Below are 41,778 nucleotides of genomic sequence, written 5' to 3' on the forward strand. Positions count from 1 at the left end.
GGTGTGGGGGTACGGGGGCTTTACCAAACATGGATGTTTGGTAAGAGCCCCCATGGAAGGGTTCACGGCGCCCCCCGTACCCCCACACCCGCCGGCCCTGCACGCGTGGTCGCAGGCCAAAGCTTCTGCGTTGCGTACCGACCAACGGTCGGTACCTACCAACCCCAAAAAAAACGACAACCGCCTATGAAAGCGCGGTTGTCGTGGAGGAGCGTTTCCCCCGCCCGTAGGCGGGGTAGGGTTGACGCTTAGAACTTGTAGGTAGCGCCGAAGTACAGCTGGCGGCCCGAGTACAGGCTGGAGATCAGGCGGGCATCGGTATCGTTGCCCAGGTGGACGCGCTGCTCTTCCTTGGTGGCATTCAACACTGAGGCGGTGAAGGTCAGCGCATCGGTGAAGTTGTAGGCCACGTTCAGATCGAGCTGTGCATACGGCTCGGTGTACTCGGTCATGCCGCCGTTCAGGCCGCCGACCACTTCGCCGCGGCGGTTGTACGACGCGCGTGCCAGGAACTTCTCGTTCTCGTAGAACACCGTCACGTTGGCCTGGTTCTTGGCGCTGCCGACCAGCGGCGACGAACCGATGCTTTCACCGTCGAGCACGATCGAGGCCAGGTTGGTGTCGTTGTAGGTGTAGTTCGCCTGCACACCGAAGCCCATGTCGAACGTGTACTGACCGTACAGCTCCACACCCTGCGACACGCCATCGCGACCGTTGGCCTGCGTCTCGTAATCCTGCACCGTGACCGACTCACCGCCGACCACCATCTGCACGTCACGCACCACCGGCACCGTGAAGTTGTCCACGTTCTTGCGGAACAGGCCGATGCCCGCCACCGCGCCCGGCTGGAAGTACCACTCCAGGCCCACATCGAACTGCGTCGCCTCGAACGGCTCCAGGTCCTTGTTGCTGCCGTGGCCCTGCCAGCCTTCCTGCGGCGCACCACCGGCCACGCGGCGGTCATTCACGTACTCGGCGCTGTAGTAGCTCAGCGCGCCCGGTGCCGCGATGCTGGTGTAGCTCGGGCGGGCAATGACCTTCGACGCCGCACCACGCAGCACCAGGTTGTCGGTGATGTCCCAGGCGATGTTGAAGCTCGGCAGGAAGTCGGTATAGGTCTTGTCCGTGCCGATCAGCTCGAACGACTTCTGGCGTGCCAGGCTGTCGGGCAGGCGGACGAAGCCACTCTCGCAACCGTAGTTCGGGAACGCCGCTGCCGCCGGGTCGTTGCACGACATCGGCGCGCCCGAGGCGTTGTCCAGGAAGTAATCGTTGAAGCGCTCGATCGAATCGCTGGACTGCGCGAACTGCTCGGTACGGACCACGCGCACGCCCACGTTACCGCGCAGGCGCTCGGTACGGAAGTTGGCCTGGAAGTAACCGGCGTAGACCTTCTCGTTCACGTTGTAGACGAAATCGTCTTCGGTGCGGTTGTGCGAACCGCCGTAGCGATCGTTGAGGTAATTGATGTACGCCGGGTAATCGATGCCCGGGAACACGTTGGCGTCGAAGCCGCCACGGATGCCGGTGATCGGATTGGACAGGAAGAAGCCCGGCTGCGCGATGCCCGCCGTGTTGTCACAGCCCGCCTGGTAGCGGTTGTTGTCGTAGTCGGCCGGATCGGTGCCCTGGCAGACCCAGTACGTATTGCCCGTATTGCGGTGGACCTTGCCATCGCTGTACTTGGCGCCGAACTGGAACGAATCCAGCCAGCCGGTTTCAAACAGCTTGGTGAAGTCGGCCTGGAAGTGGTTCTGCTTGACCTCGGTCTGCATCCACGACGAATCGGTCGAGCCGGTGTCCACTTCCGCAATGCCGTTCATCAGCTGCTGCTGCAGGTCGGGCGAGAACGTGGCCGACGGGGTGCCGGTCAGGTCCCATGCCGAATACTGGTTGCCGGTCTCCCACACGCCATCCACGCGGCGGCGCGGCTTGGCCGACATGCGGAAGTTCATCGACGGGCCGCCTTCAGACCACGTGCGGCCGCCGCTGAAGGACGCCTTCCACAGCGGGCTGATGTCCCAGTCGATGCTCAGGTCCGCCGTCTGCGACAGCGCCTTTTCGCGGCTGTAGCCACCGGTCAGCTGCGGGGTGGGAATGGTGCAGTCGTCCGGACCCCAGCCACCCGGCGGCAGGCCGGCCGCTGCGGCCTCGTCTTCGCTGCAGTAATACGCCTTGCCGGGAATCTTCTCGAACTGCGCGCCGGTGACGATGCTGCCGCTCGGGTCCATGGTCAGCCCATTCAACAGGCGGCCACCGGCCCAGTTGCCGTCCTGGTTGTAGCGCGCCATGTTCCATTCCGGAATCTTCAGCATGTTCTGGGTGTAATCACCCTCCAGCTCGAAGCGGAAGTAGTTCGCGGTCAGCGTGACGTTGTCGGTCGGCTTGAACTGGAAGGTGAACTGGCCACCCTTGCGCTCGCGTTCTTCTTCCTTCACCGCGAAGTTCACCGAGGTGGGCATGAAGAAATCGGTGTAGTTGCGGCCGTTCTGGTCGTTGAAACCGGAGTTGCCCCACCAGTAGTTCACGCCGCCCTGGTTCATCGGGTTGCCGTTGACATCACGGGCGGTGGTGTCGGTGCCGTACCACTGGTAGTTCTCGGTGGTGGCTTCCATGGTGCGGCTGGTGCGCTTCTGCTGGGTCACGCCGACCAGCACGCCGAAGCGCTCGTCCTCGCTGTGCCACGAGTACAGCGCCGATGCCTGCGGATCCACGTCGTGGCTGGTGTCCGAGGAAGTGCCTTCCAGGGTCACGTAGCCGGAATTGGCTTCCATCTCCAGCGGGCGGCGGGTGTGCAGGATGACCGTGCCGCCGATGCCGCCTTCGTCGATGCGCGCTTCCGGCGACTTGAACAGCTCGGCGCTGGACAGCATGTTCGACGGCAGCAGGGTGTAATTGAACGAACGGCTCGCCTCGTCATTGGTTTCCGAGGTGGCGATGTAGTTGCCGTTCAACTGGGTCAGGGTCAGGTCCGGGTCCAGGCCACGCACGCTGACGCTCTTGCCTTCGCCGCCGTCGCGGGTGATCACCACGCCCGGCACGCGCTGCAGCGAATCGGCGACGTTCTTGTCGGGGAACTTGCCCACGTCTTCGGCGGTGATCACTTCGACCACGGCGTTGGCGTCGCGCTTCTGCTGCAGGCTCTTTTCGATCGCGTAGCGGTAGCCGGTGACCTGCACGCTGTCGAGCGTGGTCGCCGAGGGGGCCTCGGACGGGGTGGCCGCCTGCTGGGCGAACGCGGCGGCCGGCACGAAGGCGGCGGCGGCCAATGCGAAGGTGATGGCGGCCGACAACGCGTCGCGGCCGTGTTTGCGGGACATCTGGTTCATTCCACTCTCTCCCTTGGATTGAAACGTATGGCTGACACGTTGTATCGATCTAAATTCGGAGGCCGAATCGGCGTGGGTTCTGTGTGTCCCACGCCCGCCGTGGCCGGTTGTGTGACGGTTTGGAGTTGGATCGATCTAAACCGTTGGCGGCGAATTTTTAACACGGCCGGGCGCGGGAAGCATGCTGCTGCGCAATATGGACGGGGAGGGGGCAGATGTGCCTATGGCCCCTGGCGGGCGGGTGCTTATGTTGCGCCGCAGAATGCATCCCGCAATTTGTCCATGGTTTACTTAAATCGATCTAAATTCACGCCGTCGTGACTTTGGAGCGATCCAAACCATAGGACCCACTGCATGCGCCGATTGCCGTCCCGCCTTGCCCTTCCGCCCCTGCGCCGCCCGCTGGCGGGCCTGGCCTGCTTGGCCGTGCTGGCCTTCACCCCGATGCTGCAGGCCGCCCCGGCCGCGCTCGAGCGGGAGGTCAACACCTTCATCGGCAGCAAGGATGACGGCAATACGTTCCCGGGCGCCTCGGCCCCGTTCGGCCTGATCCAGGTCAGCCCGATCGGCGAACACTATGCCGGCTGGCGCTACGACGATCCGAAGATCCGCGGCTTCGGCCATTCCTTCCTGTCCGGCGCCGGCTGCTGGGAGCAGGGCGGCCAGGTCTCCGTACTGCCGGTGACCGGCACCATCGGCCCGGGCGGGGATTTCGATACCGACAACGCCAAGAGCTTCGACCACAAGGCCTATGCCTCCGGTTACACCCACGAAGGCGAAGTCGGCCAGGCCGGCTACTACAAGGTGCGCCTGACCAGCTACGGCGGCATTGATGCCGAAGCCACCGCGCGCACCCGCGCCGCCGCCGAGCGCTACACCTTCCCGGCCGACGCCGGTACCGGCCACGTGCTGGTCAACGTGGGCCAGGCCAACGAGCGCCATTCGGTGATCGGCAGCGTGGTCGACGTGGTCGGCGACCGCGTGGTGGAAGGCAAGCTGGTCACCAAGAGCTTCTGCGGTGGCCACCAGTACACCACCTGGTTCCGCATCGAATTCGACCGTCCGTTCAAGGCATACGGCACCTGGGGCGAGGGCGGTGGCCTGCCCGGCGCCCGCCACGGCATGGAAGGCGAGCTCAAGCCCAGCGGTGCCTGGCTGAGCTTCGATGTGTCCAAGGGCCGTGCAGTGACCGCGGTCAGCGCCATTTCGCACGTGGATGCCGAAGGTGCGCGCGCCAACCTGCGCAGCGATGGCATGCAGGACGGCCGCCTGCTCGGCTTCGAGCGCATGCGCAGCCTGTCGCAGCAGCAGTGGCGCAAGGAACTGTCCACCGTGCGCGTGGACAGCAAGCATGCCGACGACCGCACCGTGCTCTACACCGCGCTGTACCACGCGCTGCTGCAGCCGTTGACCGGCAGCGATGCCGACGGCCGCTACCGTGGCTACGACGACAACATCCACCGCGCCGAGGGCTGGACCTACTACGAGTATTTCTCGCTGTGGGATACCTACCGTGCGCAGAACCAGTGGCTGGCGCTGACCCGCCCGCAGGTGACCCGGGATATCGGCCGCAGCCTGCTGGCCATCAACGAGCAGGGCGGTTGGTTGCCGCGCTGGGGCTACGCGAACTTCGAAACCAACATCATGACTGGCGACCCGGTCACCCCCTTCATGGTCGACCTGTGGCGCTTCGGCGCGCTGGCGGGGCGCGAAGGCGAGGCCTACACCGCACTGCGCCGCAATGCGTTCGAACTGCCGCCGATGAACTCGCGGCATGCCGGCCGCTCGGGCAACCCGGGCTACGTGGAGAACGGCTACGTCGCCTACGACCGCGCCTTCCCCTCCAAGGGCATGGATGTCGATCCGCACCACGGCGGCTCGGCCACCCTGGAATACGCCCTGGCCGACTGCGCGCTGGCGCAGATGGCCGATGGCCTGGGCCATGCCGACGATGCCGGGGTGCTGCGCCAGCGCGGCCGCAACTGGCAGAAGGTGTGGGACCCGAGCGTGCGTGACGAGGACACCGGCATGAGCGGGTTCCCGCGCCCGCGCATGGACGATGGCAAGTGGTACCTGCCGGCCGACGGGCACTACAGCCCGCGCTCGCACCATGGCTTCCATGAAGGCACCGCGTGGCAGTACCAGTGGCTGGCCCAGCAGGACATCCCGGGCCTGGTCCAGGCGATGCATGGTCGCGAGAACGCCGGCAAGCGCCTGGATGCGTTCTTCGCCTATGACGCGCTGCTGCAGTCGCCGCTGCAGGCTGCCCGCAAGGAATGGGTGGTGGGCCCGTACAGCTACTACAACCAGTACCGCTACAACCCCAACAACGAGCCGGACCTGCACACCCCGTGGATGTACACGCTGATCGGCCAGCCGTGGAAGACCGCCACGGTGGTGCGCGCCGCGCAGCAGCTGTTCACCAATGCGCCCAATGGCGTCACCGGCAACGATGACCTGGGCACCATGTCGGCCTGGTACCTGTTCAGCGCGCTGGGCCTGTACCCGGCGGTGCCGGGCAGCGGCGAGTTCCTGCTGCACACCCCGCGCTTTGCCAAGGTCGAAGTCGACCTCGGCCAGGGCCGCACGCTGCGCCTGCAGGCACCCGGTGCCGACGGCCGCAAGCTGCAGTACGTGCAGGGCGTGCAGGTCGATGGCCAGACGCATGCCCCGGTCTGGCTGGACTGGAACCGCCTGCAGCAGGGCGGCACCATCGCCTACACCCTGGGCGACACCGCACCGGAAACCGGCTGGGGTACCCAGGTCGACGCCCTGCCGGTGTCGTACTGCGCCACCCCGGGGGCCGCGCTGGAATGAGCCCGCCGGCCGCGATCCGTTGACCGATGTGATCGTTTAGGCTTGCAGGACCATGAGGACGCCGACGCCACGATGAAAAAGGACACTTCCGCTGCCAAGGGGACCCGCGCCAGCACGCCCCGTGCCGGTGCCGCACGTGCGGTCACCGTGACCGACATCGCCGATGCCATCGGCGTGTCGCGCGCCACGGTGTCGCTGGTGCTGCGGGGCAGCCCGCTGGTCAATGTCGACACCCGCGCGCGGGTGGAGGCCGAACTGCGCCGGCAGCGCTATGTGTACAACCGCGGCGCGGCCAACCTGCGCCGGCGGACCTCGACCAGCGTGGCACTGGTCATCAACGACCTGTCCAACCCGTTCTTCGCCGAATTCGCGTCCGGCGTCGACGAGGCCCTGGGCGCGAAGGGCTACGTGACCCTGCTGGGCAGCACCGGTGAATCGCCGGTGCGGCAGCAGGCGGTGTTGACCACGCTGATGGAACACACCCCGGCGGGCCTGATCCTGTCGCCGGCCGAGGGCAGCGATGCCACCGAAGTGCGCCAGGCCGTGGGCTATGCCAACGTGCTGCTGTTCAACCGCGAGCTCAAGGGCGGCGACTGGGATTTCCTCACCCTGGACAACCAGCAGGGCGCTTACCTGGCCACCCGCCACCTGATCGAGCAGGGCCATCGCCGCATCGCCTTCTTCGGCGGCCATGCCGAATCCAGCTCCTGCCACCAGCGCCGTACCGGCTATGCGCAGGCGCTGGCCGAAGCGGGGTTGTCGGTGCAGCAGGACTGGCTGATCGAATCGGCGCCCAACCGGTTGGAAGCCGCGGCGCGTTCGGGCGAGCTGTTCGCCGGCGACGTGCCCACCGCGGCGGTCTGCTACAACGACACCGTGGCCCTGGGCCTGATGCTGGGCCTGGCCTCGCGCGGCGTGCAGCCGGGCCGCGATTTCGCGGTGACCGGGTTCGATGACATCTCCGAAGCAGCGGTAGCGTTGCCGCCGCTGACCACCCTTACCGTCAATCCGCGCGAGCGCGGCCGCCAGGCGGCCGAACTGCTGCTGCAGCGGCTGGACGATCCCACCGCCGCACCGCGCCATACCGTGGCACCGGTGCAGCTCCGTATCCGTGACAGCAGCGGCCCCGCCGTCAGCTGATTCCGTTCCCTTTCACCTGCCCGCACACTGAGGCGCGTTACGCATGCCCATTTCTCCAACGCATCGCCTGCCCACATCGTCATCCACCGCACCCGTGGTCAACACGCGCATGGCGTTGGCGGTGGCCACCACGATCTTCTTCATGTGGGGCTTCCTGACCTGCCTCAACGACATCCTGATTCCGCACCTGAAGGCGGTGTTCGAACTGAACTACGCCAAGGCGATGCTGGTGCAGTTCACCTTCTTCGGCACCTACTTCCTGATGTCGCTGCCGGCCGGCCGGCTGGTGGCGCACCTGGGCTACAAGAAGGGCATCGTGGCCGGCCTGGCCATCGCCGCCGTAGGCGCGCTGGGCTTCTGGCCGGCCGCCGAACTGCGCGTGTATGAAGCCTTCCTTGGCGCGCTGTTCGTGCTGGCCACCGGCATCACCGTGCTGCAGGTCGCCGCCAACCCGTACGTGGCGCTGCTGGGCCCGGAGCAGACCGCTTCGAGCCGTCTGACCCTGGCGCAGGCGTTGAACTCGCTGGGCACGGCGATCGCGCCGATCTTCGGTGGCCTGCTGATCCTCGGCAACACGGTCAAGAGTGCTGACCAGCTGGCGGCGTTGCCCGCTGCCGAACAGGTCGCCTACCGCGTGCAGGAAGCGCAGTCCGTGCAGGGTCCGTACGTGGGCCTGGCGATCGCGCTGGCGCTGCTGGCGGTGTTTGTGTACCTGTTCCGCCTGCCGGCGCTGACCGAAACCACCGAACAGGCCGACAGCGGCCGGCATACGCTGCTCGACGCGCTGCGCCACAAGCATGTGCTGTTCGGCGTGCTGGCGATCTTCTTCTACGTGGGTGCCGAGGTGTCGATCGGCAGCTTCCTGGTCAACTACCTGTCGATGCCCAACATCGGTGGCTTCACCGAGCAGCAGGCAACGCATTACGTCTCGGCGTACTGGACGCTGGCGATGATCGGCCGCTTTGCCGGTTCGGCGATCATGACCCGGTTCTCGCCGCGCCTGCTGCTGACGATGTTCGCAATCGCCAACGTGGTGCTGCTGGGCCTGACCATGCTCGGTTCCGGCCAAGTGTCGCTGTATTCGGTGGTGGCGGTGGGCCTGTTCAACTCGATCATGTTCCCGACCATCTTCGCGCTCAGCATCGAGCGCCTCGGCCCGCTGACCAACAAGGCGTCGAGCCTGCTGATCATGGCCATCGTCGGCGGCGCCGTGGTGCCGTACCTGCAGGGCGTGCTGGCCGACCATATCGGGCTGCAGCCGTCCTTCATCCTGCCGCTGGTCTGCTACGGCTACATCATTTTCTACGGCCTCTCGGGTTCGCGCCCGAGCGCCGGTTTCAGCCAGGGGGGCTGAGCGCGTCATGACCAAGATTGTTTGTTTCGGCGAAATTTTGATCGATCTACTTGCGCAGCCGCCGGCCACGCCGGACACGCCGCGCGCGTTCCTGCAGTACGCCGGCGGTGCCCCGGCCAACGTCGCCGTGGCCGCCGCGCGGCTGGGGGCGGACACCCATTTCGCCGGCATGCTCGGCCAGGACATGTTCGGCGACTTCCTTGCCGAAAGCCTGGCCAGTGCCGGGGTCGCCACCGACTGCATCGTGCGCACCGACGCGGCCAAGACCGCGCTGGCGTTCGTGGCGCTGGACGCGCACGGCGAGCGCAGTTTCAGCTTCTACCGGCCGCCGGCCGCGGACCTGCTGTTCCGCGCCGAGCACTTCAGCCCGGCCTGTTTCGACGGCACCCGCAGCTTCCATGTGTGCTCCAACAGCCTGACCGAGGCGGCCATCGCCCAGGCCACGCTCGACGGCATGCAGCGCGCCCGCGCCGCCGGCGCCATGGTCAGCCTGGACCTCAACCTGCGCCCGGCGCTGTGGCCAGCCGATGTCGACCCGACCGCGCAGCTGTGGGACGCGCTGGTGCTGGCCGACCTGGTCAAGCTCTCGCGCGAGGAACTTGAATACCTGGCCGCGCCGCTGGGCGCCGACGGCAATGCCGTGGTCATCCAGCGCCTGCTGGCGGCCCATGCGCAGGCCGTGGTGGTCACCGATGGCGCCGCCCCGATGCGTTGGCACACCCGCCATGGCAATGGCGTGGTCACCGGCTTTCAGGTGCCTACCGTGGACACCACCGCCGCAGGTGATGCGTTCGTGGGCGGGCTGCTGTTCGCGCTCGGTGAGCGCGGGGCCGATGGCGATGCGTTCGTCGACTTCTGCCGCGACGCGGCCGGGCTGCAGGACGCCATTCGTTTCGGCGCTGCGGTCGGCGCGCTGGCCGTGACCCGCAAGGGCGCGTTCGCCGCGATGCCCAGCCTGGCCGATGTCCAGACACTGCTGCAGCAACAACAGGAAACCGCCGCATGACCACCGCCATTCCCGCCCAGCCTGATTTCCGTTCGCCGGAATTCCTGCGCGCGCACATCGCGCAGAGCATGGCGTTCTACCAGCCGCACGAGATCGACCCCAACGGCGGCTTCTTCCACTACTACCTGGACGATGGCACGGTCTACGACGCCGGCCACCGCCACCTGGTGAGCAGCACCCGCTTCGTGTTCAACCACGCCATGGCCTACCGTGAATTCGGCAAGCCGGACGACCTCAAAGCGGTCGAGCACGGCATCCGCTACCTGCGCGAGGTGCACCGCAACCCGGCCACCGGCGGCTACGCGTGGACCCTGCGCGACGGCGTGGTCGAAGATGCCACCAACCACTGCTACGGCGTGGCCTTCGTGCTGCTGGCCTACAGCTGCGCACTGAAGGCCGGCATCGGCGAAGCACGTGCGTGGATGGATGAAACCTGGGCGCTGCTGGAAGCGCGCTTCTGGGAACCGGCATTCGGCCTGTACAAGGACGAAGCAGACGCCGACTGGAACTTCAGCGATTACCGCGGCCAGAACGCCAACATGCACATGTGCGAAGCGATGCTGGCTGCGTTCGAGGCCAGTGGCGAAGCCCGCTACCGCGACCGCGCGCTGCTGCTGGCCGACCACATGACCCGCCGCCAGGCCGCGCAGGGCGAGGGACTGGTGTGGGAGCACTACGACCCGCAGTGGCAGATCGACTGGAACTACAACCTCGACAACCCCAAGCACCTGTTCCGCCCGTGGGGCTTCCAGCCCGGCCACCAGACCGAGTGGGCCAAGCTGCTGCTGATCCTGGACCGCCATGTGCAGGCCGACTGGCTGGTACCGACCGCGCGCCACCTGTTCGATACCGCCGTGGCACGCAGCTGGGACGAGGAACGCGGCGGCCTGTACTACGGCTTCGCGCCGGATGGCACGGTGTGCGACGACGACAAGTACTTCTGGGTGCAGGCCGAATCGCTGGCCACCGCCGCGCTGCTGGCCGCGCGTACCGGTGACCCGGTCTACTGGGACTGGTACGACAAGCTCTGGGCGTACGCCTGGCAGCACATGATCGACCACCAGTACGGCGCGTGGTACCGCATCCTGGATGCGGACAACCGCAAGTACAGCAACGAAAAGAGCCCGGCCGGCAAGACCGACTACCACACCATGGGCGCGTGCTACGAAGTACTCAACGTGGTGCGTTGAGTTGACCTTACAGTGAGGCGATGCATGAAGCGTTGGGCGTGGAGCGTAGGTCTGGTTCTGTTGCTTGCGCTTCATGCGCTTCCCGCTGGCGCGGCGCAGCTGCGGGCGCAGTGGTCGTTCCGGCTGCTGCCGGGCAATGCGCAGCTCAAGGCGCATCCCGAGGCGGGCCAGTGGCGGCCCGCGTCGGTGCCGGGGTCGGTGCATACCGACCTGCTGGCGCACAGACTCATTCCGGACCCGTATGCCGGCGCGCCCGAAGCCGGGCTGCAGTGGATCGGGTTGGCCGACTGGGAATACCAGGCGCGCTTCGACGTGGACGCTGCCACCCTGGCCGACGCGCATGCCGAACTGGCCTTTGAAGGCCTGGATACGTTCGCGGAAGTGAGCCTCAACGGTCGGGCGCTGTTGCGCGCCGACAACAGCCACCGCACCTGGCGGGCGCGGGTGGACGGACAGCTGCGGGCCAGCGGCAACGTGCTGCGCATCGTGTTCCGTTCGCCGATCGCCACGCTGCTGCCCGGCGTGCAGGCGATGCCGCACAAGATCGCCGGCAATTACCCCTCGCCGTATGGCGATGAGCCGCGCGATGCGATGGTGGGCAACTTCGTGCGCAAGCCCGGGTACCACTTCGGCTGGGACTGGGGCCCGCGTTATGTGACGGCGGGGATCTGGCGCCCGGTGCAGCTGGAGAGCTGGAACGCCCAGCGGATCACCGACGTTGCCGTGCAGACGCTGGCGCTGGATGCGCGCCGTGCGGACCTGAAGGTCGAGGTGGACGTGGACAGCGCCGCAGCCGGCAGCGTGCCGCTCAGCCTCTCCGTGATCGATCCCGACGGGCGCGTGGCCGCCACGGTGGAACAGACGGCGGCGCTGCAAGCCGGCCAGCAGGTGGTGTCGGTGCCGGTCACGCTGGACCGCCCGCGGCGCTGGTGGCCCGCAGGCCATGGCGAACAGGCGCGCTACACGGTGCGCGTGGTTGCCGCGGCGGGTACCCCGGATGAAATGGGGTACGCCATGCGCACCGGGCTGCGCACGGTGGAGCTGCGGCGCGAGAACGACGCCAAGGGCGGGCAGGGCTTCGCCTTCGTCATCAACGGCGTGCCGATCTTCGCCAAGGGCGCCAACGTGATTCCATTCGACATGTTCCCGGCCCGGGTCGATCCGGCGCGGATCCGCCGCGAGCTGGCCGCCGCGCGCGACGCCAACATGAACATGCTGCGCAACTGGGGCGGTGGCTACTACGAGGACCACGCGTTCTACGACATCGCCGATGAGCTGGGCCTGCTGGTCTGGCAGGACTTCATGTTCGGTGGCGGCATGCAGCCTGGGTACGATCCGGCGTTCCGCGCCAACGTGGTGGCCGAAGCGCGCGACAACGTGCGCCGGCTGCGGGAGCACCCCAGCGTGGTGCTGTGGTGTGGCAACAACGAAGAAGAAACCGCGTGGAAGGACTGGGGCCACGGCCGCGACCTGAAGGCGGCCGATCCGGCGTTTGCCGAACGCGTCTGGCAGGGCTATGTGGACCTTTTCGGCAACGACCTGCGCAAGGTGGTGGCCGAGGAAGGGCTGGGCGTGCCGTACTGGTCCAGCTCGCCGAGCAACGACCTGGACACGGTGGCCAACGACTCCACCCGCGGCGACAAGCATTACTGGCAGGTGTGGGGCAACCCGGCGCTGCCGGTGCAGGCCTACCTGCGTGAGACGCCGCGTTTCATGTCCGAATACGGCCTGCAGGCGTGGCCGGTGCTGCGCACGCTGGAGGGCATCATTCCGGCAGACGAGCTGCGCGTGGACAGCGATACCGTGCGCGCGCACCAGAAGTTCATGGCGGGCGAGGGCAACCAGCGCCTGCTGCAGTACGTGGAGCGCGAGTTCGGCACGCCGCGCGATTTCCCCGACTTCGTCTACCTGAGCCAGGTGATGCAGGCCGAGGGCATCGCGCTGGCCGCGCTGCACCACCGCGCCTCACGGCCTTACACGATGGGCTCGCTGTACTGGCAGCTCAATGATGTGTGGCCGGGCGCGTCCTGGTCCAGCATCGATTACGCCGGGCGGTGGAAGGCGCTGCATTTCCATGCGAAGCGGTTCTTTGCGGACCATGCGGTGGCGGCGTTGCATGACGAAGGCATCACCCGGGTCAGCCTGCTCAATGACCTGCAGCAGCCGCTGAAGGCGCAGTGGCGTTTGCGGGTGATGGATGTGGATGGGCGCCAGGTTTCGCAGCAACAGGATGCGGTGACGGTGCCGGCACTGTCGGCGCTGGACGTCGGGCGTTTCACCGACGCGCAGCTGCTGGGCAAGGCCGATCCCGCGCGTACCGTCGCGGTGGTGGAGCTGCTGGAGGGCAAGCGTGTGCTGTCGCGCCAGGTGGTCTACTTCGCGGCGGCCAAGGACATGCAGCTGCCGAAGGTGCAGATCGACAGCCGCTGGACGCAGGACGGCGATGACATCGTGCTGGAGCTGCGCGCGGCGCAGCTGGCACGCGGGGTATGGATCGAATTCGACGGGATGGACGCCACCCTGGACGACAACGCCATCGACCTGCTGCCCGGCGAACCGGTGCGGATCAAGGTGAAGGCCGATGCCGAACTCGAAACGCTGCGCAAGGCACTGCGGATCCGCTCAGTAGCCGACGCGATGGCGGGTCAGTGACCATCCGGCATCGTGCGGGATGGGCGGCGTGATGGATTTGGGGCTGGGGATCGGTAGGGTCGGTTCCCAAACGACTGCACGTAACGATGATCGGCGCTGGGACGCATGACCTCAAACGGAGAGACGTTTTCGCCGGAGGTCATGCGTTAAAGAACTCACGACCGCTATCGGCAGTCGTTTGGGAACCGACCCTACCGAAATCGTTCCTGCGATCTTCCGATACTGATCGCGCGGCCTGGCTTACAGCGTGATCTGCTGGAAATTTTCCACGCGGTCGTGGCCGTGCGTGGCTTCGCCGGTGCGCGGCAGCGGGTAGTCGTCCAGGCGGTCCAGCAGGCGGGTCTGCAGGCCCGCTTCACGGGCCGCATCCAGTTCTTCCACCACGTCCGACAGGAACACGATCTGCCCGGCCGGCACGCCGATGGCCTTGACGATGTTGCGGTAGCTTTCCGCCTCGCGCTTGCCACCGATCTCGGTGTCGAACCAGCCCGACACCAGCCCGGTCAGGTCGCCCGCCTCGCTGAAGCCGAAAAACTGCTTCTGCGCCGGCACCGAGCCGGACGAGTACACGTACAACGGCTTGCCCTCGGCATGCCAGCCACTCAGCACCGCCGCCACTTCCGGATAGAAGTGCGCCTTGTACTCGCCGTTACGGTAGCCGTCTTCCCAGATCATGCCCTGCAGCGCCTTCAGCGCCGTGTGCTTGCGGTCCTGGTCGATCCAGCCCTGCAGCGTTTCCACGATCAGGCTGTCCTGGCAGGCGCCGCCGATCTCCACCGCCACCACATCCAGCCAGCGACGCACCTCCGGCTGCTGGCCATGCGCGGCGACGAACGCCGGCAATGCCTTGCGCGCATACGGAAACAGCACGTTCTTCACAAACGAAATGCTGCTGGTGGTGCCCTCGATGTCGGTGAGGATGACGGTGGGGTGGGGCATGGATCAGGACGCCTTGGTCGGAATGTAGCGGGGGAATTTCTGTGCGATGTCGGTACCGGTGAAGTGCCCGACCCAGCCATCCGGCTCGGTGAAGAAGCGGATCGCCACGAAGCTGGGCTCATCGCCCATGTCGAACCAGTGCGTGGTGCCATCCGGCACCGCGATCAGATCGTTCTTCACGCACTCGATCTCATAGACCTTGTCGTCCACGTGCAGCGTGAACAGCCCCGACCCGGCCACGAAGAAGCGGACCTCATCTTCCTTGTGGAAGTGCTCGTCCAGGAACTTCTTCCGCAGCTCGGCGCGGTTGGGGTTGTCCGGCGCGATCGAAGCCACGTCCACGCTCTTGAAGCCGTGCTGGGCCACCAGCCGGTCGATGTCGCTGCGGTAGGCGGCGAACACCTCGTCCTGGCTCGCGCCCGGCGCCACCTCATGGGCCGCCTGCCAGCGTTCGAAGGTCACCCCGATCTTCTCCAGCTCGGCGGCAATCAGCGCGCCGTCCTGGGTATCCAGCAGCGGGGCATCGGGAACATCGTGGTCGTAAATGCGCAGTCGGCTCATGGCGGCAGCTTGAACGGCGAGGGGGACCTGAAAGAGTATCAGCGGCCGGCCCTGAATGGGGGGCGCGACCTGATGACGCTGCGGCATGTAGCTCAGGGCCCGCGCAGCTTGCGCAGCTCCAGCTCGCAATGCAGCAGGAACTCGAACGCCTCCAAGTGCCGGCGCGCCTCGGCCATGTCCCGGCCCCACGCGTACAGGCCATGCCCGTCGATCAGGTAGCCCCACATGCAGCCTTCATCCAGCTTGGCCTCGACCTTGGCGGCAAGCTCGTCCATGTCCTGGGTATTGGCAAACACCGGCACGTCCACCGCCGTCTCATGGGTGCTGTTGCCATGGAAGGCCTTCAGCAGCTCATACCCCTCCAACCGGATATGCCCATTGGCCGCATACAGCCGCGACGCAATGGTCTGCACCGGCGAATGGGTATGCAGCACGCAGCCGATCTCCGGGAACCGGCGATACAGCTGCGTATGCAGCAGCGTCTCGGCCGACGGACGCAGTGGCCGGCCCACGGCCTTGCCGTCGAAGTCCACCACCATGATGTCGTCCTTGATCAGGCGGCCCTTGTCCTTGCCGGACACCGTGATCGCCGCATGCCGGTCATCCAGCCGGTGCGAGAAATTGCTGCTGGTCGCCGGCGTCCACCCGGCCTGGGCCAGTTCGCGGATGTTGTCGATCAGCACCTGGGCCAGTTCGCTGAGCCGGGCCGTGTCATAGGGGGTGTTGTTCATGGCGGGCATTTTAACGGCGTCTGGCGTTAAAAGCAGGTGCCCGGGCCGGGTAGAGGTGACGACCAACGGTCGTCACCTACCAAGGGGGGCGTCAGCCGCGCAGGCGGCTGTGCTTGTAGCTGTAACCGAAGTAGATGGCGAACCCGATCACCGTCCAGATCCCCATCAGCATCCAGTTGTGCATCGTCATCGCCGACAGCAGCGCCAGGCAGCTCAGCACGCCCAGGCTGCAGATCAGCCAGGCGGCCGGAATGCGGAACGGGCGCGGCAGGTCCGGCTGCGTGCGGCGCAGGATCAGCACGCCCGCGCAGACCGCCGCGAACGCGATCAGCGTGCCCATCGACGTCAGCTCGCCCAGCACGTCCAGCGGGAACAGCGCCGCCAGCAGCGCAATGCCGATACCCGTGATCACCGTATTGATGTGTGGCGTACGGTACTTCGGGTGGATCGTCGTGAACACCTTCGGCAGCAGACCGTCGTTGGCCATGATCATGAAGATGCGCGGCTGCGCGATCACCATCACCAGCACCACCGACGACAGCCCGATCAACGCACCGATCTCCACCACCACCCGCAGCCAGCCCAGCGTCGGGTGCGCCGCCACCGCCGTCACCACCGGCTCGTCCGTGCCCAGCAGCGTGTAGGGCACCAGCCCCGTCATCACCGCCGCCATCGCGATGTACAGGATCGTGCAGATCACCAGCGACAGCAGCATGCCGATCGGCATGTCCCGCTGCGGCCGATGCGATTCCTGCGCCGCCACCGACACCGCCTCGAACCCGATGTAGGCGAAGAACACCATCGCCGCACCGCGCAGCACCCCCTCGAACCCGAACTTGCCCGGGCCCTCGTTGGCCGGGATGAACGGCGTCCAGTTGGCCGGGTCCACGTACTTCCAGCCGACCACGATCACCAGGATGATCAGGCCCGTCTTCAGCACCACCATCGCCATGTTCATCGCCGACGACTTGCTGATGCCCACATAGCACAGCCACGTCAGCAGCAGCACCAGGATCGCCGCCGGCAGGTTCGCGATCGCCCCGGTGGGGCGCAGCTGCCCATCCAGCGGCGCGCTGACCAGCGCCGATGGCAGGTAGATGTCGAAATGACTGAGCAGGCTCAGGAAGTAGCCGGTCCAGCTGACCGCCACCGCCGACGCCGACACCCCGTATTCCAGCACCAGCATCCAGCCAATGAACCACGCCGCCAGCTCGCCGAAGGTCGCATAGGTATAGGTATAGGCGCTGCCCGAAACCGGCACCATCGATGCGAATTCCGCATACGCCAACGCGCAGAACGCACAGCAGATCGCCGCCAGCACGAAGCTCAGCATGATCGCCGGCCCCGCATGGTTGGCCGCCGCCTGCCCGGTGATGACGAAAATGCCGCCGCCGATCACCGCGCCGATGCCCAGCGCGGTCAGGCCCCAGGGGCCCAGGGTGCGCTTCAGGCTCAGCCCGTTGGCGTCTTCATGGGCGGCGTGCGGGTGCTTGGTGGCCCACAGTTGCTTCAGCATGGGATCACGACACCTTGTTGAGCTTGCTGTGGCGGATGCCGTAGCCGAAATAGATCAGCAGGCCCAGCACCGTCCAGCCCACGAACAGGTGCCAATGCACCACGAACGCCTGCCAGAACAGGAACAGGCACGACAGCGCGCCCACCGGGCAGATCACCCACACCAGCGGCACCCGGAACGGACGGGTCAGTTCCGGGCGCGTGTAGCGCAGCACCAGCACGCCGATGCAGACCGTGGCAAAGGCCAGCAGGGTACCCATCGAGACCAGCTCACCCAGCACGTTCAGCGGCATCAGGCCGGCCAGCGTAGCAGCCAGCACGCCCACCACGATCGTGGCCCAGTACGGGGTGCGGAAGCGCGGGTGGACCTTGCCGAACAGCTTGGGAATCAAGCCATCGCGCGAGATCGTGTAGGCGATGCGGGTCTGGCCCATCATCATCACCAGCACCACCGAGGACAGGCCGGCGATGGCGCCGATCTCCACGGCGGTCTTCAGCCAGGACAGGCTGGCGTAGGGTTCCAGCGCGGTGGCCACCGGCTTGTCGGTGCCCAGCAGGTTGTACGGCATCATGCCGGTCAGTACCGCGCACACGATGATGTACACGATGGTGCACACCGCCAGCGAGCCGAGCAGGCCGATCGGCATGTTGCGCTGCGGGTCCTTGGTTTCACCGGCCGCGGTGGAAACCGCATCGAAGCCGATGTAGGCGAAGAACACGATGGTGGCCGCACGGAACACGCCGCTCCAGCCGAACTCGCCCGACACGCCGGTGTTTTCCGGGATGAAGGGGGTCCAGTTGGCGACATCGATGTGCTGCGCGCCAAAGCCGATGAACAGGCAGATCACGGTCACCTTGATGGCCACGATGATCGCGTTGACGAACGCCGACTGGGTCACGCCCACGTACAGCAGGCCCGACACCGCCGCCACGATCAGCACCGCCGGCAGGTTGAACAGCTTGCCGGAGGAGATGAACTCCTGCCCGGTCCAGCTGATCGGCGCCGCGCTGAGCGCGTCCGGGAACGGCATGTTCAGCGTGGTGGTGATGAAGCTGATGAGATACGCCGACCAGCCCACCGCGACCGAGGCCGAAGCGAACAGATATTCCAGCACCAGGCACCAGCCGATGAACCAGGCCATGCCTTCGCCCAGGGTGGCGTAGGAGTAGGAGTAGGCGCTGCCCGAGACCGGCATCATCGCCGCGAACTCGGCGTAGCACAGGCCCGCCAGGGCGCAGGCGAAGCCGGCGATCACGAACGACAGCATCACCGCCGGGCCGGCGTGGTTGGCGGCCGCCTGGCCGGTCAGCACGAAGATACCCGCGCCGATCACGGCGCCGATACCCAGCATGATGAGATGTTTCGCCGTGAGGGTCCTTTTCAGCGAGGCTTCGCCGTCCAGGCTGCCTTCAATCGGTTCGCCGGCATCGACGTGCCCGGCCGGCTCGACCGGTTTGACCCTCAACAGAGACTTCAGCATGCAGTGCTTCCCAGGTGGACGTTGGTGCGGGGCAGGCCCCGCGAAATAAAAAGGTAAGTGGGCGATACGTTGCCGCGCACTTGATTGGTGACCGGCCGCCCCAAAGGAACGGCCCGCTGTACCTTAGCCAAAGCTGAAGCCTGCGCACAAGCGCAAATGCAGCATGCCGGGCGATAATCTGCCAAATCCGCCTGATTGCCCGGTTGCCATGTCGTCAAACCCTGAATCCGTTGTAGCACTTGACGCCGCCCTGCGCGGCCAACTGGCCGATTACGCCCGCCGGCACCCCGAACACGCCGCCTTGGCTGACGAATTCAGCACATTGCTGGACGACCCGGAAAACCCCTTCCTGCGCGACCGGCTGGCCGGCCATTTCACCGGCAGCGCCTGGCTGGTCAGTGCCGATGGGGCGCGGGTGCTGCTGACCCATCACCGGAAGTTGAACCGCTGGCTGCAGCTGGGCGGGCATGCCGATGGCGTGCGCGACCTGGCCAGGGTGGCGCTGACCGAGGCCGAGGAGGAATCCGGCCTGGCCGGGCTGGTGCTGGAGGACGGGGCGGTGCTGTTCGATATCGACAAGCACTGGATTCCGGAACGGCATGACGTGCCCGGCCACTGGCACTACGACGCGCGCTACGTGGTGCGGGCGGTGGGCAGCGAAGCCTTCGCGATCAGCGAGGAGTCGCTGGCGCTGGCATGGCGTGACGTCACCGACGTGGCCAATGCCGCGATCGAGACGCCGGACGGCGACGATTCGTTGCCGCGAATGGCCAAGCGCTGGCTCGCACGTTGACCCGGTAGGGTCGCATCCCGATCGACCGCCCACCGTGGTGCAACGTTCGGTTGTGGCATGAACATTGGCGGAAACAACGCGTTTCGTTTGGAGGTCATGCCTTCGTCGCGCCGATCACCGTTATCGGCAGTCGATTGGGATGCGACCCTACCGCGGAGCGATCAATACAGAACGCGCGTCCGCAGCGTGCCCGGAATCGCGGCCAGTTCTTCGCGCACGGCTGCGGCCTGCGCTTCGCTGGCGGTGATGTCGATCACCACGTAGCCCACCTTCGGGTCGGTGCGCAGGAACTGGCCGTCGATGTTGACGTTGTGGCGCGAGAAGATCTCGTTGACCTTGGACAGCACGCCCGGCACGTTCTGGTGGATGTGCAGCAGGCGCAGGCTGTCGGCATGCTCGGGCAGGGTGACTTCCGGGAAATTGACCGCCGACAGCGTGCTGCCGTTGTCGCTGTAACGCACCAGCTTGGCGGCCACTTCCACGCCGATGTTGTCCTGCGCTTCCAGGGTGCTGCCGCCCACGTGCGGGGTGAGGATCACGTTGTCGTGCGCGGTCAGCGGCGACACGAACGCATCGCCATTGCCCTTGGGCTCCACCGGGAACACGTCCAGCGCCGCGCCACCGATATGGCCCGAACGCAGCGCCGCATCCAGCGCATCGATGTCGACCACGGTACCGCGTGCGGCATTGATCAGGTGTGCGCCCGGGCGCATGCGCGCCAGCTGCGGCGCGCCGATCAGCCACTGGGTGGCCGGGGTTTCAGGCACGTGCACGGTGACGATATCGGCGCGGGCGAGCAGGTCGTCCAGGTCGATGGCGGCGCGGGCATTGCCCAGCGACAGCTTGGTTTCGATGTCGTGGAAGATCACCTGCATGCCCATGGCTTCGGCCATCACGCCGACCTGGGTGCCGATATGACCGTAGCCGATGATGCCCAGGGTCTTGCCGCGCACTTCATGGCTGCCGGCGGCCGACTTGGACCAGCCGCCGCGATGGCATTCGGCATTCTTCTGCGGAATGCCACGGGTGAGCATGATCGCTTCGGCAATGACCAGTTCGGCCACGCTGCGGGTGTTGGAGTAGGGCGCGTTGAACACCGGAATGCCGGCCAGCTCGGCCGCTTCCAGGTCCACCTGGTTGGTGCCGATGCAGAAGCAGCCCACCGCCATCAGGCGCTTGGCGTGGGCCAGCACCTCGGCGCTGAGCTGGGTGCGCGAGCGGATGCCCACGATGTGCGCTTCGGCGATGCGCGCCTTGAGTTCGTCTTCGGGCAGGGCCTTGCTGTGCAGTTCGATCTGCGAATAGCCGGCGGCACTGAACACGTCGATGGCCGTCTGGCTCACCCCCTCCAGCAACAGCACGCGGATATCCTGCTTCGGGAATGAGGTCTTCTTCGGCGACATGGGCAAGCGGCAGCATGTTGGGCGGGAGCTGCCCACTATGCCAGATCGGGGCGGGGATGGTGCGGTGCGCCATGGGGTTGCGGACGGTTTCAATTGCAAGCGAAGTCAAGGGCGGCGACGCCATTCACGAGGTGCGTTACCCTTTGGGGTTCCTTGTCCTGCTTCCGTTGCCATGACCGATCCGCGCCTTGAATTGCTGTTGCAGGACTGCCCCGGGCTGCGGCTCACCACCGAGCCGGCCGAGCTGGAGCATTACGGACGCGATTGGACCCGGCGCTGGACGCCGGCCCCCCTGGCCATCGCGCTGCCGGGCAGCGTGGAACAGGTGCAGGCCATCCTGCGCTGGGCCAGTGCCCAGGGCGTAGCGGTGGTGCCTTCCGGTGGCCGTACCGGCCTGAGCGGCGGCGCGGTCGCGGCCAATGGCGAGCTGGTGCTCAGCCTGGAGCGGATGAACAAGCCGCTGGCCTTCGATGCGGTGGACCGCACGCTGACCGTGCAGGCCGGCATGGCGCTGGAGGCGGTACACAATGCGGCGCTCGAACACGGCCTGATCTATCCGGTCGACTTCGCCGCACGCGGCTCCTGCTCGATTGGCGGCAACATCGCCACCAATGCCGGCGGGATCCGCGTGATCCGCTACGGCAACACCCGCGAGTGGATTGCCGGCCTGAAGGTGGTCACCGCCAACGGCGAACTGCTCGAGCTGAACAAGGGGCTGATCAAGAACTCCAGCGGCTACGATTTCCGCCAGTTGCTGATCGCTTCCGAGGGCACCCTGGGGGTGATCGTGGAAGCCACGCTCAAACTCACCGATCCGCCGCCGGCCAGCAACGTGATGCTGCTGGCGCTGCCGTCGTTCGAGGTGCTGATGCAGGTGTTTGCCGCCTTCCGCGAGCGCATGCAGCTGCAGGCCTTCGAATTCTTCACCGACCGGGCGCTGGAACACGTGCTGGCGCATGGCGCGCAGGCCCCGTTCGACGAGGTGCATCCGTTCTACGTGGTGACCGAGTTCGCCGCCGGCGATGAGGTGCAGGAGGCTGCGGCGATGGCCGCGTTCGAGGCCTGCATGGAGCAGGGCTGGGTGAGCGATGGCGTGGTCAGCCAGAGCGATGCGCAGGCCGCGCAGCTGTGGCGCCTGCGCGAGGGCATCACCGAGGCGGTAGCGCGCTACAAGCCCTACAAGAACGATGTGTCGGTGCGCATTTCGGCCATGCCGGCGTTCATGGCGCGCACCCAGACGCTGATCGGCGAGGCCTACCCGCACTTCGATGTGGTCTGGTTCGGCCATATCGGCGACGGCAACCTGCACATCAACGTGCTCAAGCCCGATGCCACCGACGATGCGCAGTTCCTGCAGCAGTGCGAGCACGTGACCAAGCTGCTGGCGCAGGTGCTGAAGGACTTCGATGGCAGCATTTCGGCCGAACATGGCATCGGCCTGGTCAAGAAGGGCTACCTGGACAGCACCCGGGGCGAGGCGGAAATCGCGCTGATGAAGGCGGTCAAACGTGCGTTTGATCCCCAAGGGTTGCTGAATCCGGGCAAGGTATTTGACCTGTAGCAGGCGACAGAATTTCACGCAGCCGATACGCTCTGCGCTTTCCTGTCTTGAATGACCCGAACATGATGCGATCGATCCTGCTCCTTGCCGTGCTCGCCCTGCCGCTGTCGGCCTTCGCTTCCAGCTTCGCTGGTTCCTCGGCCGGTTCCGCTTCCGGCGCGTCTTCGGCCGGCTCGTCCAGCTCGGACGACGACAAGGTGGTGGTCGACGCCCGCGAAGACGCGGCGGCGTTCGTGGCCACCGACGGTGCCATCCGTGGCGCCCGCCTGGAAGCGGCCCTGCTGCACCTGCGCGAAACCGGCGCCGCCCAGCGCGACGCCAGCGACATGCAGCTGGCCCAGGCCCTGCTGGCCCGCTGATGCAGCTTCGCCGCCGGGCCCTGCGCCGATGCGCGGCGGTCCTGGCGGCGTTGCTGGCCGTCCCGACCGCCCAGGCCGCCCTGCAGCTTCAGCTGCAGGCGGACGGGCTTGATCCTGGCCAACGGGCGAACGCCGAGCAGGTGCTGCAGCAGGCACCTGCGCTGCTGCCCGCGGCATGGCAGGCGCGCTTCGCCGCCCCAGTGACCATTTCCTGGTCGGACCGGCTACCCGAGTCTGTGCATGGCCGTGCCCGCAGGAACGCGATCACGCTGCGGCGCAACCTGCTGGATGAGGTGCAGCCCGGCCAGCCGCTGCCACGCGCGGTGCAGGCGGCGCTGATCCATGAATTGACCCACGTGCTGGACCGTGCCGCTGACGGCCGCTGGTCGAACACCGCCCGCTGGCGTGACCTGGCCGGCTGGCAGCAGCACCCGTGGCGATGGGGACGCGGCGACAACGCGTTCACCGAACGCAGTCCCGACCCGTACGAGCGCCACAGCCCGGCCGAATACCTGGCGGTGAATGCCGAGCATTACCTGCTCGATGCCGATTTCGCGTGCCGCCGCCCGGCGCTGGCGGCGTGGTTCGCAGACCACATTGGCTCCGGGCCGCAGGCCGCATGCGACCCGCGCGTGGCGCTGGTGCAGGCCGGCGATGTCACCGGCGAAGCCTCGCTGCTGGAGCTGGATCCGCAGCGGGTGTATGCAGTCGATTACCTGTTGGCCGAGGGCAACGACCAGCTGATGAGCCGCTGGGGCCACAGCATGCTGCGGCTGGTGATCTGCGCGCCGGGGCGCCCGCGCGCCCCGGCGTGCCGGCTGGATCTGGCCCAGCACCGGGTGCTGTCGTTCCGCGCGTTCGTCGGCGATGTGCAGATTTCCAGCTGGCGCGGGCTCACCGGCGCTTATCCGTCGCGGCTGTTCGTGCTGCCGCTCAACCAGGTGATCAACGAGTACACCCAGCTGGAGCTGCGCGGGTTGAAGTCGGTACCGCTGGCGCTTGATGAAAGCGACATCGCCAGCCTGCTGGAACGGGTGGGCCAGGTGCATTGGAGCTATGACGGGCGCTACCGCTTTGTCAGCAACAACTGCGCGGTGGAAACCGGCAAGCTGCTGCAGGAAGGCGTGCCGCGCTGGGCCGACCCCGGCCTGAACCGGCTCAGCCCCGGTGGCCTGCTGCGTCGACTCGAGCGGCAGGGCCGTGCCGATGGCGCGGTGCTGGACGACCGCCGCGAGGCGATGCGGTTGGGTTACTACTTCCCCTCGGCGCAGGCGCATTACCAGCAGTTGTTCGATGTGGCGCGTGCAGAACTGGCATTGCCGACGGCGAAAGTGACTGCGTGGCTGGAACTCCCGGCGGCGCAGCGTGCGCAATGGGCGGAGCGTGGCGGATTGCGTGCGACATCAGCGATGTTGTTGCTGGAGCAGGCGGCGCGGTACCGGGAAGAGCTGCGCGCGCGCGATGGGCTGAAGCGGGCGCTGGGGGGTGCGGATGCGGGCGGCGATGAAGCGCACGCGGCGTTGCTCGCGCTGTTGGACGATGCCGGGCAGCTGGTGAATCCGGCCGGATTGGTGGGCGGTGACGGCTATGGCCTGCCGACGGCGGGGGAGCGTGTCATCGCGGCCGAGGCTGCGAAACAGATCAGTGCACGTGGGGTGCCGGCATGGACGGCGTTGCAGACGCAGATGCGTGCGCGGTTGCCGGCGGCGCAGCAGCAGGAGCTGGCTACGATCGATGACACGCTGGCCCGATTGGGAAGCCGCATGCGCCAATTGGCGCGCGAACAGGCGTATTTCACCGCCGGTCACGCGGGCGGGGCTAGGATCTGCGGTTGAACCAGAACATCGGCAAGGAGTCGAACATGCGCGTATCTCCCCTCATCCTCAGCCTGGCCATCGCCACCGGCCTGGCCGCGTGCCAGCCGGCGCAGCAGGCCGACAGCGCGACCTCTGGGCCCGTCGCGGCCGGCAACGAAACCCCGCCGCCGGCGGCCGCGCCGACCTCGGATGAACGCGTGTATGCCTTCCAGTGCGGCGACCTGCCGGTACAGGCGACCTACCGCGGCCAGGATTCGGCCACGGTGGTGGTCGGCGGGCGCACCTTCGTGATGGCCTCGGACACCGCCGCCTCGGGCGCGAAGTTCAGTGACGGGCAGGGCAACGTGTTCTGGACCAAGGGCACCACCGAAGGCACGCTGACCCTCAAGGGCGAGCCGGACCGCAGCTGCACCGGATCGGGCAAGGAAGGCGAGATTGCTGCCGCCGCCGCGAGTGCAGCCGCGCCGCCCGAGTTCCGTGCCACCGGCAACGAGCCGGGCTGGCTGGCCCAGGTCAGCGCCGGCGAAAACCCGGTGCTGCGCGTGGAGACCGGTTACGGCGAGCAGAAATTCGAAGTGGTCGCGCCGACCCAGGGCAAGGATGGCTGGTCGGGCAAGGCCGCCGATGGCACCGACATCAAGGTCAGCTTCCAGCGCACGGTCTGCCATGACGACATGAGCGGGCAGGCATTCGGCGCCACCGTGATGCTCACGGTGGGCGCGCGCCAGTACCACGGCTGTGGCGATTTCGCCGGGGCGCCGGCCTTGGCCGAGCGCCGCGCCCCATGACCACGGGGCGCCAGTGCGATAAATGCGTCGCCACGCGCCATGATCAATTCCGCGTCGAGAAGGAAAATGATTCTGGCGCGTGTTGCGCGCAGTCACGAACGTAAAAGCAGCCGGGCAGGGCCCGGCTCTTGGTCAGTCCGCGCGGCCGGCGAACTCGCCGGTCGCGGTGTTGACCAGCACGCGCTCGCCGTTGGAGATGTACTCCGGCACCATGATTTCAATGCCGGTGCTGAGTTTGGCCGGCTTCGGGCGCTTGGTGGCGGTGCCGCCCTTCAGCTCCGGCGGGGTCTCCACCACTTCCAGCACCACGCTGCTCGGCAGCTGCACGGCCACCGGCTGGTCATCGATGACCTGCACGTAGATGCCGGTCAGGCCGTCGGTGATGTAACCGGCGTCGTCGCCGATGACATCGGCATCGAGGGTGTACGGGGTGTAGTCCTCGTCATCCATGAACACGAACGCGTCGCCGTCCTTGTACGAATAGGTGGACTGGCGGCGCAGCAGTTCGACTTCCGGCAGGTTGTCGTCGGCGTCGAAGCTGGCGTCCAGCTTGTTGCCACCCGGCACGCTGTACATGATGAAACGGAAGCGGACGTTGCCGCCGCGACCCTGCGGCGAGCTGCGCTCGATGTCGCGGATCTGGTAAACGCCGCCGTTGTATTCGACGACGTTGCCTTTCTTGATGTCGTTGGCTTTCATGTAATGAAGGTCGGTTCGTGGGAGGTAATGGTGCTTGCTTACTTGGGTGCCAGGCGCACCGCACCGTCAAGGCGGATGGTCTCGCCGTTGAGGTAGGTGTTGGTCAGGATGTGGCCGACCAGGCCGGCGAAATCTTCCGGCTTGCCCAGCCGCGGCGGGAACGGGATGGAGGCGGCCAGCGATTCCTGCACGGCCGGCGGCATGCCATCGACCATCGGGGTCCAGAAGATGCCCGGGGCGATGGTCATCACGCGGATGCCGAAGCGCGACAGCTCGCGCGCCATCGGCAGGGTCATGCCGACCACGCCACCCTTCGAGGCGGCATAGGCGGCCTGGCCGATCTGGCCTTCATAGGCGGCCACGCTGGCGGTGTTGATGATCACGCCGCGCTCGCCATCGTCGCCGGCGGTGTTGTGCTGCATGCGGTTGGCTGCGGCCTTGGCCACGTTGAAGCTGCCCACCAGGTTGACCATGACGGTGTTCTGGAAGGTGGCCAGCGGCATCGGCGCCTCTTTGCCCAGCACGCGGCCGGCGCCGAGGATGCCGGCGCAGCTGACCACGGCGTTCAGACCGCCCAGGAACGCGTGCGCGGCGTCGATCTGCGCGGCCACGGCGGCTTCGTCGCTGACATTGGTGCTGAAGTAGCGGGCGTTGGCGGCGCCCAGCTCGGCAACGGCGGCGGCGCCCTTGTCGTCATTGAGGTCGAACAGGGCCACCTTGGCGTCGTGGGCGACCAGGTGCTGGGCCACCGAGAGGCCGAGGCCGGAAACACCGCCGGTAACGACGGCGCGGACGGAAGACAGCTGCATTGCACGATCCCGCAGGTTCAAGAGCCGCCGATTCTAGCGGATGCCGGCCCGTTCGCCGTTGTGCAGCGCAGGCGGACGCTCAGCGGCGCGGCGGCAGGCGGCGGGCGAACTCGTCCGGGGCCATGCCCGGCGCGAACAGGAAGCCCTGGCCGACGGTCACGCCCATGTCGTGCAGGAACCGGCGCTGCTCCTCCGATTCAATGCCTTCGGCGACCAGGCCCAGCCCCAGGCTGCGGGCGATGCCGCACACGGCCTCGCACACGGCCACATCCGAGCGGTTGCCGGGGACGCCTTCGACGAACATCTGGCTGAGCTTGAGCCCGTGGATGGGCAGGCGGCGCAGGTAGTTGAGCGCGCTGTAGCCTTCGCCGAAGTCGTCGATGGTCAGCAGCACCCCCATCTCGCGCAGGCGGGCGAAGGTCTGCAGGGTGTCGGGCGCATCCTCGATCAGTACCCGCTCGGTGAATTCCAGCTCCAGCGCGCTGCCGGGCAGGCCGTACTGGTCCAGCGCCTGGCGCACGTTGCGGGCCAGGTCCTCGCCGACGAACTGGCGGTAGGACACGTTCACCGCCACCCGCACGATGCCCAGCCCGTCGTCCTGCCACTGGCGCACCTGACGGCAGGCCTCGTTGAGCACCCACAACCCGATCCGCACGATGTCGCCGGTGCTTTCGGCGTGGCCGATGAAGATGTCCGGGCGCAGTTCGCCCAGCTGCGAGTTGCGCCAGCGGATCAGCGCTTCGGCCGCCACCAGCTGGCCGGTATGCAGGTTCACCTGTGGCTGGTAGACCAGGTGGAACTCGTCATCGTCCAGCGCGCGGTGCAGGCGGCTTTCGATCTGCAGGCGGTCGTGCTGGCGCTGCGCCAGCTCCGGGGAAAACACCTGCCAGCCGTTGCGGGTGCGCCGCTTGCAGTCGTACATGGCGATGTCCGCGTTCTGGATCAGCTGCTGCGGGCGCAGCCCGTCCTGCGGCGCTCGGGCGATGCCGATGCTGGTGGTGACCGAGAACTCGTCGCTGCCGAACCGGAACGGGGTGGAGAAGGCGCGGGTGATCGCCTCGGCCAGGCGCTCGGGCTGGTCGGGTTGGTCGCGGGTGTCGCAGACCACCAGGAATTCGTCGCCGCCAAACCGCGCCACCAGCCCTTCGGTGCCGATCGCGGTGGAAATGCGGCGGGTGGCATCGATCAGCAGTTCGTCGCCGGCGTTGTGGCCGAGCAGGTCATTGACGGTCTTGAAGCGGTCCAGGTCGATGTACAGCACGCCCACCTTGCAGTGGGTGGGGCTGCCCATGCGGGCGGCCAGGTCGGTGAGTACCGCATCGCGGTTCATGATGCCGGTGAGCGGGTCGGTGCGGGCCTGGATGCGCAGGGTTTCTTCGGCGTGCTTGCGCGAGGTGATGTCCTGCACGGTGCCGGCGATGCGCGCGGCGTTGACGTCGCCGGCCTCGGCCTCGCCGATCATGCGCACCCAGAACGAATGCCCGTCGCCGCGCTGGCCCTGCAGCTCCAGCTCGAACGGTACCTGGCGGTCGATCACGTCCAGCAGCGCCTGCTGCAGCTGCGAGCGGTCGTCCAGGCGCAGGCAGTCCATCAGGTGCGCCATGTCCTGCAGCGGCAGCTCCTGGCCGAGGATGCGCGCGGCTTCATCGGTGAGGTACAGGCGCTGCAGGCCGCGGTCCCATTCCCACCCACCGATGTGCGCCAGTGACTGGGCGCGGTCGAACAAGGTGTTGTTGCGCTTGAGTTCGGTGATGTCGCTGAACAGCCCGAACACGTGGTCGGGGCAGTCGCGTCCATTGCCGTACACCGGCACGTTGGTCGTGGAAATCCAGATCATGCGCCCACGTGGGCGGTGGTACAGGCCGACGATGGTGCTGCGGACGATGCGCCCGCGCAGCAGCGCTTCCGCTGCCGGCCACTGGTCGCGGGTGAGTGGATGGCCGTGTTCGTCCACGCTGATCCAGTCGTCCGGGCTCAGCATGGCGGCCAGGCTGCCGCCATTGCCCTGCGTGCCCAGGATGCGGTGCGCGGCCGGGTTGGCCGAGATCACGCGCAGGTCGCGATCGAACAGGATCACGCCCTTGTCGATCGATTCCATCAGCAGCCGGTAGCGCGATTCGGCCTGCCAACGGCTGCTCAGGTCGCGCGCCACCGCCACGATGCAGTGCTCGCCCTGGTGCTCGAAGCCGGCCGAATGCACTTCCACCGGGAAGCGGCTGCCGTCACCGCGCATGTTGGTGACTTCGATGACGTAGGTTTCGCCCCGGCGCAGCGCTTCCCAGACCGGATCGAGGTGATCGTTGGGAAGGTCCGGATTGAGCAGCTCGATCGGCTGGCCGATGATGTCTTCGCGGGCTCGGCCATAGGCACGTATGCCGGCCTTGTTGAGGTCCAGCACCACGCCGGATTCGCTGAGGATGCTGACCGGATCGGGCACCGCATCGAACAGTGCCGCGTAGCGGCGCAGGGCCAGCTGGCGCTCGTCCATGGCTTCCTGGAGGGCCTGCTGCACATCGCGCAGCAGGGCGTGCAGGTCGTCGCCGGGCGGTTGCGCCAGCGCCTGTTCCAGGGCCGCCAACGCGTCGACGTGCCCGGTGAGGTGATCACCGACCGCAGCATCCGTGCGCGGGCGGCGTCGGCTCATGTCGCGGCCAGGGCCCTGCCGGCCTTGCTGCCGGTTTCGCGGCCGAGCCGCGCGGCCAGCCAGCGGCCGGTGGCGGCCAGTGCCGGCAGGTCGATGCCGGTACGCATGCCGACGCCATGCAGCAGGTACACCACGTCTTCGCTGGCGACGTTGCCGCTGGCGCCCTTGGCATACGGACAGCCGCCAGCGCCGGATACGGCTGAATCAACGACGCGCACGCCTTCGTCCAGGCATGCATCGATGTTGGCCAGCGCCTGGCCGTAGGTATCGTGGAAATGCACGGCAAGGGCGGGCATCGGCACTTCGCTGGCCACCGCGCGCAGCATGGCGCGGGCCTTGCGCGGGGTGCCCACGCCGATGGTGTCGCCCAGCGAGATTTCGTAACAGCCCATGTCGTGCAGCGCGCGTGCGACGCGCACCACCTCGCTGACGGCGACCTCGCCCTGATAGGGGCAGCCGAGCACGGTGGACACGTAGCCGCGCACTTTCACCCCGTCGACGCGGGCGCGCTCGAGGATCGGCGCGAAGCGCGCCAGCGATTCATCGATGCCGGCATTGGTGTTGGTGCGGTTGAAGGTTTCCGAGGCCGCGGTGAACACCGCCACTTCCTCCACGCCCACCGCGCGGGCGCGGTCGTAGCCCTGTTCGTTGGGCACCAGCACCGGGTAGGCGATGCCAGGGCGGCGTTCGATGCCGGCATAGACCTCGGCGGCATCGGCCAGCTGCGGTACCCAGCGCGGGCTGACGAAACTAGTGGCTTCGATGGTGCGCAGGCCGGTCAGCGAGAGCTGGCGGATCAGCTCGATCTTGTCGGCGGTGGCCACCGGCTGGGCTTCGTTCTGCAGTCCGTCGCGCGGACCGACTTCGACGATGCGGACGAAATCATCCATGCCGATGCTCCCCATGGAAGGGAAGACGCACAGCCTGCAGTGGACGGGTGGGGGATGGGGTCACGAAAGTTCCTGGCGAAGTGGAGCGACCCAGGTTTCCCTGTGGGCCATGAAAGGGGGATACGCGGGATGGGCGGCAAAGCGGCCAGCGCGGGTCAGGCGGGGCGGTGGCAGACCGCTTCGACATTGTTGCCATCCGGATCCAGCACGAACGCGCCGTAGTAGTCGGGGTGGTAGTGCTCTCGGATGCCGGGTGCGCCATTGTCGCGGCCGCCAGCGGCCAGCGCGGCGCGATGGAACGCATCCACCTCGTCGCGGCTGCCGGCGCTGAAGGCAACGTGCACGCCGCCGTGGGCGCCGGGCGTGCTGCCGATCCAGAAATCCGGCTTGCCGGTGCGGCCGAACCCGGCGTGGGCGTCCGCACCGGTCTGTTCGGCGCTGACTTCCATCACCACGCGGATGCCGAGCGGGGCCAGCGCCTGCTGGTAGAACGCCAGGCTGCGCGCGAAATCGCTGCAGCGGATACCGATATGGTCGAGCATGGGGACGTCCCTCAGTCCTGGGTAACCCAATGGGGAGCGCGCTTGTCCAGGAAGGCGCCGAGGCCCTCCTGGCCTTCCTCGGACACCCGCAGGCGGGCGATCAGGGCGGCATTGTCGCGGTCGGTTGCGTCGCGGTCGCGTCCGATCGTCACCCGGCGCACCAGCTCCTTGGCCGAGGACGAGGCGATCGGGCCGGCCTTGTCGAGCAGGCCCAGCTGGCGCTGGACCGCCTCATCAATCCGTTCAGGTTCGATCAGCTGGTGCACCAGGCCGATGCGCAGGGCGGTGTCGGCGTCGAAGTGCTCGCCGGTGGCAAACCAGCGCCGCGCCTGGCGCGGGCCAATCGCATCGATGACATAGGGGGAGATCACCGCCGGCAGCAGGCCCAGCCGGCTTTCGGTCAGGCCGAAACGGGCGGTGGTGCTGGCAATGGCGATATCGCAGCAGGCCACCAGGCCCACGCCGCCGCCGAACGCCGCCCCGTGCACCCGGGCGATGGTCGGCTTGGGCAGTTCATCCAGGGTGCGCATCAGCCGGGCCAGCGCCAGCGAATCCTGGCGGTTGTCTTCCTCGCTGGCGGCGGCCATGCCGCGCATCCACTGCATGTCGGCACCGGCCGAGAACGAGGCCCCGGTGGCGGCCAGCACCACCGCGCGGACCTGCTCGTCGCGGCCGGCCGCTTCCAGCGCGGCGGTGAGCTGGGCGATCAGCCCGGCGTCGAAGGCGTTGTGCAGGGTAGGGCGGTTCAGCCACAGGGTCAGCACGGCCGCGCTGCGTTCAATTCGTAAAGCGTCACTCATCGGGGGCCTGCGCCTGCTCCATACATGTATGGATCATAGCGGCCCATGGGCCCCGGGCCATGACGCGGCGCGGCGATGCTAATATTGATAACCATTCTTATCGACCGAAGGCGACCTGTGACGTTGTCCGATCTGCCGCTGCACGGCTCCGCTCTGGTGGAGTCGGTGCGCGACCTCCATGCAAACGACGCCATCGCCCGGCGGCTCAGGGAACTGGGTTTCGTCAAGGGTGAAGATGTGCGTCTGGTAGCCCGTGGTCCCATCGGCGGCGAGCCGCTGCTGGTGCAGGTCGGGTTCACCCGTTTCGCCCTGCGGATTTCCGAAGCCAAGCGCATCGACATCACCGCGGTTGCAGATGGAGCGGCCGCATGAGCGCCGCCGCCACCCTGCGCATTGCCCTGGTCGGCAACCCCAACAGCGGCAAGACCGCGCTGTTCAACCAGCTGACCGGCAGCCGCCAGAAGGTCGCCAACTACACCGGCGTGACCGTGGAGCGCAAGGAAGGCCGCCTGCGCGCGCCGTCCGGGCGTGAATTCGCCGTGCTCGACCTGCCGGGCGCCTACAGCCTGCAGCCGGCCAGCCTGGACGAAGCGATCACCCGCGACCTGTGCCGGGGCTTCTACCCGGGCGAGGCCGCCCCGGACGTGCTGCTGTGCGTGATCGACGCCACCAACCTGCGCCTGCACCTGCGCTTCGCGCTGGAACTGCGCGAGCTGGGCAAGCCGATGATCGTGGCGCTGAACATGGTGGACGCGGCCGAGCGCCGTGGCATCAAGATCGACGTGCCGGCGCTGGAACAGGCCCTGGGCGTGCCGGTGGTGGAAACCGTGGCCGTGCGCCGCAACGGTGCCCACGCGCTGGTAGAGCGGCTGGATGCGATGGTGCCGCACCTGGATGCCCCGCTGGTGGCCGCGGTTGCCGGGGAAGCGGACTACCACGCCCAGGTGCGCGGCATCCTCGCCGCCGCAGTGAGCATGCCCACCCGCACCGCCAAGATCGACGACGCGCTGGACCGCTGGCTGCTGCACCCGGTGTTCGGCTTGATGACCCTGATCGTGGTCATGTTCCTGATCTTCCAGGCGGTGTTCGCCTGGGCCACCCCGATGATGGACGGCATCGAGGCCGGCTTCGGCTGGCTCGGCGAAGTGGTAGGCGCCAACCTGCCGCCCGGCCCGCTGACCAGCCTGCTCACCGACGGCATCATCGCCGGCGTCGGCGGGGTGGTGGTGTTCCTGCCGCAGATCCTGATCCTGTTCGCCTTCATCCTGGCCCTGGAAGAATCGGGCTACCTGCCGCGTGCCGCGTTCCTGCTCGACCGCATGATGGCCTCGGCCGGCCTCTCGGGCCGTTCGTTCATCCCGCTGCTGTCCAGCTTCGCCTGCGCGGTGCCCGGCATCATGGCCACCCGCAGCATCCAGGACCCGCGCGACCGCCTCGCCACCATTCTGGTCGCCCCTCTGATGACCTGCTCGGCGCGCCTGCCGGTGTACGCCCTGTTGATCGGCGCGTTCATCCCGCAGAAGACCCTGTGGGGCTTCGTCAGCCAGCAGGGCCTGATCCTGTTCGCCCTGTATGCGGCCGGCATCTTCAGCGCCCTGGCGATGTCGTGGGTGATGAAGAAGTGGCGCCGCGACAAGAGCGAGCACCCGCTCATGCTCGAACTGCCGTCCTACCGCATCCCGCACCCGCGCGACCTGGCCGTGGGCCTGTACGAGCGCGGCATGATCTTCCTCAAGCGCGTGGGCGGCATCATCCTCTCGCTGACCATCCTGCTGTGGGTGCTGCTGTCGTTCCCGGGCGCCCCCGAAAACGCCACCAACCCCGCCATCGACTACAGCTTCGCCGGCCAGATCGGCCACGCCATGGCCGTGTTCTTCGCCCCGCTGGGCTTCAACTGGCAGATCTGCATCGCCCTGATCCCCGGCATGGGCGCCCGCGAAGTGGCCGTCTCCTCCCTGGCCACCATCTACGCCCTGTCCGCCGCCGACGATGACGCCGCCATCCAGGCCCTGACCCCGGTGGTCGCCAACGGCTGGTCGCTGGCCACCGGCCTGTCCCTGCTGGTGTGGTTCATCTACGCCCCGATGTGCATCTCCACCCTGGCCACCATCAAGCGCGAAACCAACTCCTGGAAGCAGGTCGGCTTTGCCACCTTCTACCTGTTCGCGGCCGCCTACCTCGCCGCACTGGTCACCTACCAGGTGACCGTGGCCCTGGGCGGCGGCTGATGAGCACCGGCCTGCTCCTGCAGTACATCGTGGTCGCGCTGATCGTCCTGATCAGCGCCTGGGTAGTGCTGAAAAAGCAGTTCCCGGGCACCGTACGCAAAGCGCGCGGCGCGATAGCGCTGGGGCTGATCAGGCCCGAGCGCGCCAACTGGCTGCAGGCACTAGGCCGAAAGATCGCACCACCGGCCACCGGCAGTGGCAGTGCTTGTGGCGGTTGCGACAGCTGCGGCCCAACGCCGCCCAAGCAACACTGATCAACCGACACACCATGCTCTTGGCCCCGTCACCGACAACATGTCGAGGGCGGGGCCGGGGTAGGTTTGCGGGGGTGTGAGCGGCATGGATGCCGCGACCAAGCCCCCAAGGATGGGTTCACGGCGTCCCCCGCGGGCCTACCCCGGACCCGCCCAGCCAGACGGCAACGCAGAGCCGACGCACTTGATCTTGATCTTGACGTTGAAGTTGACGTCGATGTTGGCGATTGCCCAATCCAAGCCCATTCGCTAGCCTGCGGGCATGACTACTCCCCCCATTCGTTTGCTCATCCACGGCGCCTCCGGCCGCATGGGCCAGGCCCTGCTGCGCCTGGCGGCCGAACGCGACGACCTGCAGGTCGTTGCCGCCGTCACCCGCCGCTCGCCCGCCCAGCGCGTGGTCGACGGCGTCCCGCATTTCGCCGCCAGTGAACTCCACGGCGCGCCCCAGTTCGACGTCGCCATCGACTTCAGCCTGCCTGAAGGCTTCGACCCCGTGCTGGCCCTGTGCGTCGAGCGCGGCGCAGGGCTCGTTTCCGGCACCACCGGCATCAGCGAAACCCAGCGCCAGGCCCTGATCCAGGCCGCCACCAAGATCCCGCTCGTGTGGGCGTCCAACTTCAGCCTCGGCGTGGCCGTGCTCGATGAACTCGTCGAACGCGCCGCCGCCGCCCTGGCCGGCTGGGACTGCGACATCGTCGAATCCCACCACGTCCACAAACAGGACGCCCCCTCCGGCACCGCGCTCACCCTCGGCGCCGCCGCCCAGAAGGGCGGTGCCCAGCCGCACTACGCCAGCCTGCGCGCCGGCGACATCGTCGGCGAACACCTCGTCCAGTTCACCGGCCTCGGTGAGCGCATCGAACTGACCCACCGCGCCACCAACCGCGACATCTTCGCCCGTGGCGCCCTGTTCGCCGCCGTGCAGCTGAACGGGCGCGCCCCCGCCAGCTACCGCGTCCGCGACCTGCTCGCCGCCAGCGCAACCTGAACACGCGCACCGGCCACGCCTGAACCCCAGGGTGGCCGGACGCTCCCGTACGCTGGCGATTGCAAGCAAACGCTGGCGTTGGAGGGGGGTTGCCTTTACAATTCCCGCTCGCCGAATCACGACAGCCGGACCGGTCCCGCACCGCAGTCCGCGCTTTTTTGCAACCGCTTTTCCGTGAAGCGTGGCGTGACTTCGGTGACCCCTCGGTAGCCAAAGTGAGATTCCCGTGACCCAAGCCGCAATCCTCGTCCTCGAAGACGGCACCGTATTCGAGGGCGAATCCGTAGGCGCGCCCGGCCTGTCCGTCGGTGAGGTGGTGTTCAACACCGCCATGACCGGTTACCAGGAAGTGCTGACTGATCCCTCCTACGCCCGGCAGATGGTCACGCTGACCTACCCGCATATCGGCAATACCGGCCTTACCGACCAGGACGACGAAGCCCACAAAGTGTGGTCGGCCGGCCTGATCGTGCGCGACGTGCCGCGCCGTCCCAGCAACTGGCGCAGCCAGGTCTCGCTGCAGGACTGGCTGCTGCAGCGTGGCGTGGTCGCCATCTCCGGCATCGACACCCGCAAGCTCACCCGCATCCTGCGCGAGCGCGGCGCGCAGAACGGCGCCCTGATGGCCGGTGACGACATCAACGTCGACGTTGCCCTGGAAGCGGCACGCAAGTTCCCCGGCCTGAAGGGCATGGACCTGGCCAAGGTGACCAGCACCGACAAGGCCTACAGCTGGAACGAGGGCCAGCTCGACCTGGATTCCAACACGTTCGTCAGCGCCGCCCCGCAGTACAAGGTGGTGGCCTATGACTTCGGCGCCAAGCTCAACATCCTGCGCATGCTGGCCGAACGCGGCTGCGACATCACCGTGGTGCCGGCCCAGACCCCGGCTGCCGAAGTGCTGGCGATGAACCCCGATGGCGTGTTCCTGTCCAACGGCCCGGGCGACCCGGAGCCGTGCGACTACGCCATTGAAGCGATCAAGGTGTTCCTGGACAAGAAGGTGCCGGTGTTCGGCATCTGCCTGGGCCACCAGCTGCTGGCACTGGCCTCCGGCGCCAAGACCGTCAAGATGGGTCACGGCCACCACGGTGCCAACCACCCGGTGCAGGACCTGGACGACGGCCGCGTGATGATCACCTCGCAGAACCACGGCTTCGCGGTGGATGAAGCCACGCTGCCGGCCACCCTGCGCGTGACCCACCGCTCGCTGTTCGACGGCACCAACCAGGGCATCGCCCGCACCGACGTGCCGGCGTTCTCCTTCCAGGGCCACCCCGAAGCCTCGCCGGGCCCACACGACGTCAGCCCGCTGTTCGACCGCTTCATTGCCCTGATGGGCGGGAAGCAGAATGGCTGATCGGGCTCTCCTTGCGGTCCTTCTCCTGGTACTTGCATGGCCGGCAGCAGCTTCGCCGGTGAGCCAGCAGACACTGGCCCAGCTGGCCAGCCGGTTTGGTTACTACCAGACGATGGAGTCGATGCGCAAGGAAATGAGCAAGCGTCTTGCTTCGTCCGCCCAGATCGCGCAGCTGCCCGAGGCGACGCAGGCGTGCATGGTCGATGTGATGATCGATGCGGTGGCCGATTGGAACCTCGAGCCGTTGCGGACGGCGCTGAAGGTCGATGGTGAGGCCGAAGCGGCCGTCTGGCTGGCTTTCTTCAATACACCGGCAGGTGCGCAGTACAGCAAGGACTGGAGCGCTGTGATGATGGCTGCTGCCTCGGGCGTCGCGCCCGGGGATCTGCCCGTTCCGACTACGGCGCCTTCGGCGGAAGTGGATGCGTTTGTTGCCCGGCCTGCTTGGAGTGCGTTCATACGCGAATTGGATGCGCATGATTCCACCCTCAGCGCCGAGCGTGCCAGCGCGGTGCGGGAACAGTTGTTGAGCCGTTGTGATGTCGCTCCCAAGAACTGACTCGGAAAAGCAGATGCCCATGCGCAACCCATCTATTGCTTCGAGACCAGCTGACTGCCGCTTTGCACATGCCCGGCAGCCAATGCATGGATGGGGCGGGCTTGCCAAACGGCATGTCTGCATTGCCGCCCTGCTGATCGCCATGGTCCCGTCCGTCCATGCCGCCGAGGCGTCCCGGAGCTCAGTTAAAGCGCTCAACCATGCGCTGGGCATGGACGCATTCTGGGCGAAGACGTACGACGTCATGATTGGTAGCGGCTTCTTGGCCGAGTTCAACCGCAGCATCGACGACGCCCAGCGCGCTTGCGTTTCCGATGAGTTAAAGAAAGGCTTGGAGCACCACGCCACCAACAGTGTGATCATGGGCTTGGGTAGTACGGGTCAAGATGACGTTGATGCGTGGATGACGTTCCTTGCCACGCCAGCAGGACAGTGGTTTGGCGACGCCTTCTCCTCGCATATGCAGGGCGCACTAGTACCAGCTAACGCCGAAGCGATCAGGTCGGGCGGCCAGCCTGCCGCGCGATCGTTCCCCACCCCGCCACATTCCCTTTTCAGCGCACTTCAGACGTTCGCTTCCTCCCCAACAGCCAAACGCGTATTGGCAACCTACGGCGACCTGCAGAACCCGACCGAAGGCGACTATCGGCGGATGATGAAGACGATGGAAGCCACGTGCGGTGTGAAGTTCCAAGCACCTAATTACTGATCGCAGCGTGCGATCCCCCCGACCACGCTGTACGGATTACCGAGAAGACAATGCCAAAGCGTTCTGATCTAAAGACCATCCTCATCATCGGTGCCGGCCCGATCGTCATCGGCCAGGCCTGTGAGTTCGATTACTCCGGCGCCCAGGCCTGCAAGGCCCTGCGTGACGAGGGGTACCGCGTGGTGCTGGTCAACAGCAATCCGGCCACCATCATGACCGACCCGGAGATGGCCGACGCCGTCTACATCGAGCCGATCAACTGGCAGACGGTTGAGAAGATCATCGCCAAGGAAAAGCCCGACGCCCTGCTGCCCACCATGGGTGGCCAGACCGCGCTGAACTGCGCCCTGGACCTGGCCGACAATGGTGTGCTGGAGAAGTACAACGTCGAACTGATCGGCGCCAAGCGCGATGCGATCCGCATGGCCGAAGACCGCGAGCTGTTCCGCGTGGCCATGGGCGAGATCGGCCTGGAATGCCCGAGCGCGGCCGTGGCCCATACGCTTGAAGAAGCCATCGAGATCCAGACCCGCGTCGGCTACCCGACCATCATCCGCCCCAGCTTCACCCTGGGCGGCAGCGGTGGCGGCATCGCCTACAACCGCGAAGAGCTGGTCGATATCGTGACCCGCGGCCTGGAACTGTCGCCGACCACCGAAGTGCTGGTGGAAGAATCGGTGCTGGGCTGGAAGGAATTCGAGATGGAGGTGGTGCGCGACACCGCCGACAACTGCATCATCGTCTGCTCGATCGAGAACCTGGACCCGATGGGCGTGCACACCGGTGACTCGATCACCGTGGCCCCGGCCCAGACCCTGACCGACAAGGAATACCAGCGCCTGCGCGATGCCTCCATCGCCGTGCTGCGCAAGATCGGCGTGGATACCGGCGGTTCGAACGTGCAGTTCGGCATCAGCCCGACCACCGGCCGCGTCGTTGTCATCGAAATGAACCCGCGCGTGTCGCGTTCGTCGGCGCTGGCCTCCAAGGCCACCGGCTTCCCGATCGCCAAGGTCGCCGCCAAGCTGGCGGTCGGTTACACCCTGGACGAATTGAAGAACGAAATCACCGGCGGCCTGACCCCGGCCTCGTTCGAACCGTCGATCGACTACGTCGTCACCAAGATCCCGCGCTTCGCCTTCGAGAAGTTCCCGGCCGCCGATGCCCGCCTGACCACCCAGATGAAGTCGGTGGGCGAGGTGATGGCGATGGGCCGCACCTTCCAGGAATCGCTGCAGAAGGCACTGCGTGGCCTGGAAACCGGCAAGATCGGCCTCGACCCGACCGGCCTGGACCTGGCCAACGAAGACGACATCACCACCCTGAAGCGTGAACTCAAGGCCCCGGGCCCGGAGCGCCTGTTCTTCGTGGGTGATGCATTCCGCGCCGGCTTCAGCGTGGAAGACGTGTTCGCGCTGTCGCACATCGACCCGTGGTTCCTGGACCAGATCGAAGAGATCATCCAGGCCGAAACCCAGCTGGCTGCCGATGGCCTGGACGCACTCGACGCCGCCCGCCTGCGCAAGCTCAAGCGCGCCGGTTTCTCCGATGCGCGCCTGGCCGAGCTGACCGGCACCAACGAAGCGGGCGTGCGCGCGCTGCGCCGTGCGCTCAAGGTGCGCCCGGTGTACAAGCGCGTGGATTCCTGCGCCGCCGAGTTCTCCACCAGCACCGCCTACCTGTATTCGACCTACGAGGACGAGTGCGAAGCGGCGCCGAGCAACCGCGACAAGATCATGATCCTGGGCGGCGGTCCGAACCGCATCGGCCAGGGCATCGAGTTCGACTACTGCTGCGTGCACGCGGCGCTGGCGCTGCGCGATGATGGGTTCGAAACCATCATGGTCAACTGCAACCCGGAAACCGTCTCGACCGACTACGACACCTCCGACCGCCTGTACTTCGAGCCGCTGACGCTGGAAGACGTGCTGGAAATCGTCGAGCTGGAACAGCCCAAGGGCGTGATCGTGCAGTACGGCGGCCAGACCCCGCTGAAGCTGGCGCGCGCGCTGGAAGCCAACGGCGTGCCGGTGATCGGCACCTCGCCGGACTCCATCGACCTGGCCGAAGACCGCGAGCGCTTCCAGCAGCTGGTGGACAAGCTGGGCCTGAAGCAGCCGCCGAACCGCATCGCCCGCAACGACCAGGAAGCCCTGCTGCTGGCCCGCGAGATCGGCTACCCGCTGGTGGTGCGCCCGAGCTACGTGCTGGGCGGCCGTGCGATGGAAATCGTCTACGGTGAGTCCGACCTGGCGCGCTACGTGCGCGATGCGGTCAAGGTCTCCAACGATTCGCCGGTGCTGCTGGACCGCTTCCTGGACAACGCGGTGGAAGTGGACGTGGACATCATTGCCGACAAGGACGGCAACGTGCTGATCGGCGGCGTGATGGAGCACATCGAGGAAGCCGGCGTGCATTCGGGCGATTCGTCCTGCTCGCTGCCGCCGTACTCGCTGTCGGCCGAGACCCAGGCCGAGCTGCGCCGCCAGGTGGTGGAGCTGGCCAAGGCCCTGAACGTGGTGGGCCTGATGAACACCCAGTTCGCGATCCAGGCCGGCGAGAACGGCGAGGACATCGTGTACCTGCTGGAAGTGAACCCGCGTGCCTCGCGCACCGTGCCGTTCGTGTCCAAGGCCACCGGCATGCCGCTGGCCAAGATCGCCGCGCGCTGCATGGCCGGCAAGACCCTGGCCGAGCAGGGCGCGACCAAGGAAATCGTGCCGGACTACTACTCGGTCAAGGAAGCGATCTTCCCGTTCGCCAAGTTCCAGGGCGTCGACCCGATCCTCGGGCCGGAAATGCGCTCCACCGGTGAGGTGATGGGCGTGGGCCGGAGCTTCAGCGCCGCCTTCGCGCGTGCGCAGGAAGCCGGTGGCATCAAGGCACCGCCGCTGGGCAAGGCCTTCGTGTCGGTCCGTGACCCGGACAAGAAGCGCGTGCTGCCGGTCGCACAGGCACTGCTCGAGCGCGGTTACAGCCTGGTGGCCACCCGTGGCACCGCGGCGTGGCTGCAGGAGCACGGCATGCAGTGCGAGATCGTCAACAAGGTCGTCGAAGGCCGCCCGCACATCGTCGATTCGATCAAGAACGGCGAGATCGTGTATATCGTCAACACGACCGAAGGGCGTGCGGCGATCAACGACTCGTTCTCGATCCGTCGCGAGGCGCTGCAGCACCGCGTCACCTATTCGACCACCATTGCCGGCGCCAAGGCGCTGGTGCAATCACTGGAATTCCGCGGTACCGGCCCGGTCTGGTCGCTGCAGGAGCTGCACAAGGAGTTGAACGCATGAGAGCACCGATCACCCTGAAGGGCGCGCAGCGTCTGCGCGAAGAGCTTGACCACCTGAAGTCGGTCAAGCGCCCCAAGGTCATCGCGGCCATTGCCGAGGCACGTGAACACGGCGATCTCAAGGAGAACGCCGAGTACCACGCCGCGCGCGAAGAGCAGGGCTTCATCGAAGGCCGCATCAAGCAGCTGGAAGGCGAGCTGTCGCATGCCGAGATCATCGACATCACCAAGCTCAACGCCGGCAGCAAGGTCGTGTTCGGCGCTACCGTCGAGCTGGCTGATGTGGAAAGCGATGAAGAGAAGCGCTACCAGATCGTGGGCGACCTGGAGGCCGACATCAAACTCGGCCTGATCGCGATTTCCTCGCCGGTGGCGCGTGCCATGATCGGCAAGAACGAGGGCGACAGCATCGTGATCGACGCCCCGGCCGGGCAGCGCGAGTACGAAATCGTCAGCGTCCAGTACCTGGACTGACCTGACCATGGCCACGGCAACCCTGTTGCTGCCGGCGCGCAGCCGCTTCCCGGCGGCTGCGTTGCCTGATGACGTGGCCAAGGCGCTCGGC

33 protein-coding genes are annotated in these 41,778 nt (G+C 66.9%); 20 read left to right on the forward strand and 13 right to left on the reverse strand.

Annotation, left to right across the window (positions count from 1 at the left end):
* Positions 1–248 precede the first annotated feature (248 nt).
* Positions 249–3,329 (reverse strand): TonB-dependent receptor, encoded by a 3,081-nt coding sequence (locus tag QMX79_RS06565; protein WP_282245544.1) that lies wholly within the window; start codon positions 3,327–3,329, stop codon positions 249–251.
* A gap of 354 nt (positions 3,330–3,683) precedes the next feature.
* On the opposite strand from QMX79_RS06565, the gene QMX79_RS06570 reads away from it, so the two are divergent.
* The 6 genes from QMX79_RS06570 (at position 3,684) to QMX79_RS06595 (ending at position 13,488) form a co-directional block, all read left to right on the forward strand.
* Positions 3,684–6,146, forward strand: coding sequence for a GH92 family glycosyl hydrolase (locus QMX79_RS06570; protein ID WP_282245546.1), 2,463 nt, complete (start codon positions 3,684–3,686; stop codon positions 6,144–6,146).
* A gap of 72 nt (positions 6,147–6,218) precedes the next feature.
* Positions 6,219–7,286, forward strand: a complete 1,068-nt coding sequence (locus QMX79_RS06575; RefSeq protein ID WP_282245548.1) for a LacI family DNA-binding transcriptional regulator — start codon at positions 6,219–6,221, stop codon at positions 7,284–7,286.
* A 67-nt stretch (positions 7,287–7,353) separates the two neighbouring features.
* Entirely contained in the window at positions 7,354–8,640 is a 1,287-nt protein-coding gene (fucP, locus tag QMX79_RS06580) for an L-fucose:H+ symporter permease (RefSeq protein WP_282245606.1), read from the forward strand.
* A 7-nt stretch (positions 8,641–8,647) separates the two neighbouring features.
* Positions 8,648–9,646, forward strand: a complete 999-nt coding sequence (locus tag QMX79_RS06585; RefSeq protein ID WP_282245550.1) for a carbohydrate kinase — start codon at positions 8,648–8,650, stop codon at positions 9,644–9,646.
* Positions 9,643–10,836 carry an AGE family epimerase/isomerase gene (locus QMX79_RS06590; RefSeq protein WP_282245552.1) on the forward strand — a complete coding sequence of 398 codons (1,194 nt, stop codon included), beginning with the start codon at positions 9,643–9,645 and terminating at the stop codon, positions 10,834–10,836. Before QMX79_RS06585 ends, QMX79_RS06590 begins: the two co-directional genes overlap by 4 nt.
* A 60-nt stretch (positions 10,837–10,896) precedes the next feature.
* Positions 10,897–13,488, forward strand: coding sequence for a glycoside hydrolase family 2 protein (locus QMX79_RS06595; RefSeq protein WP_282245554.1), 2,592 nt, complete (start codon positions 10,897–10,899; stop codon positions 13,486–13,488).
* Positions 13,489–13,728: 240 nt separating this feature from the next.
* Here the strand turns inward: QMX79_RS06595 and mtnC are convergent, their stop codons facing one another.
* From mtnC to QMX79_RS06620, 5 genes are all read right to left on the reverse strand, one after another.
* The gene (mtnC, locus tag QMX79_RS06600; protein ID WP_282245556.1) at positions 13,729–14,427 is read right to left on the reverse strand and encodes an acireductone synthase; all 699 of its coding nucleotides are present in this window, start codon (positions 14,425–14,427) and stop codon (positions 13,729–13,731) included.
* Between the two features lie 3 nt (positions 14,428–14,430).
* Positions 14,431–14,988, reverse strand: coding sequence for an acireductone dioxygenase (locus QMX79_RS06605; protein WP_282245558.1), 558 nt, complete (start codon positions 14,986–14,988; stop codon positions 14,431–14,433).
* A gap of 92 nt (positions 14,989–15,080) precedes the next feature.
* The gene (locus QMX79_RS06610; protein ID WP_282245560.1) at positions 15,081–15,719 is read right to left on the reverse strand and encodes a methylthioribulose 1-phosphate dehydratase; all 639 of its coding nucleotides are present in this window, start codon (positions 15,717–15,719) and stop codon (positions 15,081–15,083) included.
* 91 nt (positions 15,720–15,810) lie between these two features.
* On the reverse strand, positions 15,811–17,235 hold the full coding sequence (locus QMX79_RS06615) for an amino acid permease (protein WP_282245562.1): 1,425 nt from the start codon (positions 17,233–17,235) through the stop codon (positions 15,811–15,813).
* A 4-nt stretch (positions 17,236–17,239) separates the two neighbouring features.
* The gene (locus QMX79_RS06620; RefSeq protein WP_282245564.1) at positions 17,240–18,715 is read right to left on the reverse strand and encodes an amino acid permease; all 1,476 of its coding nucleotides are present in this window, start codon (positions 18,713–18,715) and stop codon (positions 17,240–17,242) included.
* A 208-nt stretch (positions 18,716–18,923) separates the two neighbouring features.
* Here QMX79_RS06620 and QMX79_RS06625 point away from each other — a divergent pair, with 208 nt between their 5' ends.
* Positions 18,924–19,508: an NUDIX hydrolase gene (locus QMX79_RS06625; RefSeq protein WP_282245566.1), complete on the forward strand. Its 585-nt coding sequence runs from the start codon at positions 18,924–18,926 to the stop codon at positions 19,506–19,508.
* 161 nt (positions 19,509–19,669) lie between these two features.
* On the opposite strand, the gene serA is transcribed toward QMX79_RS06625, so the two are convergent.
* The gene (gene serA / locus QMX79_RS06630; RefSeq protein WP_282245568.1) at positions 19,670–20,911 is read right to left on the reverse strand and encodes a phosphoglycerate dehydrogenase; all 1,242 of its coding nucleotides are present in this window, start codon (positions 20,909–20,911) and stop codon (positions 19,670–19,672) included.
* 172 nt (positions 20,912–21,083) lie between these two features.
* On the opposite strand from serA, the gene QMX79_RS06635 reads away from it, so the two are divergent.
* The 4 genes from QMX79_RS06635 (at position 21,084) to QMX79_RS06650 (ending at position 25,436) form a co-directional block, all read left to right on the forward strand.
* Positions 21,084–22,472: an FAD-binding oxidoreductase gene (locus tag QMX79_RS06635; protein WP_282245570.1), complete on the forward strand. Its 1,389-nt coding sequence runs from the start codon at positions 21,084–21,086 to the stop codon at positions 22,470–22,472.
* Between the two features lie 62 nt (positions 22,473–22,534).
* Positions 22,535–22,831, forward strand: coding sequence for a DUF2388 domain-containing protein (locus QMX79_RS06640; protein ID WP_214905713.1), 297 nt, complete (start codon positions 22,535–22,537; stop codon positions 22,829–22,831).
* Entirely contained in the window at positions 22,831–24,666 is a 1,836-nt protein-coding gene (locus tag QMX79_RS06645; RefSeq protein ID WP_282245574.1) for a DUF4105 domain-containing protein, read from the forward strand. The genes QMX79_RS06640 and QMX79_RS06645 overlap by 1 nt, the downstream gene beginning before the upstream one ends.
* 26 nt (positions 24,667–24,692) lie before the next feature.
* Positions 24,693–25,436 (forward strand): MliC family protein, encoded by a 744-nt coding sequence (locus tag QMX79_RS06650; RefSeq protein ID WP_282245576.1) that lies wholly within the window; start codon positions 24,693–24,695, stop codon positions 25,434–25,436.
* A gap of 132 nt (positions 25,437–25,568) precedes the next feature.
* Here QMX79_RS06650 and yeiP read toward each other — a convergent pair whose 3' ends face one another.
* The 6 genes from yeiP to QMX79_RS06680 all read right to left on the reverse strand — a co-directional run bounded on the left by yeiP (position 25,569) and on the right by QMX79_RS06680 (position 31,820).
* Positions 25,569–26,135, reverse strand: a complete 567-nt coding sequence (gene yeiP, locus QMX79_RS06655) for an elongation factor P-like protein YeiP (RefSeq protein ID WP_282245578.1) — start codon at positions 26,133–26,135, stop codon at positions 25,569–25,571.
* Between the two features lie 38 nt (positions 26,136–26,173).
* On the reverse strand, positions 26,174–26,944 hold the full coding sequence (locus QMX79_RS06660) for an SDR family NAD(P)-dependent oxidoreductase (RefSeq protein WP_282245580.1): 771 nt from the start codon (positions 26,942–26,944) through the stop codon (positions 26,174–26,176).
* A gap of 79 nt (positions 26,945–27,023) precedes the next feature.
* Positions 27,024–29,588, reverse strand: a complete 2,565-nt coding sequence (locus QMX79_RS06665; protein WP_282245582.1) for an EAL domain-containing protein — start codon at positions 29,586–29,588, stop codon at positions 27,024–27,026.
* Positions 29,585–30,478 (reverse strand): hydroxymethylglutaryl-CoA lyase, encoded by an 894-nt coding sequence (locus QMX79_RS06670; RefSeq protein ID WP_282245584.1) that lies wholly within the window; start codon positions 30,476–30,478, stop codon positions 29,585–29,587. Before QMX79_RS06670 ends, QMX79_RS06665 begins: the two co-directional genes overlap by 4 nt.
* A 155-nt stretch (positions 30,479–30,633) precedes the next feature.
* A complete protein-coding gene (locus tag QMX79_RS06675; RefSeq protein WP_282245586.1) occupies positions 30,634–31,020 on the reverse strand; it encodes a VOC family protein in 387 nt (128 codons plus the stop codon).
* Between the two features lie 11 nt (positions 31,021–31,031).
* On the reverse strand, positions 31,032–31,820 hold the full coding sequence (locus QMX79_RS06680; RefSeq protein WP_282245588.1) for an enoyl-CoA hydratase-related protein: 789 nt from the start codon (positions 31,818–31,820) through the stop codon (positions 31,032–31,034).
* Positions 31,821–31,937: 117 nt separating this feature from the next.
* On the opposite strand from QMX79_RS06680, the gene QMX79_RS06685 reads away from it, so the two are divergent.
* The 9 genes from QMX79_RS06685 (at position 31,938) to greA (ending at position 41,687) form a co-directional block, all read left to right on the forward strand.
* Entirely contained in the window at positions 31,938–32,192 is a 255-nt protein-coding gene (locus QMX79_RS06685; RefSeq protein ID WP_093536239.1) for a FeoA family protein, read from the forward strand.
* Complete coding sequence (locus QMX79_RS06690; protein WP_282245597.1) at positions 32,189–34,048, forward strand: ferrous iron transporter B; 1,860 nt, start codon at positions 32,189–32,191, stop codon at positions 34,046–34,048. Before QMX79_RS06685 ends, QMX79_RS06690 begins: the two co-directional genes overlap by 4 nt.
* Positions 34,048–34,302: a DUF6587 family protein gene (locus tag QMX79_RS06695; protein ID WP_282245599.1), complete on the forward strand. Its 255-nt coding sequence runs from the start codon at positions 34,048–34,050 to the stop codon at positions 34,300–34,302. The genes QMX79_RS06690 and QMX79_RS06695 overlap by 1 nt, the downstream gene beginning before the upstream one ends.
* 262 nt (positions 34,303–34,564) lie before the next feature.
* A complete protein-coding gene (dapB, locus tag QMX79_RS06700; protein WP_282245600.1) occupies positions 34,565–35,293 on the forward strand; it encodes a 4-hydroxy-tetrahydrodipicolinate reductase in 729 nt (242 codons plus the stop codon).
* Between the two features lie 226 nt (positions 35,294–35,519).
* Positions 35,520–36,653, forward strand: coding sequence for a glutamine-hydrolyzing carbamoyl-phosphate synthase small subunit (gene carA / locus QMX79_RS06705; RefSeq protein WP_282245602.1), 1,134 nt, complete (start codon positions 35,520–35,522; stop codon positions 36,651–36,653).
* A gap of 58 nt (positions 36,654–36,711) precedes the next feature.
* Complete coding sequence (locus QMX79_RS06710) at positions 36,712–37,212, forward strand: hypothetical protein (protein ID WP_282245603.1); 501 nt, start codon at positions 36,712–36,714, stop codon at positions 37,210–37,212.
* A 19-nt stretch (positions 37,213–37,231) separates the two neighbouring features.
* The gene (locus QMX79_RS06715) at positions 37,232–37,921 is read left to right on the forward strand and encodes a hypothetical protein (RefSeq protein ID WP_282245604.1); all 690 of its coding nucleotides are present in this window, start codon (positions 37,232–37,234) and stop codon (positions 37,919–37,921) included.
* A 50-nt stretch (positions 37,922–37,971) separates the two neighbouring features.
* Positions 37,972–41,214 (forward strand): carbamoyl-phosphate synthase large subunit, encoded by a 3,243-nt coding sequence (carB, locus tag QMX79_RS06720; protein WP_282245605.1) that lies wholly within the window; start codon positions 37,972–37,974, stop codon positions 41,212–41,214.
* Positions 41,215–41,222: 8 nt separating this feature from the next.
* On the forward strand, positions 41,223–41,687 hold the full coding sequence (greA, locus tag QMX79_RS06725; protein ID WP_282245607.1) for a transcription elongation factor GreA: 465 nt from the start codon (positions 41,223–41,225) through the stop codon (positions 41,685–41,687).
* The last annotated feature ends 91 nt before the right edge of the window (positions 41,688–41,778 follow it).

Source organism: Stenotrophomonas sp. PS02300, assembly GCF_029959395.1.
GTDB classification, from domain to species: Bacteria; Pseudomonadota; Gammaproteobacteria; order Xanthomonadales; family Xanthomonadaceae; genus Stenotrophomonas; species Stenotrophomonas maltophilia_AD.

Excerpts from the sequence above, each read along its gene's own strand:
- QMX79_RS06615 (WP_282245562.1), bottom strand. The coding sequence starts at position 17,235 with ATGCTGAAGCAACTGTGGGCCACCAAGCACCCGCACGCCGCCCATGAA.
- QMX79_RS06645 (WP_282245574.1), top strand. The coding sequence starts at position 22,831 with ATGCAGCTTCGCCGCCGGGCCCTGCGCCGATGCGCGGCGGTCCTGGCG.
- QMX79_RS06695 (WP_282245599.1), top strand. The coding sequence starts at position 34,048 with ATGAGCACCGGCCTGCTCCTGCAGTACATCGTGGTCGCGCTGATCGTC.
- QMX79_RS06625 (WP_282245566.1), top strand. The coding sequence starts at position 18,924 with ATGTCGTCAAACCCTGAATCCGTTGTAGCACTTGACGCCGCCCTGCGC.
- QMX79_RS06665 (WP_282245582.1), bottom strand. The coding sequence starts at position 29,588 with ATGAGCCGACGCCGCCCGCGCACGGATGCTGCGGTCGGTGATCACCTC.
- QMX79_RS06590 (WP_282245552.1), top strand. The coding sequence starts at position 9,643 with ATGACCACCGCCATTCCCGCCCAGCCTGATTTCCGTTCGCCGGAATTC.
- QMX79_RS06575 (WP_282245548.1), top strand. The coding sequence starts at position 6,219 with ATGAAAAAGGACACTTCCGCTGCCAAGGGGACCCGCGCCAGCACGCCC.
- yeiP (WP_282245578.1), bottom strand. The coding sequence starts at position 26,135 with ATGAAAGCCAACGACATCAAGAAAGGCAACGTCGTCGAATACAACGGC.
- QMX79_RS06690 (WP_282245597.1), top strand. The coding sequence starts at position 32,189 with ATGAGCGCCGCCGCCACCCTGCGCATTGCCCTGGTCGGCAACCCCAAC.
- QMX79_RS06660 (WP_282245580.1), bottom strand. The coding sequence starts at position 26,944 with ATGCAGCTGTCTTCCGTCCGCGCCGTCGTTACCGGCGGTGTTTCCGGC.
- QMX79_RS06680 (WP_282245588.1), bottom strand. The coding sequence starts at position 31,820 with ATGAGTGACGCTTTACGAATTGAACGCAGCGCGGCCGTGCTGACCCTG.
- QMX79_RS06585 (WP_282245550.1), top strand. The coding sequence starts at position 8,648 with ATGACCAAGATTGTTTGTTTCGGCGAAATTTTGATCGATCTACTTGCG.
- QMX79_RS06605 (WP_282245558.1), bottom strand. The coding sequence starts at position 14,988 with ATGAGCCGACTGCGCATTTACGACCACGATGTTCCCGATGCCCCGCTG.
- serA (WP_282245568.1), bottom strand. The coding sequence starts at position 20,911 with ATGTCGCCGAAGAAGACCTCATTCCCGAAGCAGGATATCCGCGTGCTG.
- QMX79_RS06610 (WP_282245560.1), bottom strand. The coding sequence starts at position 15,719 with ATGAACAACACCCCCTATGACACGGCCCGGCTCAGCGAACTGGCCCAG.
- QMX79_RS06670 (WP_282245584.1), bottom strand. The coding sequence starts at position 30,478 with ATGGATGATTTCGTCCGCATCGTCGAAGTCGGTCCGCGCGACGGACTG.
- carB (WP_282245605.1), top strand. The coding sequence starts at position 37,972 with ATGCCAAAGCGTTCTGATCTAAAGACCATCCTCATCATCGGTGCCGGC.
- QMX79_RS06635 (WP_282245570.1), top strand. The coding sequence starts at position 21,084 with ATGACCGATCCGCGCCTTGAATTGCTGTTGCAGGACTGCCCCGGGCTG.
- QMX79_RS06565 (WP_282245544.1), bottom strand. The coding sequence starts at position 3,329 with ATGAACCAGATGTCCCGCAAACACGGCCGCGACGCGTTGTCGGCCGCC.
- QMX79_RS06675 (WP_282245586.1), bottom strand. The coding sequence starts at position 31,020 with ATGCTCGACCATATCGGTATCCGCTGCAGCGATTTCGCGCGCAGCCTG.
- QMX79_RS06620 (WP_282245564.1), bottom strand. The coding sequence starts at position 18,715 with ATGCTGAAGTCTCTGTTGAGGGTCAAACCGGTCGAGCCGGCCGGGCAC.
- QMX79_RS06715 (WP_282245604.1), top strand. The coding sequence starts at position 37,232 with ATGCGCAACCCATCTATTGCTTCGAGACCAGCTGACTGCCGCTTTGCA.
- mtnC (WP_282245556.1), bottom strand. The coding sequence starts at position 14,427 with ATGCCCCACCCCACCGTCATCCTCACCGACATCGAGGGCACCACCAGC.
- QMX79_RS06650 (WP_282245576.1), top strand. The coding sequence starts at position 24,693 with ATGCGCGTATCTCCCCTCATCCTCAGCCTGGCCATCGCCACCGGCCTG.
- dapB (WP_282245600.1), top strand. The coding sequence starts at position 34,565 with ATGACTACTCCCCCCATTCGTTTGCTCATCCACGGCGCCTCCGGCCGC.
- QMX79_RS06570 (WP_282245546.1), top strand. The coding sequence starts at position 3,684 with ATGCGCCGATTGCCGTCCCGCCTTGCCCTTCCGCCCCTGCGCCGCCCG.
- QMX79_RS06640 (WP_214905713.1), top strand. The coding sequence starts at position 22,535 with ATGATGCGATCGATCCTGCTCCTTGCCGTGCTCGCCCTGCCGCTGTCG.